55 protein-coding genes and 2 tRNA genes (2 of these 57 only partly in view) are annotated in these 55,143 nt (G+C 67.3%); 30 read left to right on the top strand and 27 right to left on the bottom strand.

What is annotated here, in order from left to right; translation table 11 throughout:
* On the bottom strand, positions 1-273 hold the beginning of the coding sequence (locus ACVN9Z_RS11755) for a crotonase/enoyl-CoA hydratase family protein (protein ID WP_006388863.1). It extends 495 nt beyond the left edge of the window; only the first 273 of its 768 coding nucleotides appear in the window; it begins with the start codon at positions 271-273; its stop codon lies beyond the left edge, outside the window.
* 270 nt (positions 274-543) lie between these two features.
* Between ACVN9Z_RS11755 and glyQ the strand changes: the two genes are divergently transcribed.
* From glyQ to def, 8 genes are read left to right on the top strand one after another with little or no spacing between them, the layout of a single operon-like run.
* Positions 544-1,455 carry a glycine--tRNA ligase subunit alpha gene (gene glyQ / locus ACVN9Z_RS11750; RefSeq protein ID WP_006388861.1) on the top strand — a complete coding sequence of 304 codons (912 nt, stop codon included), beginning with the start codon at positions 544-546 and terminating at the stop codon, positions 1,453-1,455.
* On the top strand, positions 1,456-3,594 hold the full coding sequence (gene glyS, locus ACVN9Z_RS11745; protein ID WP_024067789.1) for a glycine--tRNA ligase subunit beta: 2,139 nt from the start codon (positions 1,456-1,458) through the stop codon (positions 3,592-3,594).
* Positions 3,591-4,130, top strand: coding sequence for a D-glycero-beta-D-manno-heptose 1,7-bisphosphate 7-phosphatase (gene gmhB / locus ACVN9Z_RS11740; RefSeq protein WP_024067788.1), 540 nt, complete (start codon positions 3,591-3,593; stop codon positions 4,128-4,130). The genes glyS and gmhB overlap by 4 nt, the downstream gene beginning before the upstream one ends.
* A complete protein-coding gene (locus ACVN9Z_RS11735; RefSeq protein ID WP_006388858.1) occupies positions 4,130-4,858 on the top strand; it encodes a lysophospholipid acyltransferase family protein in 729 nt (242 codons plus the stop codon). The genes gmhB and ACVN9Z_RS11735 overlap by 1 nt, the downstream gene beginning before the upstream one ends.
* Positions 4,845-5,828 (top strand): M48 family metallopeptidase, encoded by a 984-nt coding sequence (locus ACVN9Z_RS11730; RefSeq protein WP_020925086.1) that lies wholly within the window; start codon positions 4,845-4,847, stop codon positions 5,826-5,828. Before ACVN9Z_RS11735 ends, ACVN9Z_RS11730 begins: the two co-directional genes overlap by 14 nt.
* A gap of 52 nt (positions 5,829-5,880) precedes the next feature.
* Positions 5,881-7,017 (top strand): 2-aminoethylphosphonate--pyruvate transaminase, encoded by a 1,137-nt coding sequence (locus ACVN9Z_RS11725; RefSeq protein ID WP_054439553.1) that lies wholly within the window; start codon positions 5,881-5,883, stop codon positions 7,015-7,017.
* A gap of 11 nt (positions 7,018-7,028) precedes the next feature.
* Positions 7,029-7,424 carry a lactoylglutathione lyase gene (gloA, locus tag ACVN9Z_RS11720; protein WP_006388855.1) on the top strand — a complete coding sequence of 132 codons (396 nt, stop codon included), beginning with the start codon at positions 7,029-7,031 and terminating at the stop codon, positions 7,422-7,424.
* A gap of 18 nt (positions 7,425-7,442) precedes the next feature.
* Positions 7,443-7,976, top strand: a complete 534-nt coding sequence (gene def, locus ACVN9Z_RS11715) for a peptide deformylase (protein ID WP_049052782.1) — start codon at positions 7,443-7,445, stop codon at positions 7,974-7,976.
* On the opposite strand, the gene ACVN9Z_RS11710 is transcribed toward def, so the two are convergent.
* On the bottom strand, positions 7,964-10,237 hold the full coding sequence (locus ACVN9Z_RS11710) for an acyl-CoA dehydrogenase (RefSeq protein ID WP_458213403.1): 2,274 nt from the start codon (positions 10,235-10,237) through the stop codon (positions 7,964-7,966). The genes def and ACVN9Z_RS11710 overlap by 13 nt on opposite strands.
* Before the next feature lie 148 nt (positions 10,238-10,385).
* Between ACVN9Z_RS11710 and ACVN9Z_RS11705 the strand changes: the two genes are divergently transcribed.
* Positions 10,386-11,615 (top strand): nucleoside recognition domain-containing protein, encoded by a 1,230-nt coding sequence (locus ACVN9Z_RS11705; protein ID WP_006388852.1) that lies wholly within the window; start codon positions 10,386-10,388, stop codon positions 11,613-11,615.
* Between the two features lie 76 nt (positions 11,616-11,691).
* On the opposite strand, the gene pyk is transcribed toward ACVN9Z_RS11705, so the two are convergent.
* Complete coding sequence (pyk, locus tag ACVN9Z_RS11700) at positions 11,692-13,134, bottom strand: pyruvate kinase (RefSeq protein WP_047992620.1); 1,443 nt, start codon at positions 13,132-13,134, stop codon at positions 11,692-11,694.
* Between the two features lie 106 nt (positions 13,135-13,240).
* Here pyk and ACVN9Z_RS11695 point away from each other — a divergent pair, with 106 nt between their 5' ends.
* Complete coding sequence (locus tag ACVN9Z_RS11695) at positions 13,241-14,383, top strand: glycerate kinase (RefSeq protein ID WP_045953353.1); 1,143 nt, start codon at positions 13,241-13,243, stop codon at positions 14,381-14,383.
* A 69-nt stretch (positions 14,384-14,452) separates the two neighbouring features.
* On the opposite strand, the gene rsmA is transcribed toward ACVN9Z_RS11695, so the two are convergent.
* From rsmA to ACVN9Z_RS11680, 3 genes are read right to left on the bottom strand one after another with little or no spacing between them, the layout of a single operon-like run.
* The gene (gene rsmA / locus ACVN9Z_RS11690) at positions 14,453-15,244 is read right to left on the bottom strand and encodes a 16S rRNA (adenine(1518)-N(6)/adenine(1519)-N(6))-dimethyltransferase RsmA (RefSeq protein ID WP_024067780.1); all 792 of its coding nucleotides are present in this window, start codon (positions 15,242-15,244) and stop codon (positions 14,453-14,455) included.
* 18 nt (positions 15,245-15,262) lie between these two features.
* Positions 15,263-16,831: a peptidylprolyl isomerase gene (locus tag ACVN9Z_RS11685; protein WP_047992622.1), complete on the bottom strand. Its 1,569-nt coding sequence runs from the start codon at positions 16,829-16,831 to the stop codon at positions 15,263-15,265.
* Positions 16,828-19,221 carry an LPS-assembly protein LptD gene (locus ACVN9Z_RS11680; RefSeq protein WP_458213402.1) on the bottom strand — a complete coding sequence of 798 codons (2,394 nt, stop codon included), beginning with the start codon at positions 19,219-19,221 and terminating at the stop codon, positions 16,828-16,830. Before ACVN9Z_RS11680 ends, ACVN9Z_RS11685 begins: the two co-directional genes overlap by 4 nt.
* 168 nt (positions 19,222-19,389) lie before the next feature.
* Between ACVN9Z_RS11680 and ACVN9Z_RS11675 the strand changes: the two genes are divergently transcribed.
* From ACVN9Z_RS11675 to ACVN9Z_RS11650, 6 genes are all read left to right on the top strand, one after another.
* Positions 19,390-20,430, top strand: coding sequence for an aminoglycoside phosphotransferase family protein (locus ACVN9Z_RS11675; protein WP_054516337.1), 1,041 nt, complete (start codon positions 19,390-19,392; stop codon positions 20,428-20,430).
* Positions 20,430-21,116, top strand: a complete 687-nt coding sequence (gene murU / locus ACVN9Z_RS11670) for an N-acetylmuramate alpha-1-phosphate uridylyltransferase MurU (RefSeq protein WP_054444384.1) — start codon at positions 20,430-20,432, stop codon at positions 21,114-21,116. The genes ACVN9Z_RS11675 and murU overlap by 1 nt, the downstream gene beginning before the upstream one ends.
* Positions 21,117-21,275: 159 nt before the next feature.
* Positions 21,276-21,974, top strand: a complete 699-nt coding sequence (locus ACVN9Z_RS11665; protein ID WP_006388844.1) for a DUF6776 family protein — start codon at positions 21,276-21,278, stop codon at positions 21,972-21,974.
* A gap of 135 nt (positions 21,975-22,109) precedes the next feature.
* Entirely contained in the window at positions 22,110-23,744 is a 1,635-nt protein-coding gene (locus ACVN9Z_RS11660) for an FAD-dependent monooxygenase (RefSeq protein ID WP_150101516.1), read from the top strand.
* Complete coding sequence (locus ACVN9Z_RS11655) at positions 23,741-23,962, top strand: hypothetical protein (RefSeq protein ID WP_173000778.1); 222 nt, start codon at positions 23,741-23,743, stop codon at positions 23,960-23,962. The genes ACVN9Z_RS11660 and ACVN9Z_RS11655 overlap by 4 nt, the downstream gene beginning before the upstream one ends.
* Positions 23,959-24,414 (top strand): MarR family winged helix-turn-helix transcriptional regulator, encoded by a 456-nt coding sequence (locus ACVN9Z_RS11650; RefSeq protein ID WP_006388841.1) that lies wholly within the window; start codon positions 23,959-23,961, stop codon positions 24,412-24,414. Before ACVN9Z_RS11655 ends, ACVN9Z_RS11650 begins: the two co-directional genes overlap by 4 nt.
* A 56-nt stretch (positions 24,415-24,470) precedes the next feature.
* Here the strand turns inward: ACVN9Z_RS11650 and ACVN9Z_RS11645 are convergent, their stop codons facing one another.
* From ACVN9Z_RS11645 to ACVN9Z_RS11635, 3 genes are all read right to left on the bottom strand, one after another.
* The gene (locus ACVN9Z_RS11645; protein ID WP_150101517.1) at positions 24,471-24,797 is read right to left on the bottom strand and encodes a 4a-hydroxytetrahydrobiopterin dehydratase; all 327 of its coding nucleotides are present in this window, start codon (positions 24,795-24,797) and stop codon (positions 24,471-24,473) included.
* An 11-nt stretch (positions 24,798-24,808) separates the two neighbouring features.
* Positions 24,809-25,456: an OmpA family protein gene (locus ACVN9Z_RS11640; protein WP_026382362.1), complete on the bottom strand. Its 648-nt coding sequence runs from the start codon at positions 25,454-25,456 to the stop codon at positions 24,809-24,811.
* 84 nt (positions 25,457-25,540) lie between these two features.
* A complete protein-coding gene (locus ACVN9Z_RS11635; protein WP_458213401.1) occupies positions 25,541-26,224 on the bottom strand; it encodes an HAD family hydrolase in 684 nt (227 codons plus the stop codon).
* Positions 26,225-26,318: 94 nt separating this feature from the next.
* Here ACVN9Z_RS11635 and ACVN9Z_RS11630 point away from each other — a divergent pair, with 94 nt between their 5' ends.
* Together ACVN9Z_RS11630 and ACVN9Z_RS11625 are read left to right on the top strand one after the other, a co-directional pair.
* Positions 26,319-26,522 (top strand): hypothetical protein, encoded by a 204-nt coding sequence (locus tag ACVN9Z_RS11630; protein WP_458213400.1) that lies wholly within the window; start codon positions 26,319-26,321, stop codon positions 26,520-26,522.
* A gap of 44 nt (positions 26,523-26,566) precedes the next feature.
* Positions 26,567-27,190: an FMN-dependent NADH-azoreductase gene (locus ACVN9Z_RS11625; protein WP_053498617.1), complete on the top strand. Its 624-nt coding sequence runs from the start codon at positions 26,567-26,569 to the stop codon at positions 27,188-27,190.
* A 108-nt stretch (positions 27,191-27,298) separates the two neighbouring features.
* On the opposite strand, the gene ACVN9Z_RS11620 is transcribed toward ACVN9Z_RS11625, so the two are convergent.
* From ACVN9Z_RS11620 to ACVN9Z_RS11595, 6 genes are all read right to left on the bottom strand, one after another.
* Positions 27,299-28,225, bottom strand: coding sequence for a SphA family protein (locus ACVN9Z_RS11620; protein ID WP_026382364.1), 927 nt, complete (start codon positions 28,223-28,225; stop codon positions 27,299-27,301).
* A gap of 113 nt (positions 28,226-28,338) precedes the next feature.
* The gene (locus tag ACVN9Z_RS11615) at positions 28,339-29,151 is read right to left on the bottom strand and encodes a polysaccharide deacetylase family protein (RefSeq protein WP_458213399.1); all 813 of its coding nucleotides are present in this window, start codon (positions 29,149-29,151) and stop codon (positions 28,339-28,341) included.
* Between the two features lie 73 nt (positions 29,152-29,224).
* On the bottom strand, positions 29,225-30,103 hold the full coding sequence (locus tag ACVN9Z_RS11610) for a fumarylacetoacetate hydrolase family protein (protein ID WP_053498613.1): 879 nt from the start codon (positions 30,101-30,103) through the stop codon (positions 29,225-29,227).
* Positions 30,104-30,167: 64 nt separating this feature from the next.
* Positions 30,168-31,157, bottom strand: a complete 990-nt coding sequence (locus tag ACVN9Z_RS11605; RefSeq protein ID WP_458213398.1) for a PDR/VanB family oxidoreductase — start codon at positions 31,155-31,157, stop codon at positions 30,168-30,170.
* Between the two features lies 1 nt (position 31,158).
* Positions 31,159-31,383 (bottom strand): ferredoxin, encoded by a 225-nt coding sequence (locus ACVN9Z_RS11600; protein ID WP_047992630.1) that lies wholly within the window; start codon positions 31,381-31,383, stop codon positions 31,159-31,161.
* Between the two features lie 6 nt (positions 31,384-31,389).
* On the bottom strand, positions 31,390-32,610 hold the full coding sequence (locus ACVN9Z_RS11595; protein ID WP_458213397.1) for a cytochrome P450: 1,221 nt from the start codon (positions 32,608-32,610) through the stop codon (positions 31,390-31,392).
* Between the two features lie 291 nt (positions 32,611-32,901).
* Between ACVN9Z_RS11595 and ACVN9Z_RS11590 the strand changes: the two genes are divergently transcribed.
* Positions 32,902-33,885, top strand: coding sequence for an AraC family transcriptional regulator (locus ACVN9Z_RS11590; RefSeq protein WP_238874775.1), 984 nt, complete (start codon positions 32,902-32,904; stop codon positions 33,883-33,885).
* A gap of 288 nt (positions 33,886-34,173) precedes the next feature.
* Here ACVN9Z_RS11590 and ACVN9Z_RS11585 read toward each other — a convergent pair.
* Positions 34,174-34,249 (bottom strand) — tRNA-Lys (locus ACVN9Z_RS11585).
* A gap of 173 nt (positions 34,250-34,422) precedes the next feature.
* Positions 34,423-35,169 carry an SDR family NAD(P)-dependent oxidoreductase gene (locus ACVN9Z_RS11580; RefSeq protein WP_458213396.1) on the bottom strand — a complete coding sequence of 249 codons (747 nt, stop codon included), beginning with the start codon at positions 35,167-35,169 and terminating at the stop codon, positions 34,423-34,425.
* A gap of 117 nt (positions 35,170-35,286) precedes the next feature.
* On the opposite strand from ACVN9Z_RS11580, the gene ACVN9Z_RS11575 reads away from it, so the two are divergent.
* On the top strand, positions 35,287-35,931 hold the full coding sequence (locus ACVN9Z_RS11575; RefSeq protein WP_006388830.1) for a TetR/AcrR family transcriptional regulator: 645 nt from the start codon (positions 35,287-35,289) through the stop codon (positions 35,929-35,931).
* Positions 35,932-35,942: 11 nt separating this feature from the next.
* On the top strand, positions 35,943-37,538 hold the full coding sequence (locus ACVN9Z_RS11570) for a GGDEF domain-containing protein (protein WP_053498603.1): 1,596 nt from the start codon (positions 35,943-35,945) through the stop codon (positions 37,536-37,538).
* Between the two features lie 6 nt (positions 37,539-37,544).
* Here the strand turns inward: ACVN9Z_RS11570 and ACVN9Z_RS11565 are convergent, their stop codons facing one another.
* The gene (locus ACVN9Z_RS11565) at positions 37,545-39,617 is read right to left on the bottom strand and encodes an AsmA family protein (RefSeq protein WP_458213395.1); all 2,073 of its coding nucleotides are present in this window, start codon (positions 39,615-39,617) and stop codon (positions 37,545-37,547) included.
* 295 nt (positions 39,618-39,912) lie between these two features.
* Here ACVN9Z_RS11565 and ACVN9Z_RS11560 point away from each other — a divergent pair, with 295 nt between their 5' ends.
* On the top strand, positions 39,913-41,841 hold the full coding sequence (locus ACVN9Z_RS11560) for an LTA synthase family protein (protein ID WP_353630952.1): 1,929 nt from the start codon (positions 39,913-39,915) through the stop codon (positions 41,839-41,841).
* A gap of 16 nt (positions 41,842-41,857) precedes the next feature.
* Here ACVN9Z_RS11560 and ACVN9Z_RS11555 read toward each other — a convergent pair whose 3' ends face one another.
* Positions 41,858-42,499: a DNA-3-methyladenine glycosylase I gene (locus ACVN9Z_RS11555; RefSeq protein WP_054439587.1), complete on the bottom strand. Its 642-nt coding sequence runs from the start codon at positions 42,497-42,499 to the stop codon at positions 41,858-41,860.
* Positions 42,500-42,717: 218 nt separating this feature from the next.
* On the opposite strand from ACVN9Z_RS11555, the gene ACVN9Z_RS11550 reads away from it, so the two are divergent.
* A complete protein-coding gene (locus ACVN9Z_RS11550) occupies positions 42,718-43,191 on the top strand; it encodes a YkgJ family cysteine cluster protein (protein WP_006388825.1) in 474 nt (157 codons plus the stop codon).
* 42 nt (positions 43,192-43,233) lie between these two features.
* Here ACVN9Z_RS11550 and ACVN9Z_RS11545 read toward each other — a convergent pair whose 3' ends face one another.
* From ACVN9Z_RS11545 to ACVN9Z_RS11535, 3 genes are all read right to left on the bottom strand, one after another.
* Positions 43,234-44,097, bottom strand: coding sequence for an alpha/beta hydrolase (locus tag ACVN9Z_RS11545; protein WP_006388824.1), 864 nt, complete (start codon positions 44,095-44,097; stop codon positions 43,234-43,236).
* Positions 44,094-44,252, bottom strand: a complete 159-nt coding sequence (locus ACVN9Z_RS11540) for a hypothetical protein (protein WP_020925112.1) — start codon at positions 44,250-44,252, stop codon at positions 44,094-44,096. The genes ACVN9Z_RS11545 and ACVN9Z_RS11540 overlap by 4 nt, the downstream gene beginning before the upstream one ends.
* A gap of 201 nt (positions 44,253-44,453) precedes the next feature.
* A complete protein-coding gene (locus ACVN9Z_RS11535) occupies positions 44,454-45,236 on the bottom strand; it encodes a helix-turn-helix transcriptional regulator (protein WP_024067766.1) in 783 nt (260 codons plus the stop codon).
* Positions 45,237-45,343: 107 nt separating this feature from the next.
* Between ACVN9Z_RS11535 and ACVN9Z_RS11530 the strand changes: the two genes are divergently transcribed.
* The 6 genes from ACVN9Z_RS11530 (at position 45,344) to ACVN9Z_RS11505 (ending at position 50,264) form a co-directional block, all read left to right on the top strand.
* Entirely contained in the window at positions 45,344-45,784 is a 441-nt protein-coding gene (locus tag ACVN9Z_RS11530; protein ID WP_006388822.1) for a Fur family transcriptional regulator, read from the top strand.
* Entirely contained in the window at positions 45,781-46,200 is a 420-nt protein-coding gene (locus tag ACVN9Z_RS11525; protein WP_006388821.1) for a hypothetical protein, read from the top strand. Before ACVN9Z_RS11530 ends, ACVN9Z_RS11525 begins: the two co-directional genes overlap by 4 nt.
* A 450-nt stretch (positions 46,201-46,650) precedes the next feature.
* Positions 46,651-47,562, top strand: coding sequence for a LysR family transcriptional regulator (locus tag ACVN9Z_RS11520; protein WP_006388820.1), 912 nt, complete (start codon positions 46,651-46,653; stop codon positions 47,560-47,562).
* 148 nt (positions 47,563-47,710) lie between these two features.
* The gene (locus tag ACVN9Z_RS11515; RefSeq protein ID WP_006388819.1) at positions 47,711-49,327 is read left to right on the top strand and encodes a methyl-accepting chemotaxis protein; all 1,617 of its coding nucleotides are present in this window, start codon (positions 47,711-47,713) and stop codon (positions 49,325-49,327) included.
* 116 nt (positions 49,328-49,443) lie between these two features.
* Positions 49,444-49,731, top strand: coding sequence for a hypothetical protein (locus tag ACVN9Z_RS11510; protein ID WP_006388818.1), 288 nt, complete (start codon positions 49,444-49,446; stop codon positions 49,729-49,731).
* A gap of 101 nt (positions 49,732-49,832) precedes the next feature.
* A complete protein-coding gene (locus tag ACVN9Z_RS11505; RefSeq protein ID WP_006388817.1) occupies positions 49,833-50,264 on the top strand; it encodes a RidA family protein in 432 nt (143 codons plus the stop codon).
* A gap of 10 nt (positions 50,265-50,274) precedes the next feature.
* On the opposite strand, the gene ACVN9Z_RS11500 is transcribed toward ACVN9Z_RS11505, so the two are convergent.
* The 3 genes from ACVN9Z_RS11500 to ACVN9Z_RS11490 all read right to left on the bottom strand — a co-directional run bounded on the left by ACVN9Z_RS11500 (position 50,275) and on the right by ACVN9Z_RS11490 (position 54,261).
* Positions 50,275-52,665, bottom strand: coding sequence for a TonB-dependent siderophore receptor (locus ACVN9Z_RS11500; protein WP_458213394.1), 2,391 nt, complete (start codon positions 52,663-52,665; stop codon positions 50,275-50,277).
* A 103-nt stretch (positions 52,666-52,768) separates the two neighbouring features.
* Positions 52,769-53,758, bottom strand: coding sequence for a FecR family protein (locus tag ACVN9Z_RS11495; RefSeq protein WP_368931077.1), 990 nt, complete (start codon positions 53,756-53,758; stop codon positions 52,769-52,771).
* Positions 53,755-54,261, bottom strand: a complete 507-nt coding sequence (locus ACVN9Z_RS11490; RefSeq protein WP_006388814.1) for a sigma-70 family RNA polymerase sigma factor — start codon at positions 54,259-54,261, stop codon at positions 53,755-53,757. The genes ACVN9Z_RS11495 and ACVN9Z_RS11490 overlap by 4 nt, the downstream gene beginning before the upstream one ends.
* A gap of 37 nt (positions 54,262-54,298) precedes the next feature.
* On the opposite strand from ACVN9Z_RS11490, the gene ACVN9Z_RS11485 reads away from it, so the two are divergent.
* Complete coding sequence (locus tag ACVN9Z_RS11485; protein WP_165596450.1) at positions 54,299-54,499, top strand: hypothetical protein; 201 nt, start codon at positions 54,299-54,301, stop codon at positions 54,497-54,499.
* Here ACVN9Z_RS11485 and ACVN9Z_RS11480 read toward each other — a convergent pair.
* Together ACVN9Z_RS11480 and ACVN9Z_RS11475 are read right to left on the bottom strand one after the other, a co-directional pair.
* Positions 54,489-54,564 (bottom strand) — tRNA-Lys (locus ACVN9Z_RS11480). The genes ACVN9Z_RS11485 and ACVN9Z_RS11480 overlap by 11 nt on opposite strands.
* A 217-nt stretch (positions 54,565-54,781) precedes the next feature.
* Positions 54,782-55,143, bottom strand: partial view of a MetQ/NlpA family ABC transporter substrate-binding protein gene (locus tag ACVN9Z_RS11475; RefSeq protein ID WP_054473202.1) — the final stretch only. The gene runs 436 nt beyond the window's last position; 362 of the gene's 798 nt are visible here — the last part of the coding sequence; the start codon falls outside the window, past its right edge; its stop codon occupies positions 54,782-54,784.

Genomic DNA, 55,143 nt, shown 5'->3' with positions numbered 1-55,143 from the left:
CGGCGGCGCTTCGTTCAGGCCGGCGAAACCGCGGCCTTCCACGTACGGACGCTGGCCCGACTTGGCGAAGGCTTTCAGGTCCATGCCCGACGAAAACGTGCCGCCCGCGCCCGTCAGGATGCCGATGCGCACGTCGTCGCGGCTGTCCAGCTGGTCCAGCGCGGCTGCCATAGCCTGGGCGGTTTCCAGGTTGATGGCGTTCTTGGCCTCGGGACGGTTGATGGTGATGATCTGGATGCCGTCGGCGACTTCCACCTTGATCAGGTCAGACATGCGGATGCTCCTTCCGGGGTTTTGGATATTGGTTTTATATAAGACTGGTCAACCTGGAATGATACGACCAATGCCCGGCCGCCGCAGGGCGCCGGCGGAGCAACGTCCGCCTGGAGCACGCCCCGCCCGATATGTAACCGCGAGGATGTAACCGCCTGGATGCGACCCCAATCCCGGGGTCCCGCCCCGGGGCCGCCCCGGGCCAGTTAAAATGCCCGGTTTCCCACGCCCACGGCAGACGTCGCCCGGCGACCGAATTCCAAGAATCCTATGCTCACCTTTCAGCAAATCATCCTTACGCTCCAGGAATACTGGGACAAGCAGGGTTGCGCCCTGCTGCAGCCCTACGACATGGAAGTCGGCGCCGGCACCTCGCACACCGCCACTTTCCTGCGGGCGATCGGCCCGGAGCCCTGGCGCGCGGCCTACGTGCAGCCCTCGCGCCGCCCCAAGGATGGCCGCTACGGCGAGAACCCCAACCGCCTGCAGCACTACTACCAGTACCAGGTGGTGCTGAAACCCGCGCCCCCGGAAATCCTGGACCTGTACATCGGCTCGCTCAAGGCGCTGGGCATCGACCCCACGCAGCACGACATCCGCTTCGTCGAGGACGACTGGGAAAACCCGACGCTGGGCGCCTGGGGCCTGGGCTGGGAAGTGTGGCTGAACGGCATGGAAGTGACCCAGTTCACCTACTTCCAGCAGGTCGGCGGCCTGGATTGCACCCCGACCACGGGCGAGATCACCTACGGCCTGGAACGCCTGGCCATGTACCTGCAGGACGTGCAGAGCGTGTACGACCTGGTCTGGACCGAAGGCGCCAACGGCCGCCGCGTGCTGTACCGCGACGTGTTCCACCAGAACGAAGTGGAACAGTCCACCTACAACTTCGAATATTCGTCGGCCGAGATGCTGTTCGCGCACTTCAACGACTACGAAGCCGAGGCCAAGCGCCTGATGGACGTGCCGCTGGCCCTGCCGGCCTATGAAGCCACGCTCAAGGCCGCGCACACCTTCAACATGCTGGACGCGCGCGGCGCGATCAGCGTCACCGAGCGCGCCGCCTACATCGGCCGCATCCGCAACCTGTCGCGCGCCGTCGCGCAGGCCTACTACGATTCCCGCGAACGACTGGGCTTTCCCATGCTGGGCCGCGACAAGGCCGCCGGGGAGGCTGCATAAATGACGACGAACATCCGCCCCCTGCTGGTCGAGCTGCTGACCGAAGAACTCCCGCCCAAGGCCCTGCAGAAGCTGGGCCAGGCTTTCGCCGAAGGCGTGCGCGCCACGCTGGCGCGCCACGGCCTGCTGGCCGATGGCTGCGCCGTCGAGCCGTACGCCACGCCGCGCCGCCTGGCGGTGCGCCTGTCGGCCGTGCTGGCGCAGGCGCCCGATCAGGCCTACGCCGAAAAGCTGATGCCGGTGAAGATCGGCCTGACCGAAGACGGCAAGGCCACCCCGGCGCTGCAGAAGAAGCTGGCCGCCAAGGGCCTGGAAAACATCGACCTGGCCACCCTGGAACGTGAATCCGACGGCAAGCAGGATTACCTGGTCGCCCGCGGCACCGCCCCCGGCGCCGCGCTGGCCGTCGGCCTGCAGGAAGGCATCGACGCGGCCATCGACGGCCTGCCGATCCCCAAGGTCATGCGCTACCAGCTGGCCGACGGCGAGACCACCGTCAAGTTCGTGCGCCCCGCGCACGGCCTGATCGCGCTGTTCGGCGCCGACGTGGTTCCCGTCAGCGCCCTCGGCCTGACCGCCGGCCGCGACACGCTGGGCCACCGCTACATGAGCAGCGGCGCCATCGCCATCGCCGATGCCGACGCCTACGCCGCCACCCTGGCCGAGAAGGGCCGCGTGGTGGCCTCGTTCGAAGGCCGCCGCGACGAGATCCAGCGCCAGCTGCTGGACCACGCCGGCCGTCTGTCGGCCACGCTGGGCGACGACCCCGAAGTGGCCGCCCTGCTCGATGAAGTCACCGCCCTGGTCGAACACCCCACCGTCTACGTGGGCGAGTTCGAGGAACAGTTCCTGCAAGTGCCGCAGGAATGCCTGATCCTGACGATGCGCCTGAACCAGAAGTACTTCCCGCTGTTCGACCCGGCCAGCGGACGCCTGACGCACCGCTTCCTGATCGTGAGCAACATGCGCACGGACAACCCGGTGAACATCGTCGAAGGCAATCAGCGCGTGGTACGTCCGCGCCTGGCCGACGCCCAGTTCTTCTTCGAGACCGACCGCAAGACGCCGCTGGCCGCGCGCGTCGAGCAACTGGGCTCGATCGTCTACCACAACAAGCTGGGCACCCAGCTCGAACGCGTCGAGCGCGTGCGCGCCATCGCCCGCGACGTGGCTGGCAAGCTGGGCGGCGACGTCGCCGCCGCCGACCGCGCCGCGCTGCTGGCCAAGGCCGACCTGGGCTCGAACATGGTGGGCGAGTTCCCCGAGCTGCAAGGCATCATGGGCGCCTACTACGCCGCCGGCGACGGCGAGCCGGACAGCGTCGTGCAGGCGCTGCGCACCCAGTACCGCAACCGCTACGACACGCCGGTCTCGCAGGACGACCTGACCGCCGCCACGCTGTTCATCGCCGAACGCGCCGAGACCCTGGTCGGCATCTGGGCCATCGGCCTGGCGCCCACCGGCGAACGCGACCCCTTCGGCCTGCGCCGCGCCGCGCTGGGCCTGATCAGCGCCTTCGAGCAACTGGCCGCCGGCGGCTGGCTCAAGCTCAACCAGGACGGCCCGCTGTCGCTGGACGGCCTGCTGGCCGCCACCGCCGCCACCTTCCCGGCCGGCAAGATCCCCGCCGACACGCTGGCGGAAGTGCGCGCCTTCATCTACGAACGCTACCGCAACCAGCTGATCAACGAACACGACCGCAACGCGGTCGAGGCCGTCATCGCCCTGACGCCGCCGCTGCACCAGGTGGCCGAGCGCGTGCGCGCCGCCGCCGCCTTCGCGCAGATGCCCGAGGCCGCCAGCCTGGCGGCCGCCAACAAGCGCATCGGCAACCTGCTCAAGAAGGCCGAAGGCGAGATCGGCGCGGTCAATGACGCCGCGCTGGTCGAGCCCGCCGAAAAGGCGCTGGCCGCCGCCATCGCCGCGCTGCGCCCGCAGGCCGAGGCGCAACTGGCCGCCGGCGACTTCGCCGCCAACCTGCGCACGCTGGCCCAGGCCCGCGAACCGGTGGACGCCTTCTTCGCCGACGTCATGGTCATGGCCGAGGACCCGGCGGTGCGCGCCAACCGGCTGGCGCTGCTGGGCCAGCTGCACACCCTGATGAACCAGGTCGCTGACATTTCCAGGCTGGCACAGTGAAGCTCATCATCCTCGACCGCGACGGCGTCATCAACCAGGACAGCGATGCGTTCGTCAAGAATCCCGACGAATGGATCGCCCTGCCCGGCAGCCTGCAGGCCATCGCCCGCCTGACGCAGGCGGACTGGACGGTGGTGGTCGCCACCAACCAGTCCGGCCTGGCGCGCGGCCTGTTCGACATGGACACGCTGACCGCCATCCACGCCAAGATGCGGCGCGAGCTGGCCGCCGTCGGCGGCAGCGTGGACGCCGTCTTCATGTGCCCGCACGGCCCGGACGACGACTGCACCTGCCGCAAGCCGCGTCCCGGCATGTTCGAGCAGATCGGCCATCGCTACGACGTCAACCTGGCCGGCGTGCCGGCCGTGGGCGACTCGCTGCGCGACCTGCAGGCCTCCAGCGCCGCGGGCTGCTCGCCCTGGCTGGTGCTGACCGGCAACGGCAAGAAGACGCTGGCCAAGGGCGGCCTGCCCGAGAACACCCGGGTCTGCGACGACCTGTCGGCCGTGGCCGACGCCCTGCTGCAGGACAACTGATGGCCCGGCTGCGCTCGCTCCTGTATTTCCTGTTCCTGGCCATCACGGTCATCCCCTATGCCTTCGCTTGCGTGCTGTGGGCGCCGCTGCCGCTGCACCTGCGCTACAAGCTCACGGTGGGCTGGCCGCGCCTGGCCATCTGGGGCGCCAAGGTGTTCTGCGGCATCCGCTGGCAGGTCAAGGGCTGGGAAAACCTGCCCGACGGCCCGGCGGTGCTGCTGTCCAAGCACCAGTCGGCCTGGGAAACGCTGTTCTTCCCGGCCTACATGCCGCGCGAAGTCTGCTTCGTCTACAAGAAGGAACTGCACATGGTGCCGTTCTTCGGCTGGGGCCTAGCGTTGCTGCGCATGATCGCCATCGACCGCTCCAAGGGCCGCGACGCCTTCGAACAGGTGGTCAAGCAGGGACAGGTCCGGCTGGACGAAGGCCGCTGGCCGCTGCTGTTCCCGGAAGGCACCCGCGTGCCGCCCGGCAAGACCGCGCGCTTCAAGATGGGCGGCGCGTTGCTGGCCTCGCGCACCGGCGCGGTGGTCATCCCGGTGGCGCACAACGCCGGCGAATGCTGGCGCCGCAATGCCTTCGTCAAATATCCAGGCCTGGTTACGCTGTCCATCGGTCCCGCGATAGAATCGAAGGGAATCTCCCCCGAGGAACTGAACCAGAAAGTGCAGGACTGGATCGAAGGGGAAATGCGGCGTCTCAATCCAGAAAGGTATGCCCAGCACTGACCAGCTCGAACTCCTGTTCGACGTGCAAGACTCCGACGCGTCCACGGACGCGTCGCCGCTGACCGCGTCCCCCGCGGCGCGCCCGGCACCCGTGGCCACGCCGCCCGCCCCGCTGTTCCCTCCCCCCGCGCCATCGGCGCCCAAGCCGGCCGGCGAACCCCTGCTGACGCTGTCGCCCAATGCGGCGGCGCGCGTGCCCACCCCCTGCCCCGATCCGCTGCCACCCGGCGCGCGCTGGCGCGAGGTGGACACCGATCCGCAGCCCATCGGCTTCGTGCTGCTGCGCTCGCGCCGCCGCAGCATCGGCTTCGTCATCACCGACGACGGCCTGCGCGTCACGGCGCCCAACTGGGTCACGCTGGCACAGATCGACGACGCGGTGCGCGAGAAATCCCGCTGGATCGTCGCCAAGCTGCGCGAATGGCACACCCGCAAGCAGCAGCTGGCCATGGCGCACACGCGTTGGCAGGCCGGCGGCGAGCTGCCTTACCTGGGCAAGCGCATCGTCCTGGGCGTGGGCGGCGACAGCCGCCAGACCCGCCTGTCCGGCGATGCCGAAGCCCCGGCCGACGGCGACACGCTGTGGCTGGCGCTGCCGGCCGACGCCGACCAGGGCCGCATCCGCGACGCCGCCCAGGCCTGGCTGCAACAGCGCGCCGGCGCCTGGTTCGGCGCCCGGCTGGCGCACTTCCTGCAGATCAGCGGCCTGAAGATCCGCCGCTGGCGCCTGTCGTCCGCCGCCACGCGCTGGGGCTCGTGCACCAGCGACGGCAACATCATGCTGAACTGGCGCCTGATCCATTTCGCGCCGGCCATCATCGACTACGTCATCGCGCACGAACTGGCGCACCTGCGCGAAATGAACCACAGCCAGGATTTCTGGCGCGAGGTCGGCCAGATCCTGCCCGATTTCGAGGAAGCCAAGAACGTGCTGCGGCGCCACGACCCGGCCTCGCTGCCGCAATTCTAGGGTCGGTGCGAGACGCTCCCGCAATCGGCCCAGCCCCCACGGAGACAACCCCATGCTTCTGCTGATTCCCGGCCCGGTCACGACCGATGCGCGGGTCAAGGCCGCCATGGCGCAGGACTACGCGCCCTGGGACAACGAATTCCGCGCGCTGTACCGCCAGGTCTGCGCCGACGTGCTGCGCGTGGCCGAGGCCGATGCGGCTGAGCACGTGGCGCTGGCGCTGCCGGGCTGCGGCCATTTCGCGGTGGAAGCCGCCATCCGCACCCTGGTGCCGCCCGGCGGCCGCCTGCTGGTGCCCTCCACCGGCGCCTACGCCGGCCGCCTGCAGAAACTGGCCGCCGAGGCCGGCCGCGTCGCCGTGCCGCTGTACGTGGGCGCGCGCGACCGCGTCGATCCCCTGGCCGTGGCGCAGGCGCTGGAGCAGGACCCGAGCCTGACGCACGTGGCGCTGGTCTACAGCGAGACCGGCAGCGGCATCTGCCATGACGTGCCGGAACTGGCCCGCATCGCCCATTCTCTGGGCCGCCGCGTCATCGTTGACGCGGTCTCGGCGTTCGGCGCATTGCCGCTCGACATGCGCGCCCTGCCCGCCGTGGACGCCGTGGTGCTGACCGCCAACAAATGCCTGGAGGGCTTGCCCGGCGCCGCCTTCGTGGTGGGCCGCCGCGACAGCCTGGAAGCGGCGCGCGGCAACGCCGGCAGCTGGTCGCTGGACCTGGCCGACATCTACCAGCACACCCTGGCGCCCAACGCCGGCCCGCGCTTCACGCCGCCGGCGCCGACACTGGCGGCGCTGGCCGTGGCGCTGGAGCTGTATCATCAGGAAGGCCGCGAAGCCCGCCTGGCGCGCTACACCGCCAACATGCGCGCCCTCTACGACGGCGTGGCCGGCCTGGGGCTCAGCCCCTACCTGCCGCCCGCGCTGCAAGGCCCCATCGTCGTCAACGTGCACGCGCCCGACGCGCCGACCTGGAACCTGCAGCTGTTCGTGGACGCGGTCAAGCAACGTGGCTTCGTGCTCAGCAATTTCACCAACACCGAACCGCCCACTTTCCGGGTCGGTTGCATCGGCGCCTTCGGGCCCGACCAGATGCGGCTTGCGGTCGACGCCATGGGCGGCGCGCTGCAAGACCTCGGCATAACCGGGGAACCCCACGTCCAGGGTTTCCCGCCACCTCTCATCGCTTAAGGAATTCCACCATGCGTATGCTCCACACCATGCTGCGAGTCGGCAACCTCGACAAGTCCATCGACTTCTACACCAACGTGCTCGGCATGCGCGTCCTGCGCCGCAACGACTACCCCGATGGCAAGTTCACGCTGGCGTTCGTCGGCTACCAGGATGAATCCGAAGGCGCCGTGATCGAGCTGACCCACAACTGGGACACCGACAAGTACGACCTGGGCACCGGCTACGGCCACATCGCCCTGGAAGTCGACAACGCCTACGAAGCCTGTGACAAGGTCAAGGAACGCGGCGGCAAGGTCACCCGCGAGGCCGGCCCGATGAAACACGGCACCACCGTGATCGCCTTCGTGGAAGATCCGGACGGCTACAAGATCGAATTCATCCAGAAAAAAGGACGAGTGGACTGAACCCCACCCGCCATCGCCATGATCCACTCCATCCTCAAAATGGGCGATCCCCGGCTGCTGCGCGTCGCGCCGCCGGTCGAGCGCTTCGATACCCCCGAGCTGCACGCCCTGATCGAAGACATGTTCGAGACCATGGCGGCGGCGCAAGGGGTGGGCCTGGCCGCGCCGCAGATCGGCGTCGACCTGCAACTGGTCATCTTCGGCTTTGACCGCAACGAGCGCTATCCCGACGCGCCGGCGGTGCCGCAGACGATCCTGTGCAACCCGGTCATCACGCCGCTGTCCGACGACATGGAAGACGGCTGGGAAGGCTGTCTGTCGGTGCCGGGGCTGCGCGGCCTGGTGCCGCGCTACCGTCGCATCCGCTACCAGGGCAAGGATCCCTACGGCCGTGACATCGACCGCGAGGCCGAGGGCTTCCACGCCCGCGTGGTGCAGCACGAATGCGACCACCTGATCGGCCGGCTCTATCCTTCCCGGATCCAGGATTTCTCGAAATTCGGCTTCACCGAAATCCTGTTCCCCGGCATGGACCCGAATCAGGACGACTGATCGTCCTTCGGGGCGGGAGCCGGGCTCGGCTCCTGCCCCGGAGCCAGTTCCTCCGGCGCGAAATCGTCCACCTGCAGCACCCGCGAGACGATCGCCTCGGCCTCCTCCAACTGCGCCGCCTGCGTCGCCGTGATGGCGCCGTGCCGGTGCGCCTCGCGCCAATCGCGCACGCCCGACTGCCGCAGCCGGTCACGGATCGGCTGCACCGCATCGACCACGGCGAAGGCGCGGGTCAACAGCGCCAGCGGATCGTCATCGCCCTGGCCACCGCCCGCTGAACGTTGCAGGTCGGCCGCCAGCCGCGCATGGGTGGGCGACGGCTTGAGCAGCAGTTCCGCGCATTCGCGGGTCAGCGCATCGCCCGGCCCCCGCGCCAGTCGCAGCGGCAGGATGGCCGCGCGCAGCGCCCAGGCCAACGGCCGGCCAGGCAGGTTCGACAACACCTGGTCCATGCGTTTCTCGATCTCGGCGTAGCCCTGCTCCATGCACCAGCGCACCAGCGGCAGGTCGTCGTGCTTGCGCCCTTCGTCCTCCCAGCGCTTGAGCACGGCCGACAGCAGGTACAGTTCGGCCAGGATGTCGCCCAACCGAGCCGAGAGCAGCTCGCGGCGCTTGAGACCGCCGCCCAGCCGCGCCAGCGTGGCGTCGGCCAGCAGCGCGAAGCCGGCCGCATAGCGTCCCAGCCGGCGGTAGTGGCCGGCGGTGGGGCCGCACACCGGCGACGGCGCCAGCACGCCACCGGTCCAGGCGCGGCCGATGGCGCGCAGCGTGTTCATGCCGGTATGGCGCAGGTGGCGCCAGAACACGTCGTGGAACACCTCCATGCCGCGCTCTTCGTCGGGATTGCCCAGCGCCAGGATCTCCGGCATCAGGTAGGGGTGGGCGCGGATCGCGCCCTGGCCGAAGATGATCAGGTTGCGCGTCAGGATGTTGGCGCCCTCGACCGTGATGGCGATGGGCACCGCCCGGTACAGCGCGCCCAGGTAGTTGCTGGGCCCGTCGATCACCGCCCGGCCGGCATGCACATCCATGGCGTCGTTGACCGATATCCGCATGCGCTCGGTGGCGTGGTATTTCATGATGCCGGACACCACCGCCGGCTTCACGCCCTGGTTCAGCGCCGCGCAGGTCAGGCGCCGAGCCGCTTCCACCAGGTACGCGTTGCCCGCCTGGCTGGCGAGCTTTTCCTGCACGCCCTCGAACTTGCCGACCGGGATGCCGAACTGTTCCCGCACCCGCGCGTACATGCCGGTGGCGTGCGCGCTCATCACGCACGCCGCCGCCGACAGCGACGGCAAGGAAATGCCACGCCCCGCCGCCAGCGCGCTCATCAGCATCTGCCAGCCGTGCCCGGCGCGCTCGACGCCGCCGATCAGCGCGTCCAGCGGCACGAACACGTCGCGGCCGCGGTTGGGGCCGTTCTGGAACACCTGCATCGCCGGCAGGTGGCGGCGGCCGATCTCGACGCCGGGCGCGTCGGTCGGCACCAGCGCCACCGAAATGCCGATGTCGCGCGGACCGCCGCCCAGGATGCCGTCGGGATCCGACATCTTGAACGCCAACCCCAGCACCGTGGCCACCGGCCCCAGCGTGATGTAGCGCTTGTGCCAGTTCAAGCGCACCCCGATCAGCTCGCGGCCGTCCACCACCTGGCGGCAGACCACGCCGGTATCGACCATGGAGGCAGCGTCGGAGCCGGCCTCGGGGCTGGTCAGGCCGAAGCACGGCACCTCGCGGCCGTCGGCCAGGCGCGGCAGCCAGTAGTCGCGTTGGGCTTGCGTGCCGAACTGCATCAGCAGCTCGCCCGGCCCCAGCGAATTGGGCACCATGACCGTGACGCCGGCGGTGATGGAATAGGCGGAAATGCGCCGCACCACCTCGGAGTGGGCGTAGGGCGAGAAGCCCAGGCCGCCGTGGCGCTTGGGGATGATCATGCCGAAGAAGCGCTGCGCCTTCAGGAAATTCCAGACTTCCGGCGGCAGGTCGCGCCGGTGCCAGGTGATGTCCCATTCGTCCAGCATGGCGCACAGCTGCGCCACCGGGCCGTCGATGAAGCGTTGCTCATCCGGCGTCAGGGCCGCGGCCGGCACGTCCAGCAGCTTGCGCCAATCGGGGTTGCCGGTGAACAGGTCGGCCTCCCACCAGGTGTCGCCGGCCTCGATGGCCTCGCGTTCGGTGGCCGACAGCGGCGGCATCGCGTTGCGGGCCCAACGGTACGCGGGTTCGGAGATGCGGCGCCGGCGCCATGCGTTGAAATCCATGTGACCCCCTGTCGTTCGATGCCACTGGGCATATCGGGGCAAAGTACCAGAATTGCGCCATCGGGGCCAAACCGCGATGGTCCGACTCTGCGACAATGAGCCTCCCCGCGCTGGTGCGCAATCCAATCGTTATCCGGGCACACACCGCATGCTGAACAAACTCTGGCTGGGCTTCTTCCTGACCGCCGCCGCGGCCGCGCTGTACCGCTGGCTCGCCATCGGCGACCCGGACGTGTTCCGCGCCATGGTCGCCAGCCTGTTCGACATGGCGCGCGTATCCGTCGAGGTGATGGTGCTGCTGTTCGGCACGCTGACGCTGTGGCTGGGGTTCCTGCGCATCGCCGAGGGCGCCGGGCTGGTGGAAAAACTGGCGCGGCTGCTGGGGCCGCTGTTCGCGCGCCTGATGCCCGAGGTGCCGCGCAACCACCCCGCGATCGGCTTGATCACGCTCAACTTCGCCGCCAATGGCCTGGGGCTGGACAACGCCGCCACGCCCATCGGCCTGCGCGCCATGCGCGAACTGCAATCGCTCAATCCCAAACCCGACACCGCCAGCAATGCCCAGATCCTGTTCCTGGTGCTCAACGCCTCGTCGCTGACGCTGCTGCCGGTGACGCTGTTCATGTTCCGCGCGCAGCAGGGCGCGCCCGATCCCACTCTGGTGTTCCTGCCGATCCTGCTGGCCACCAGCGCGTCGACGCTGGCGGGTTTCCTGGCGGTGGCGGCGTGCCAGCGCCTGCGCCTGATCGATCCCGTCGTGATGCTGTGGCTGGGCGGCGCGGCGCTGCTGCTGGGCGGCTTCATGGCGCTGCTGGCCAGCATGTCGGCCAGCGCCATCGCCGCGCTGTCGTCGCTGATGGGCAACCTGGCGCTGTTCGGCATCCTGCTGGCCTTTCTCATCGTCGGCGCCTGCAAGAAGGTGCCGGTGTACGAGGCCTTCATCGAAGGCGCCAAGGAAGGCTTCGACATCGCCAAGAGCCTGCTGCCGTACCTGGTGGCAATGCTGTGCGCGGTCGGCGTGCTGCGGGCCTCGGGCGCGCTGGATTTCCTGCTCGACGGCATCCGCTGGCTGGCCGCCAATGCCGGCTGGGACACGCGCTTCGTCGACGCGCTGCCCACCGCGCTGGTCAAGCCGTTCTCGGGCAGCGCGGCGCGCGCCATGATGCTCGAAACCATGACGCACTTCGGCGTGGACAGCTTCCCCGCGCTGCTGGCGGCGGTGGTGCAAGGCAGCACCGAAACCACCTTCTACGTGCTGGCGGTGTATTTCGGCTCGGTCGGCATCCTGCGCGCGCGCCACGCGGTGGGTTGCGCGCTGGTCGCCGACCTGGCCGGGGTGCTGGCGGCCATCGGCGTGTGCTACTGGTTCTTCGGTTGAACGGCGCCGGCCGCCAGCCACGCTGCCTCGACGGCGCGCCAGGCCTGCCTACAGGCACCGCGCGCCGCGAGACCGATCAATCCACCAGCAGGATCTTCATGCCGTTGGTGCCGCCGCTGTCGCGGTAGAAGTCGCCCTTGGTCAGGATGACCCAGTCGCCCTCTTTCACCAGATTGCGCTTCTTCAGCTCGTCGATGGCGGCGTTGCTGAGATCCGCCGGCTCGTAGTCCGACGGCGCGAACGGGATGGTGTAGACGCCGCGGAACATGGTCACGCGGTTCTGCGTGACGCTGTGCGGGCTGTAGCAGTAGATCGGCACGCCCGAGCGGATGCGCGACATGATCAGCGGCGTGTGGCCGCTTTCGGTCAGCGCGATGATGGCCTTGACGCCGGGGAAGTGGTTGGCCGCGTACATGGCCGCGAGCGCGATGGTTTCGTCGCAGCGCGTGAAGGTCTCGCCCAGGCGGTGGTGCGACTGCGTGCTGGTGGGATGCTTTTCCGCGCCCAGGCAGACGCGCGCCATGGCCTGCACCGTCTCGACCGGATACGAACCCGAGGCGCTCTCGGCCGACAACATTACCGCGTCGGTGTAGTCCAGCACCGCGTTGGCCACGTCCGAGACTTCGGCCCGGGTGGGCATCGGGCTGGAGATCATCGACTCCATCATCTGGGTCGCGGTGATCACCACCTTGTTCAGGGTGCGGGCGTGCTGGATGATGCGCTTCTGGATGCCGACCAGTTCGGCGTCGCCCACTTCAACGCCCAGGTCGCCGCGCGCCACCATCACGCCGTCGCTGGCGCGGATCAGCGCGTCCAGCGCCTCGTCGTCGGCCACGGCCTCGGCGCGCTCGATCTTGGCGATGATCCAGGCCTCGCTGCCGGCGGCGCGCAGCAGTTCGCGCGCCTCGTCGATATCGCTGCCATAGCGCGGGAACGACACCGCCACGTAGTCCAGCTGCATTTCGGCGGCCAGCTTGATGTCGACGCGGTCCTTGTCGGTCAGGCTCGGCGCCGACAGGCCGCCGCCGCGGCGGTTGATGCCCTTGTTGTTGGACAGCGGGCCGCCCACCGTGACGGTGGTGTGGACCTCGTCGCCCGCGACGCTGTCGACCACCAGCACCACGCGGCCGTCATCGAGCAGCAGCTCGTCGCCGACGCGGCAGTCCGTCACCAGCTCGGGATAGTCGATGCCGACGATGCTGGCCGTGCCGGCGTCCTTCGGATGCACCCGCGACAGCGTGAACGGCTGCCCGACCTGCAGCTGCACCAGCTTGTCGGTGAAGCGCGCGATGCGGATCTTGGGGCCCTGCAGGTCGCCCATGATGGCGACGAAGCGGCCCTGCCGCGCGGCGCTCTCGCGCACCAGGCGGGCGCGTTCGCGGTGGTCGTCGGCGCTGCCGTGCGAGAAGTTCAGCCGCGCCACGTCCAGGCCGGCCTTGATCATGGCGTCGATGCGCTCCGGCGTCGACGTCGAGGGGCCCAGGGTGGCGACAATTTTGGTGCGGCGCAATACAGGCATGGCGATCCACTCTCACATGAACAACGAAAGCGCTATGGTACGACGGCGGCGGACACGCGGGTATCATGATCGACATCCCGTCCCTCAACGCACCGTGGCCGACCTCGTGAAAATCGTCATCGCACCCGACTCCTTCAAGGAAAGCGTCTCCGCCCCCGACGCGGCCGCGGCCATCGCGCGCGGCGTCAAGGCCGCCTGTCCCGGCGCGCACACGGTCTGCATCCCGATGGCGGACGGCGGCGAAGGCACGGTCGAGGCGGTGCTCGCGGCGGCGGGAGGCCAGGCGCGCCAACGCACGGTCAACGATGCGCTGGGCCACAAGGTCGATGCCGTGTGGGGTTTGCTGGAAGATGGCACCGCCGTCATCGAAATGGCGGCGGCCGCCGGCCTGGAACTGATCGCGCCGTCCAGGCGCGACCCGCTGCGCGCCAGCAGTCACGGCGTGGGCGAATTGATCCTGGCGGCGCTGGACGCCGGCGCCGTGCGCATCATCCTCGGCCTGGGCGGCTCCGCCACCAACGACGGCGGCGCCGGCATGCTGACCGCGCTGGGCCTGCGCCTGCTCGACAAGGACGGCCGCAGCCTGCCTCCCGGCGGCGGCGCGCTGGGCCAGTTGGCCAGCATCGACCCACGCGGCCTCGACTCCCGGTTGGCGAACACGCGCATCATCATCGCATCCGACGTCGACAATCCACTGTGCGGCCCGCAAGGCGCCTCGCATGTCTTTGGCCCGCAGAAGGGGGCCACGCCCGAACAGGTGCAGACGCTGGACGCCATGCTCGGCCACTTTGCCGACATCTGCGCGCGCCAGCTGGGCAGCGACCGCCGCCATGACGCTGGCGCGGGCGCGGCCGGCGGCCTGGGTTTCGCCGCCAAGACCTTCCTGAACGCCGACTTCCGGCCCGGCGTCGAGATCGTCGCCGAGCTGGGCGGGCTGGCCCAGGCCATGGAAGGCGCCACGCTGGCCTTCACCGGCGAGGGCCGCATGGACGCGCAGACCCTGCGCGGCAAGACGCCCGCGGGCGTGGCCCGCATCGCGCAACAAGCCGGCGTGCCGGTGGTGGCGCTGGCCGGCTCGCTGGGCGACGGCTACGAGGCCCTGCATGCAGGCGGCATCAGCGCCGCCTTCAGCCTGGCGCCCGGTCCGATCACCCTGCAACAGGCCCTGGCCGATGCCGAACGCCTGCTGCATGACCGCGCGCGCGACGTCATGCAATTGTGGATGGCGGCGCAGAAGCGCATGCTGTAGTGGTCACCGCGTCATGACGAAAAAAAGCCCGCTGATCGCGGGCTTTTGCTTGCCTGTGGCGGCGCGGCATCAACCGCCCTGCAACACGCCGGCCTCGACCAGCGCATCCGACAGGCGGATGTAGCGGTCCACCGAGATATCCTCGGCGCGCGCGGTGGGCGCGATGTCCAGCGCCTCCCAGGGCACCTGCGGCGCCCAGTCGGCCAGCACCCGGCGCAGCATCTTGCGGCGCTGCGAGAAGGCGCGCGCCACCACGGTCTCGAACGCGCGCGCGCTGACCGGGCGCAGGCGCTCGGCCGGCAGCGGCACCATCCGCACGATCGCCGACACCACCTTGGGCGGCGGATCGAACGCCTCCGGCGGCACGTCGAACAGCTTGTGCATGCGATAGCGCGATTGCAACATCACGGACAGGCGGCTGAAATCGCCGCTGCCGGGCTGCGCGACCATGCGGTCGATCACTTCCCGCTGCAACATGAAATGCTGGTCGCGCACATGATCGGCCCAGGCCATCAGGTGGAACAGCAACGGGCTGGAGATGTTGTAGGGCAAGTTCCCGACCACCCGCAGGCCCGCGCCGAACTGCGAGAAATCCACCGTCAGCGCGTCGGCCTCGACCACCGTCAGGCGGCCTTCCTCGAATTGCTTGCGCAGGCGCGCCGCCAGGTCGCGGTCGATCTCGACCGCGGTCAGGTGATCGAGCCGTTCGAGCAAGGGCCGCGTCAGCGCCGACAGACCGGGGCCGATCTCGACCACGGTATCGCCGCGGGCGGGATTGACCGCCCGCACGATCGACTCGACCACGCTTTCGTCGGTCAGGAAGTTCTGGCCAAAGCGCTTGCGCGCCTGGTGTTGAGACATGAAAAACCCGGGCTGCGATCAGCGGTTGTTCTGGTTGATACGGTCCTGCTTTTCAAGCCGGTTGTCGATGTACGCCTGGGCGCGCAACTGATCCAGCCAGTCTTCGAAAGCGGGTTGGGCGCGGCGCTCGAACAAGGTCTGGCGCGCCTTCATGCGGGCCAGGTCGTCGGTGGCGTCGTGCTGGCGGCGCTCTTCGACCTGGATCAGGTGCCAGCCAAACGGCGTCTGGATGGGCTGGCTGATCTCGCCGGGCTTGAGCGCGTTCATGGCGGCCTCGAAGGGCGGCACGGTCTCGCCGGGGTTGAGCCAGCCCAGGTCGCCGCCCTGCGGCGCGGTCGCGTCCTGCGAATACTGGCGCGCCATGTCGTCGAACTTGGCATCGCCGGCCACCAGGCGCTGGCGCACTTGCTCCAGGCGTTGGCGCGCCTGCTCGTCGCTCATGACCGTCGAGGTCTTGATCAGGATGTGGCGCGCATGCGTCTGCATCACTTCCACCGGGCCTTGCGGCGCCTGGGCCTGCGGCTGCGGACGGGGTTGCGGCGCCGGCGTGGGAACCGGGGCGCGGGCGGTGCGGCTGGGCGCCGGCTGGGCCGTGCCACGATCCATCACCTTGAGGATATGGAAGCCGTTGCCGCTCTGGAGCAGGCCGCTGACCTGGCCCTTCTGCAGATTGGCGATGGCCTTGGCGAACAGGTCGGGCCAACCGTCCAGCGGGCGCACGCCCATGACGCCGCCCTGCAGCGCTTCGGGACCGTCCGAACTGGCGGCGGCCAGGCTGGCGAAGTCGTCGCCGCGCTTGACGCGCGCCAGCAGGTCTTCGGCCTTCTTGCGCAGCGCGGCCAGTTGCTCCGGCGACGAGCCTTCCGGCACCCGCACCAGGATCTGGGCCACGGCATAGAGCATCGGGCCGGCCGGCGCGGCGGCCTGCTCGGGCGCGGCTTCCGGTTGCGGCTGCGGCTGGGCCTGCTGCGGCGCGGCCGCGAAGGCCGGATTGCGGCGCTGGTCCTTCAGGAAGGCGTCGACCTCGGCATCGGAGATGACGATGGTGGAATCCACCGCGCGCTGACGCAGGCGGTCCGACCGGATCTCGTCCATCAACGACTTGCGGTAGCTGTCCCAGGAGACGCCGGATTTCTCGATCTCAGCGCGCAATTGCGCCACGCTGATCTTGTTGCGACCCGCGATCGTGGTGATGGCCTGATCGACCTGGGCGTCAGTGACGCGGATGCCGAGCCGGTCGGCTTCATGACGTTGCACGCGTTCCATGATCAGGCGCTGCAACACCTGATGCTGCAACGCCTTGTCGTCGGGCACCTGGATGCCACGGGTCTTCAATTCAGCGGCAATGCGCAGCGAGGCGTCGCGTAGTTCACGCAGGGTGATCACGTCTTTGTCGACCACGGCCGCGATGCCGTCGACGAACTGCTCCCCGGCGGGCGCCGGTGCGCTTTTCTGCGTGGCGGCGGGCGCGTTCTTGGTCCCCTTGCCATTCGGCTCCGCCGCATGCGCGGCGGAAAAGGCGGCGCAAACAGCCAGCAACAGCGCATTGCCGGAGAAGCGGCGCAAAGAGTGCAACCTACGCATCATTCATACCTTTCAAATGTGGTCCCGGTCGGCGCGGGCGGGGTGATGCGCGAGTAACCGGGGATACTTCTGTTCAGCAGGTTCATCGGATCGGTTCCCAGGGAACCCAGGCCGGTCAACTCGAGCTGGAAGAACAGTGCCGTATTGGCGTCGGTGGCCGACACGGCGTAGCGCTGGAAGACCATGCGGCCGACCCAGCAGCAGTCGCCCTTGTATTCGAGGCCGGCGATGGCCTGCGTGACGCGGGGCGAATCGGTGGTGCCATTGACCGTGCTGGACGGGCCGTTGCGCAAGGAATAGTCGACCCGACCCACACCGTACCAGCGCTTGGTGAACGGCCATTGCACCGCCAGACTGATCTGGTTCTGCCCTTGCGGCTGGTAGAGCACGCCGGGCTGCGGATCGCGCTGATAACGATAGGCCAGCGCCACCGTCGTCAAGCGCTGCGGCGACCAGCGGGCGCTAAGCAGCCCGCGCGACCATTGGTTGTCATAGGGGTTGTACTGCGCGGCCACGTCGGTGGTGAGGGTATCGGTCAACGCCGCGCTGGCGCCCACGAGGAAGTCCGACCGGACATTCTCGCGCGGCGTTTCTCCCGGCAAGGTGACCTTCTGATCGGCGAAGTACAGGCGCTGCGCCACGGCCACCGAGGCGCGCTCGAAACCGGTCGACGCATCGAGCCAGCGCGTGGTCAAGGCGGCAGTGAGCTGATTTGCGTTGGAAATGCGGTCCCAGCCGCCCGAGTAGATGTTCTCGTCGAAGGCCTGCGAAAAGCTGAAATCGGACAGCGACGTGTCGTAGACCGGAATCTTGGATTGGTCGCGGTACGGCACGCGCAGGTAGTACAGCCGCGGCTCCAGGGTCTGGATCGAATCCTTGCCGAACAGCGTGGTGTCGCGCTCGAAGATCAGGCCGGCATCCAGCGACATGATGGGCACCGTGCGTGACTGCGAGCGCGGATAGCCGAACGAGGTGCCGGCGTTGGCCGTGCCCGAGTTCAAACCGAGCCAGTCGCCGTTATACCAATCGGTCTGGTATTGGGTGTAATTGACTCCGGCCTTGGGAATCACGAACCAGCCCGGACGGACGATCGGATACGACACCGTCGGGTAGGTCTGCAGCCGGTCGCCGTTGGGACCGTTGCGATTGCCCAGGAACAGCGGCTTGCTGAAACGCACCGCGGTCGAGGTCCAGTCCACGTCGAAACCGCCCCAATCGTAGCGGGCGCCGCGCAGGTACAGCTCGGGCTGCTTGTCATAAGGCGGCGTCAACAGCGCATCCGGATCCTGCAGGGTCTGGTACTTGTAGACCTGCGCATAGGCGCTCCAGTACGTCGAGGACCAGCCCACCCGCGCGCGTTGCGGCAGATAGGTGGTGGACGCCTGGTTCAAACCCAGCTGCGAAATATCGCGGAAGTAATCGTTGTCCGAGACCTTGGCCACGTCCCAGTCGGCGTAGAAGCCGTTGCCGAGCAATTGCTGGTGACGCCACCAGTACATCCAGCGGTCTTCGCCACTTACGTTGTCATGCGGCAGATAGGCGCCGTAGACACTGCCCGCGTAGCTCGCCCCCAGGTAACGGAATTCCCCCCCCAGTTGCAGCCCGCGCTTGGAGAAGTAGCGCGGCTGGAGGGTTGCGTCGTAATTCGGCGCGATGTTCAGGTAGTACGGCAGCGAGAAGTCGAAACCGCCTTTGCTGGTGGTGCCGTAGGTCGGCATCAGGAAACCCGACTTGCGCTCCTTCTTGACCGGGAAGGTCATGTAGGGCGAAGCCAGGATCGGCACGTCCTTGAAGTACAGCACGCCATTGCGCGCCACGCCTTCGTTTTCGTCGAAGTCGATGTCGACCGTGTTGGCCTTGATGTACCACGACGGCGTCTCGCACGAGCAGCCGCTGTAGGTCACCGTGTGCAGCCGCATCTGCGACTTGCTGAAGATGTCGGCTTTGTCGGCCACGGCGAAGCCGCCGGTGGCGCCGAGCCAGAAATTCGGCTTTTCGACTTCGCCCGAATACTTGTCGACGTTGAACTTGGCGTTGGGCCCGGTGACCAGCGTGCCATCGCGCATCATGCGGGCGTTGCCCTGCACGTCGACCTCGCCGGTGTCCTTGCGGTAGTTGATGCGGTCGCCCTTGATCACGCCGTCGATGCGGCGAACCTGCGCCGCGCCGGTCAGGGTCAGGTCGGAATCCGGATCACCCTCGATGGTGTCCGCTTCCATATAGGCGGGAATGTTGCCGTCCGGCAGGCGGTGCATCCGCAGTCCGGGGGACGTGCGCAGCTCGGGGGCCGCGGTGATCGACGTCGCCGAGGAAGCCGAACCTTGGCTGCCCTGGGCCTGAACGGCCCCGGCGACGCTGATAGCAGATAGGATCAACCACCGAACCTTGCGCACGAGTGAAAACAGCCCTTTTTTACGATGGGGGAACCAGGCAAAGGCGCCCGGGAAGGGCCAATGCTAACGGAAACGAGCCGGTATTATAGAGAAGCCGCGCCAGACGCCCAGCCTTATGTGCGCGCAACCCATTTTTCCGCAATATTGCACTTCTGACACGGATCTTCCTTGAAAAACGATCATGACCCCCGCCTGGAGCAGATCCGCGCCTGGCTGCAAGGCCTGCCCGCCGCGTTGGGACTGGCGGTGGATACCCTGCGCCCCGCCTCCGCCGACGCCAGCTTCCGCCGCTATTTCCGCCTGGACGCCGCCGGTCGTACCCTGATTGTGATGGACGCCCCGCCCCAGCATGAAGATTGCCGCCCCTTCCTGCATGTGGACCAGCTTCTGAGCGACGCCGGCCTGAACGTGCCCGCCGTCATCGAGCAGGACCTCGGCCAGGGGCTGCTGCTGTTGTCCGACCTGGGCGAGCAGACCTATTACCAGCGCATCCAGGACGGCGTGGACGACGCCAGCCTGCAATCGATGTACCGCGACGCCCTGGCGGCGCTGGTGCGCCTGCAGCAGGCCAGGACCACCGGCCTGGCCCACTACGACAGCGCGCGGCTGGCCGAAGAACTCAAGCTGTTTCCCGAGTGGTACGTACAGAAGCACCACGGCGCCACGCTCGACGACAAGACCGCCCAGGCGCTGGAAAAGATCTTCGCCCTGCTCTCGGCCAGCAATGGCAACCAGCCCACGGTGCTGGTGCATCGCGACTACCATTCGCCCAACCTGATGGTCTGCGACCAGCCGCAATACGGCCCCAACCCCGGCGTCATCGATTTCCAGGACGCCCTGGCCGGCCCCATCACCTATGACCTGGCGTCGCTGGTGACGGATGCCCGGACCACCTGGGAAGAGCCCCAGCAGCTCGACTGGGCCATCCGCTACTGGGAAATGGCGCGCGCGGCCGGGTTGCCGGTCGACGCCGATTTCGCCGAGTTCCACCGCGCCTACGAATGGATGGGCCTGCAGCGCAACCTGCGCATCCTGGGCGTGTTCGCGCGCCTGAACCACCGCGACGGCAAGGCCCACTACCTGGCCCATATGCCGCGGGTGAACGGCTACGTGCGCCAGGTGGCGCAGCGCTACGGCGTCTTCACGCCCCTGCTGCGCCTGCTGGACAGGCTCGACGACCGCCAGGTCAGCGTCGGATACACCTTCTGATGCGCGCCATGATCCTCGCCGCGGGCCGCGGCGAACGCATGCGTCCGCTGACCGACCGGCTGCCCAAGCCGCTGCTGCCGGTCGGCGGCAAGCCGCTGATCGCCTGGCACCTGGAACGGCTGGCCGCGGCCGGCTTCCGGGACGTTGTCATCAACCACGCCTGGCTCGGCCACGAGATCGAGCGCGCCCTGGCCGACGGCGCCGCCTTCGGCCTGCGGATCCGTTATTCCCCCGAGGCCGCCGCCCTGGAAACCGCCGGCGGCATTGCCCAGGCGCTGCCGCTGCTGGGACCGGATCCGTTCCTCGTCATCAACGGCGACATCTGGTGCGACTGGAACCCGGCCGCCGCCCCCGCCCTGGCAACCGCGCTGCCCGCGGGCGGCGCCTGGCTGCTGATGGTCGACAATCCGCCGCAACATCCCCTCGGCGATTTCGCGCTGGACCGCGACGGCCGCGTCCGCGCTGACGGCGAACCCCGTTTGACCTTCTCCGGCATCGGCGTCTACCATCCCATGCTATTCGCGGGCGTGGCCCGCGGCACGGCCGCGCGGCTCGCACCGCTGCTGCGGCAGGCCATGGAGCACGATCACGTCCGCGGCGCGCGCCATACCGGCCGCTGGGTCGACGTCGGCACCCCCCAACGGCTGGCAGACCTCGATGCCGAGCTCGGTTCCAGTCCGGCCTGAGGTCCGCTCGATGCCCACATATTTCACAATATCAAGGTGCGCAACCAGGCTTGTCCGCGTACCCATCGCGCCCGGTTAACCGGGTATTCTCTGACGCTTTGGCCAGTGCGCGCGGCGCGCGGCCAAGCACAACACACAGGACGTTTTCTAGGAATGGGGATGTTTGGAAGATCGCAACGGGCCGTATTCAAGCCCTCCGTATACCAACCCGGCCAACGCACGCGCCGCATGCCGCGCTGGCTGGTCCTGCTGCTGGTGGGCATCGCCCTCGGCGCGGGCGGCGTGCTCTTCCTGCAGACCAACTACGGCCCGCAGCGGCTGACCGTCGAGCAATCCGAACAACTGCACACCGAACTCAGCGCCTCCAAGCTGGAAAACCAGCGCCTGCAAAGCCAGCTCGAAGAAGCCACGCAGCAGCGCGACGCCAACAAATCCGGCCATGAAAAGCTCACCGCGGACCTGGCCGACGCCCGCGCCAAGCTGGACACGTTGAACAAGGAACTGGTGCTGTTCCAGGACGCCATGCCGCCCGATCCGCGCGGCGGCAACCTGGGCATCCGCTCGGCCACCTTCAAGCGCCAGCCCGGCCTGCTCGACTACCAGGTGCTGGTGATGCGCGAAGAGCGCACCGGCGCGCCCTTCAAGGGCACGCTCACCTTCTCGATCGATGGCAGCTACTCCAATGGCCGCGCCGCCACCGTCACGCCGGAAGGCCCCGCCCTCAACGTCGACCGTTACGACTACGCCCTGGGCCAGTTGAAGTTGCCGGACGGCTTCACGCCCAAGGTCGTGGTGCTGCGCGTCATGGACGGCAACCAGAAACAGCAGGCGATGCGCATCTATTACGTACGCAACTGAAGTGCGCAACTGAACGCCATCGCGCCACACGGAACCCGCCCTCGCCGGCGGTTTTTTTTTGGTCCAGTCGAAATGGTTGCGCACTCAACCATTTCGATTATATAGTTGCGCAAACAACCAACTATCGGAGACCTGATGACACTGCCTGCCCACGTGCCCGTCCTGATCGTCGGCGGCGGTCCGGTGGGGCTCACCCTGGCCGCCCTGCTCGCGCACTACGGCATCGCCTCGCTCACGCTGGAAGCCGACGACGGCTATTGCGACGGCAGCCGCGCCATCTGCATCTCGCGCCGCTCGCAGGAAATACTCGGCTGGATCGGCGCCGACGCGGCGCTCAATGCCACCGGACTGCCCTGGACCGGCGGCCGCAGCTACTACCGCGACCGCGAAGTGCTGCACTTCGAAATGCCGCACGACCCGCTGCAGCGCTTCGCGCCCATGGTCAACATCCAGCAGTACTTCGTCGAGGAATACGCCCATCAGGCCTTGCAGCGCCAGCCAGGCCCGGCGGCACTGCATTGGTCCGCCCGCGCCGTCGGCGTGCGCTCGACGGCGGACGGCGTGCAGGTCGATGTGGACATCGCCGGACACCGCCATGCCTTGCGGGCCGACTGGCTGGTGGCCTGCGATGGCGGGCGCAGCAGCGTGCGCGAAGCGCTCGGCCTGAAGCTGGAGGGCATGCAATACGAAGGCCGCTACGTCATCGTCGATATCGAGCAGGCGTCCCACCGGCCGGTGGAACGCCTGGCCTGGTTCGATCCGCCCTCCAATCCCGGCTCGACGCTGTTGATGCACCGCCAACCCGGCAATGTCTGGCGGGTGGACTATCAGATCCGCGACGACGAAGACGCGGCCGACGCCGTCGCCCCCGGCAACGTGCTGCCCCGCGTGCAGAGCCATCTGGACATGATTGGCGAAACAGCGCCATGGAAGCCGCTCTGGATCTCGCTCTACAACGCCAAATGCCTGACGCTGGAGCGCTACCGCCATGGCCGCGTGCTGTTCGCGGGCGACGCCGCCCACCTGGTGCCGATCTTCGGCGTGCGCGGCCTGAATTCGGGCCTGGACGATGCCGGCAACCTGGCCTGGAAGCTGGCCTGGGTCCTGCGCGGCCAGGCGCCCGACAGCCTGCTCGACAGCTACAGCGACGAACGCGTCCACGCCACCCGCCAGAACCTGGCCTACGGCGCCAAGAGCACCGAATTCATGGCGCCCCCCGACTTCGGCTTTCGGCTGATGCGCGAGGCCGCGCTGCGGCTGGCCTTGAGCGACGAGCGGGTGCGGCCGCTGATCAATCCGCGCCAGTCCGCCCCCATCTCCTACGAGGGCTCGCCGCTGAACCTGGCGGACGATGCCGCCGCGCAGCCCCTGGCCGCCGCGCCCGGCCAGCCGGCTCCCGACCTGCTGCTGGCCGATGCCGACGCCGTTCCGCGCTACCTCAGCGCTTGTTTCGGCCAGGGCTTCGTGCTGCTGGCCTGCGCGCCGGATGCGGCGATGGCCGCTGGCCTGCAAAGGCTGGCCGCCGCCACCCGCCAGGCCCCCGGCCCGCTGGTCACGATCGTGGTGGGCGGGCCCGCGCCGGGCGCCTGGAGCGATCCGCACGGGCATCTGCACGACCGCTTTGGCGCGCAACCCGGCACGGCCTGGCTGCTGCGCCCGGACGGCTACGTGATGGGCCGCTGGGCCATGCCCGACGCAACGTCCCTGCGCGCCGCACTGGCGCCCTACTACCCCATGCTCGAATCGTCCCGCCAGGAGACACAACCATGAACGACGACCAACTGGACCAGGTCTACACCCGGATGGCGCAGGCCCTGACACGGGTGGGCGAAGCGCGGGCGCCGCTGTTCCTGTCGATCCTGGGCCTGTCGGCGCTGGCGCGCCTGCCCGACGCCCAGGCGGCCTCGGCCTTGCTGGCGCAGGCCGAGGCCGCGTGCGCCGCCCCTGTGGCAAACTATCCCGCCGCCACCGCCGACAGCCCGACGTGACCACGCCCGCCCTCGAACGATTCCTGACCTATCGCCTCCACGTGATCAACAAGATCACCGACCGGGACACGAATCGCGCCTACCTGGAAGATTGCGGCATCCCGCTGGGGGAAGCGCGCTGCCTGGCGGCCATCGGCCGCTACGCGCCGCTATCGGTCAACGACCTGGCCCGGGCCGCCAACCTGAACAAGGGCCAGGCCAGCCGCTCGGCCCAGGCCCTGGCCGGGCGCGGGCTGATCGAGAAAAAGGATTCGGCCGCGGACGGCCGCGGCGTCGTGCTGTCCCTGACCCCCACCGGCCAGGCGCAGTATCGACGCATCATCGACCTGATCGCGCGCCGCAACCAGGATATCTTCGGCTGCCTGAGCGCCGAAGAGCAACGCCAATTGGGCGACATGCTCGACCGCCTGATCGCGCACCAGCGCGAACGCCCCGAGGCGCCGCAAGACTGAGCGCCGCCGGCTCGTCCGCCCGCCGGCGGGCGGGCGGACTGCCTTCCCGCTGCGTTCTAGATGCCTGCTTTCGGCGCGGTCGCGCCCATCTGCGCGGCGGCCTCGTCCATGAATTGCGCCATGCGCACATCCAGCTCGGTCACGCCGCCCGCGTCATGCGTGGTCAACATGACGTCCACCCGGTTGTAGACATTGGTCCATTCGGGGTGGTGATTGAGCTTCTCGGCGAACATGGCCACGCGCGCCATGAAGCCGAAAGCGGCGTTGAAATTGGGGAACCGGAAGCGCTTTTCGATGGCGTCGCGCATCGCCACCGCCTGCCAACCGGATAGGGCGGCGACCGCGGTGTCGGTGCCAATGCGGGCTGGGGGGAACATGCTCATGGTGAACTCCGCTACGACTTGACCGCGTACAGATAGACTTCGACCCGGCGATTCAGCGCCCGGCCTTCGGCGGTGGCATTGTCGCCGATCGGATCGCTGGGTCCGCGTCCCTCGACCGAAAGCCGTGTCGCCGCCACGCCCTGGCGCGACAGATAATCCGTCACGCTGCGCGCCCGGTTCACCGACAGGGTCTGGTTGTGCGCCAACGCGCCCGTGCTGTCGGTATGGCCCACCACCTTGGCGCGCAACTCGGGATGCTGGTTGAGCGAACGCGCCACGCTGTCCAGCACCGGCAGCAACGCCGGCTTGAGATCGGTCTTGTCGGTGTCGAAGGACACATTGCTGGGAATATTGACCTTCAGGCTGCCATCCGGCATTTCGACCACGTCGATGCCCAGCGAAGTCGCGCCCGACCGCTGCACATCGTCCTTCACCACCTTCCAGTTGTAGCCGATCAGGCCGCCGGCCACCGCGCCGATGCCGGCGCCCACGGCCGCGCCGGTGCCATGGCCGATCAGGGCGCCGATGCCGGCCCCCACGGCGGCGCCGGCCCCGGTCCCCACGGCGGTATTGGTTTGCTGCTGGGTGGCGCAACCCGCCAGCAGGGCGCCCGATGCCGCGACTACAGCGATACGCTTGAGCATTGTTCTTGAGTGCATGACAACCTCCACGATCCTGTCGGTGCGCCGGCACCATGCCGGCAGGATCATGTTAAGCCCAGGTCCGTCCCCCGTGTCAGCCGGCTACGCGCAACAGTTTGTACCGTCGCGGCCGGCCCCGCCGAACCGGGCCAGCCACGGCAACGCATCTTCCAGTCGCGCCGACTGCGCGGCGGGCGCCGGCGCGCCCGCCGGCAATGCCAGGCCGACACGATTGTGCCAGTAGGTGGCCAGCCCCACCTTGCTGGTGCCGAACAGGTCATATCCGGAACCCGCCACGAACGCCGCCTGCGATGCCGGCGTTTCCAGGCGCGCCAGGGCCAGCTGGTAGGGCCGCGGGTCCGGCTTGTAGTAGCCCGCCTCTTCCGAAGTCACCACCACGTCCCAATCCACGCCCAGCAGGTCCGCCGCGCGGTGTCCCAGGCGCCTCGAACAATTGGTCACCACGCCCAGCCGGCAGTGCGGCCGCAAGGCAGCCAGCAACTCCCGCGCTCCATCCCACGCCGCAAGCTGATCCCAACCCGCCTCCAACGCCGCCGGCGCGCTGGCCGGCAATCCGACCGCCAAGGCCGCCGCCTCGACCAGTTGCTCATACGGCTGGTAGGCGCCGCAGCCATAGGTCAGGCGCAGATATTCCGCGCGCCAGGCCCGGCCCCGCGCCTCGGACCCCGCGGCGGCATTCCACACCGTCCAGGAATCCAGCAACGCGGTCAACAGATCGAACAGCACGACACGGGGATAGGCGGCGGGCGCGGCAACGGCGGACATGGCAATACTCCTTGGAATTCGATGGCACCACTATAGAGACATGGCCGCTGGCCGTGATTTAGCCTGGATACAAGTACCTTTAAGTTGAACCTTAATGCTGGCAGGCCTGCGCGAAGTTGGCACGGCAGGCGTGCGCGGCGCGATCCAGGGCAGTGCGGGCGATCGCCACGATCACGAAAACGTGCCGTCCGGCGGCGCGCGAACGCGCGGAGCGGCCGGGCTTGCAATTGAATCGGGTCACGATAAAATTGCCTTCGAAACAATTGCAATTGCAATTACCTTGCCCGGCGTGGCGTGATTGGCCGCGGCCGGCCCTTCCCGCCCTTCTCCGGATCACGCAGCATGCGTCTCTTGAACATCGAATCCTCCCCGCGCGGCCCCCGCTCCGCGTCGATCTCCATCGCCAACGCCTTCATCGATGCCTACGGCAAGGCCTGCCCCGCGCTGCAGGTCGATACGCTGAATGTCTGGGAGGAAGACCTGCCGGAATTCGACGGCAAGGCGATAGGCGCCAAGTACAAAGGCGTGTCGAAAGAACCGCTGGACCCTGCCGAAGCGTCGATCTGGACACGCATCGGCGCGCTCGCGCGGCGCTTCCAGCAAGCGGACCGGATCGTCCTGGGGGTGCCGATGTGGAATTTCGACTACCCCTACAAGCTCAAGCAGCTGATCGACCTGGTCAGCCAGCGCGGAATGTTGTTCGGCTTCGACGGCAAAGCCTACGAACCGCTGCTCGGCATCCCGCGCGCCTTGGTCATCCACGTGCGCGGACAGGGCCACGATCCATCCACGTACGCGGCCAGCCCCGGCTTCGCGCACCAGGCCGACTATCTCGACTTCTGGCTCCGCTTCATCGGCGTCAAGGAGATCCGGCGCCTGATGGTGGAACACACCTGGGATGGCAGGGCGACGGAGACCATTGCGCGCGGCCGGGCTGACGCCGCGGCGATGGCGGCGGATTTCTAGCCCCGCAGGCTACCCGCGGAATCCGTGCCCGCCGGGTCCGACAGGCACGAGAAGACGCCTTACCGGGCGAGGATCCGCCCGGTAAGGCCGTGGCTGGAGCCTGGCCCTCTAGTTGAATGCCTTGTTGAAAAACAGATAGGCCGCATTGGGCGCCAGCGAATTGCGCGTGAACACGGAAAATTGAGCTTTGAACTTGACGCTGCACTTGCAGTCGGGAATGTTGTACGACACCACCGGTCCCACCGCCGCGCCGGCGAACCGGTTCCCCGACCTGCGCTCTCCATTGACTTTGTCGTCGGTCAACTGCCGTGCGTAGTAGCCCGCCACGCCCAACTGCCACCGGCCGACCACTTCGCTGACCGCGACATCGACGTCCGCGACCAGGCCGTTCTTGTAGCCGTTCGCGGAGTTCTTGCCAGCGATGTCCAGAAAGTAGCTCATGCTGAACTCCGTGCCATCGCCCAGGAAGTTGGGGCCGGTCAGATAGGTGAACGCGCCGTTCGGGATGTAGTAGTAGGTATGGCGTCCTGGTGAATACAGATCGGCGGAATCGTATTTGCCGGTGGGCAGCACCATCGAGTATCCCAACTTCATCGTCAGCCCTCGCGGCCTGCCCCCCTCGATAGTCCCCAGGTGCTTGCTCCACATGAGGACGTCGGTATAGATGTCGTTCATGCCCTGGAAATTCTGGCGCTTGCCATTGACGGTAATGCTGCCCCAGGAATACCCGGAGGCGACGGAACTGGCCAAGGTGCCGCCGAACAGTTTTTGGGGATAGACGTAGAGCAGGCCGAACTCGGCGATCCCGCCTGGCAGGCGCACCGAGGTGGTCGGACTCATTCCGGCGTTGTCATAGAACCTGTCTCCATATGCGCCCACGGCGATGAGCGAGCCGTAGAACCCGGCCTCAGGCGGCAGGTAGGCGCTTTGTATGTCGGTACCGCCGACCGGACCGCCAAATGTCACGCCCTGCGCGGCCATCACGCCGCGCGACAGCGCCAGGGCCAGCATGCCTGGAATGATGAGTCGCCTCATGGTTTGTCTCCCTTGTTCGTGTTTTCTGTTTTTGAAATCCGCCCGGCATGGCCGGGTCCTGCCAGCGTCCTGCATGGACCCTGATCACTGCGCCTGCAAAGGCCCGTCCCGCATCAGCGCGGGCCCGCGCCTGCCGCCGTCGTTTTTGACGCCAGGTCCCTGGCCAGCCCGAAACGAGAGGAACCGAACTCACCTGCCAGGCGTCTCATGAAGTCTTCGAATCCGAACCATGCCCGGTTGCCTGATGTGAACGGATGCACCACCAGCACCCAGGGCTCCTGCGGCCGGGAGGTCTCGTGGGCCACCGCCAATTGATAGAACTTGTCGTAGGCGGCGGCGTCATCGAGCGCGCCGAAGATCCCGCCAAAGCGCGGATGGATCATGGCGCCATCGATCAGCGCGGGCTCGGTGGGCAGAACGTCGAGCCGGCTCACGACCGTCGACGCGCGGCTGGATGCGCCGCCGTCGGTCGCAGGAAGTGCCTGCGACACATATCGGATGCCATGCGCTTGCAGCACATCGTCGGTCCAACCATTGATGGCCAGCCCCGGCGGCCGAAACCCCACCGGCGCCTCGCCGGTCAGAGTACGGATGCTCGTCACCGCGCGTTCAATCAGGCGGTTTTCCTCCTCACGCGAAGCAATGTCCAGCCACGATTCATGCCGCCAGCCATGAAACGCGATTTCGTGGCCCGCGCCATGCCAGCGCTTCATCTCTTCCGGATACCGCTCGGCCGCATACCCTTCCGCGAAATAGGTACAACGGATTTTCAGATCCGCCAGCAGCTTGAGAATGCGCGGATGGCCCAGTTCAAGCCCAAGCCTGTTGTAGGCATCCCACTCCGCCGACGGCACGTCCGCGGGGCACCCCCATGGCAGCTGTTCACCCGCCGCGCTGCCGAAATTGTCAAAGGTGATACACAGCATGATCTGTCGCTCAATTTGAAATGGATGTTGATGGCCGTCCCGCTGGAGGGCACCGATCTTGCGGCGAAACGGGTCAGGCGCGAACCGAGCCCGCAGCCACCACCCGGTTCTCGATTTCTCCGATGTTTTCGATCTGCATGCGCACGACGTCTCCAGGCGCGAGGAAAATGGGAGGCTGGCGCGCGGCTCCGATACCGGCCGGCGTACCCGTGGCCAGCACGTCGCCGGGCTCCAGCGTCATGGCGTGGCTCAGTTCTTCAATCTGCTCGAAGATGTTGAAACGCATGTCCGCCGTGCTGCCGTCTTGCCGCAAGTCGCCATTGACCCAAGTGCGGATCCGCAGCGCATGCGGGTCCGGAATCTCATCGACCGTCGTCATCCAGGGCCCCAACGGCCCCAGCGAATCGAATGACTTGGCCAGCGTCATGGTCGGGCTGCGGCCATGCCGTTCACGGACGCTGGCATCGTTGCAGACCGTATAGCCGGCGATGTAGTCGACGGCATGCCGCGCCGGAACATTGCGGCAGCGGCGACCGATGATCACCGCCAGTTCCACCTCGTAGTCGAGCGTCGACATGCCGGCCGGGATGACGAGGTCATCGAACGGCCCGGAAATACAGGAGACCTGCTTGTTGAACCAGACCTGGTGCTCGCCGACCTGTATCTTCAAACGGGCGATTTCGCGCAGATGGGATTCGTAGTTGCCGCCAATCGCCAGAAACGTCGACGGACGCCGGATCGGCGGCAACAACCGGACCGAGGACAAGGGCAAGCGCGTCTTCGATTCCCGCGCCAGCAGCGCCAGCACTTGCCAGGAAGTGGCCAGGCCGGGCAGCCAGTCGAAGAGATCCGGCGACAGCGACGGCAAACCGGCGGTCACGTCGACAATCGTGTCTGCTTCGACCACGCCGATGCGGTCCTTGCCGCCTTCGCGGAACATGGCTAGCTTCATCTTCTTTCCTGAAGGGTGGATGAGGGTGCTTCCGAACGGAGATTCCAGGCAGCGCCAGGCCGTTTCACAGATCCAGCGTGAGCACGGCCGATCTCGCGCGCGATACGCAAGGCAGGATGACGTCGTTGGCCGCGCGCTCCGCATCGGAGAGCACGTCGTCGCGATGGTCCGGGATGCCGTCGAGCACCCGCGTCAGGCACATGCCGCAGACGCCCTGTTCACAGGACAGCGGCACCTCGACACCTGCCCGGTTCAGCGCGGTAGCTATCGAGCAACCCACGGGCACTTCGATGCGCCTTCCGCTGCGCGCCGTGCACACCTCGAAGCCAGTATCCACGGCTGCGCCTGTCGAATCCGACGGGCTTGCGCCGAAACGCTCATAGTGCAGGCGATGGGACAGGGCGTAGCGCTCACGCAGCGTCAAGGCCTCGGCAAGCATGGCGTTGGGGCCGCACAGATAGACGTGCTGGTCTGCGCCCAGGCCGCTGAAAAGCGCGTCGAGGTCCAGCTTCTGGTGCGCGGGATCATCGTCGAAGTGATAGCGGACCCGATCACGGTAGGCGCTGGCATCGATACGATCCACGAACGCGGCGGCGGCATAGCTGCGCGCGCAGTAGTGCATCTCGAAGTCCAGCCCCTGCGATGCCAGATGCTGCGCCATCGAGATGATGGGCGTGATGCCGATACCTCCCGCAACCAGCACGATGCGCCGGTGCTGGGGCGACAGGGAAAAGAAATTGCCAGGCCCTCTCACCTGCAGCGTGTCGCCCACGTCGCAGGTGTCGCACAGATAATGCGCGCCACCGTGCAACGACGAATGGTGGATGCCCAGCAAGTAGTGGTCGCGCTCGCCGGGGGCATTGCACAAGGAGTACGCCCGGGTGCCGCCCGGCACCCGCACCTCGACATGATCGCCAGGCGCGATTTCGGAGAGCGACGCGCCATGTTCGTCCACGAGTTTGAGCGCGAATATCCGTTCGGCCAGGCGATAGCGGTCCGCCAGGCGCATGGGCCGCCATTCGCTCATCGCGCGGCGTCGGGTCTGGTCGTCCATGCTATGCCCACGCGTCGTCGCCGGAGCGAAAAAAGAAGATCGCCTGCGTCGGGCACTCGCTCGCCGCCCGCGCGATCTGCTCGGCATGGACATCGAGCTGCGCATCGGGCACCAATTGTGCGCGATTCGTCTCATAGTCGAGCCTGAACACTTGAGGACAAAGGCCTGCGCAGTTGCCAAACCCGCAACACATGCCGCCCTGTATCTGTACGATGACCTGGTTCATGATCGCTCAACCTTCCGAGCCGCGCAGATCGACCGTCATGCGCAACAACATCGGGAAGGTCAGGTCCGGCACGCGATCGAGTCGGGTCTCCGTCAGGCGCATCCGGGGAAAGCGCTGGAAGATCGTTCGCAGCAGGACATCGCCCTCAAGGCGGGAAAGCTGCGACCCCAGACAGAAGTGCCCTCCCCCCGCGAAAGCCAGATGACGGTTGTCGGAACGGTCGATCACGAATCGGTCGGCATGGGGAAAGCGGGCCTCGTCGCGGCTCGCCGCATGAAGTCCCAGCAAAAGGCGCTGGCCCTTTTTGACTTCGCTGCCACCGACCACAAACGCTTCCGATGCGTAGCGGTGCACGAAATGCACGGGAGCGTCGTAGCGCAACGATTCTTCCCAAGCCGTGCGGGCGAGATCCGGCTGCGCGACCAGGCGGGCCCTCTCGTCGTCATGGTTCAGGAAGGCCAGCACCGCATTGCTCATCGCCACCTTGGTCGTGTGATAACTGGCGACAAGAAAACCGATCAGGGTCGTGACCAGTTCGGATCGGGTCAGGCCGTTGTCCGCGTCTTCGGCCGCCATCAACGCACCGACGAAATCATCTTCCGGCAGTTTTCCCTTGAGCGCATCCAGCACATCATCCATGTACTCGTAGTAGAAGGCCGCGGACGCATCCGCTTCGGCCAGGCGCTCCGGCGTGATGTCAGCCACGCTCAGCACCGCGTTCAGGCCATGCTGCCGCGCGAACAGTTCGGCGGCATCCGAAACCGGCACATGCAGCAGCCGGCACGCGATCTCTGCCGGCACTGGATCCGCGAACGCCGAGACGAAATCGATCTCGCCGGCGCCGGCGAGCCTGTCCAGATGGTCCACGATGACCTTCTCCACCCAGCCGCGCATGTTGGCCACGGTCTTTGGATTGAACGCGGGCGTGACGATGCGTCGGATACGCGTATGGTCCGGCGCGTCGATATTCGGCAGCGATTCACGGTAAAAGCGCGACGCGGCGCCCTTGCCGATCCGTTCGGGGAATTCGCCAGGCGCCTGCTGCACCGTGGCCAAGGGGTTGCGCAGCACCGCGTCGACGTCGCGGTACCGCGTCAGGACTTTGCAACTTTCCCCGTTGATCTCGATATCGAAAAGCGGAAAATCCTTCTGCAGCCTGCGATAGGTGGGATAGCGGTCGGCGAGAAAGTCGGCCGATTTCAGATCGGGGGTGTCGAGAGATTGCATCGTTCTTTTGAAAATAGGTCGGCAATCCGTCGTGCTTGCCGCGCCCCGCCCTGGTGTCTCCGGTATGCGAGGCGCTTGCACGTCGGTCTGGCGCTAGTATGGTTTTCTCCAGCATTGCGAGGGACTCGTTTCCTTTCGCAAGAGAGCCGTTCGGGTATGGCAGGGTCTGAACCACGCTAGGGGATCCACGGATTGCGCGCGGCGGCCCGCGGTGCTTCCCTTATCCCCTGGAGTCGGGAATGACAACCGGCGCCGGAGGAATTGCCGGGCAGGATCGATGGAATACGGAAAATGGACCCGATAACCGCTGCGCTTGATACGTGCCGCTTCGCCGAGATCGAAGCAGGCCAGGCACAATCGAGCAATCCATGGGCCGTGCATATGCCGGGCGGCGTATGGCCAGTCTCGATGTATGTCTTCACCGGCGCGGCCTGCAGTCTGTTCATGACGCGGTCCGGACAACGCAAAACCCTGCGCGACAAAAGCGTGTGCCTGATCCTGCGTGCGCAGGAACACCTCGTCCAGGATTCGCTGCTCACCCGGCCCAATCAGCCCGTCGATCTGCGCAACCCCGCCAAGGCCGACCGCTTCCAGACGATCGCGTTCGGGGAATCCCCCGAAACGGGCGTGACATCGACGTTTTTCGTGGGAATGGCGCCGGCAAGGGGTGCGAACACGTCGCTGTTCGACGCGCTGCCGGACGTGTTGCTGCTGGATTTCGACGAACTGCCGGCGTGGTTGAGCCAGGCAACGGATGCCATTCGCGACGAGCTGACCTGGCAGCGCCCGGGATTTCGAGCGGTGGCGTTGCGCCAGGCCGAGTTGGCCGTGCTCAACCTGATCCGCCATTACATCGCCTCGCATACGCCCACGCTGCCCGCGTGGATATCGCTGCCGGATCACTCCCGAGTGGCGGCGGCCTTGCGCGAGTTCCATCGCGATATCTCCCGGCCCTGGACGCTGGAAATGCTCGCCGACGTGGCGGGAACATCGCGCTCGCGTTTGATCGCCGCGGCGCAGCGCGAACTGCGTGAAGGTCTCTTCAGCTACGTCACGCGCATCAGAATGCAGGAAGCATCAAGGCTGTTGGCCGATACCTCGGCATCGGTCGGCCAGATCGCCTGGCAGGTGGGATATCGATCCGAAGCCGCGTTCTCGATCGCGTTCAAGCGATACAGCGGCGTGCAGCCGCGTCAGTTTCGCGGTGGCGGGGCGGGCGCCGGCACCGGCACCGGCACCGGCACTCCCGGCGCCGACACGCCGTCCAAGCACTGACTCCACAAAACAAAAAGCCCACCGCAAAGGGTGGACGCTTGCTTGAATCCTGGTGCGCTGTGACTGTGACTGTGACTGTGACTGTGACTGTGACTGTAACTGTGACTGGCTCGTGGCCTTACCAGGGCATGTTCGCCTCTGGATGATCGGACCTGTGCAGAACCGCCGCCGGGCATCGCTACCGCACCGCGCTCCCCGAGCTGAGGGGACCAGCCCAGGTGGCTCAGCCGGGCAATGAAAAACGCCCTGGTTGCCAGGCAACCAGGGCGTAGATTTCATTAGGAATTCTGGTGGGCTGTGAGTGGCTCGAACACTCGACCTACGGATTAAGAGTCCGCTGCTCTACCAACTGAGCTAACAGCCCTGCATGCTCATCCACATCTGCTTGGGACCCGGCGCTTTCGCGTCGTTGCCGCTGCGTTTCGTTGTGTTTGAACTGCGAAGAAGCGAGATTATAGGGAGCTTTTTTTAAATGTGCAAGTCGGTTGTCGATCCGCCGCAAAAAGTTGCCAGCCGGGGACAACCGAAGCGCCGCGATCAGGCCGCGTAGCCGCCATCCACCGCCAGGCTGGCTCCCGTCACGTAGCGCCCGTCCGGCCCGGCCAGGAAGGCGACCATGCCCGCGATGTCGCGCGTCTCACCGTAATGTGGCAGTGACAGCACCGCCACCAGGTCGCCGGCGCGTTCGCCGTCGGCCGGGTTCATGTCGGTGTCGATGGGCCCCGGGTGCACCACGTTGGCGGTGATGCCGCGCGCGCCAAGGTCGCGCGCCAGTCCACGCGTCATTCCCAGCAACGCCGACTTGCTGGCCGAGTACAGCGTCACGCCCGCGCGGCCCGAGCGTTCCGCCAGGCAACTGCCGATATTGATGATGCGCCCGCCATCCGGCATCGACGCCTGCGCCGCCTGGATGGCTACGAATGGCGCGCGCACGTTGATGTTCATGGTGCGCTCGTAGTCTTCCAGCGTGACCTCGCCCAGCGGGCCGGCGAGGAAGATGCCCGCGTTGTTCACCAGCACGTCCACCGGCCCCAGTTCGTCGATGGCCTGCTCCACCGCCTGGCGCACCTGCGCCGGATCGGCCGAATCCGCCTGGATGGCCCGCGTGCGGCGGCCGCCGGCTTCCAGTTCGCGTGCCAGCGCGGCAGCGCTGTCGCGCGACGACGCGCTGACATAGGTGAAGGCGACGTCGGCGCCATCCGCCGCCAGGCGCCGCACGATCGCCGCGCCGATGCCGCGGCTGCCGCCGGTTACGAAAGCCACTTTTCCGTTCAGATTCTGCATGGTTCAACCTTAATTTGTAGTGATCAGTACAAATATGATCCGACGCCCACGAACGGACGTCAATGATTTTTTTATCGATCAACACAAAATATCTGTCCCGAGTAAAATCATGCGCATATGGCAGAACGTGGGCGCCCCCGGAACTTCGACCGAGCCCAGGCCTTGCGCAAGGCCATGGAAGTCTTCTGGTCGAAGGGATACGAAGGAGCATCGCTAACCGATCTGACGGCCGCGATGGGCATCAACTCGCCCAGCCTCTACGGCGCATTCGGCTCAAAAGAAGGACTATTTCGCGAGGCCGTGCAGCTTTATCGCGACACCGATGGCGCCGCTTCGCGCCGCGCGCTGGCGGCGGGCGCCACCGCCCGCGAAGGGGTCTGCGGCATGCTGCTGGCGGCGGCCGAGCGCTTCACCGCCCCTGGCGCCCCGCCCGGTTGCCTGATCGTGCTGGGCGCGCCGTCCGGCGCGGAAAGCCACGACGGCGTGGGCGTCTTCCTGGGCGACAACCGCCGCGAAATGCAAAGCCGCATCCTCGCCCGCCTGACCGCTGCCGCCAGCGCCGGCGAGCTGCCCGCGGGGGCCGACCTGAAAGGCCTCGCGGCGTTCTACACCACGATCCTTCACGGAATGTCGATCCAGGCGCGCGACGGCGCCAGCCGCAAGACCCTGCAAGCCGTGGCGCGCCAGGCAATGTGCGCCTGGGATGCGCTCACGGGCAGCGCGCCCCAATCCGACCCGCCCTCCGGCCGGGCCCACGCCTGACGCCCCCTTCCATGCTCCGCATCGACCTACGGCGCCTCATCCTCTGGATCAGCCTGCTGTCGATCTTCCTGGTACTGGCGGCGGGCCTGCATGCCAGCTACCTGGTGCAGCGCGACCTGCTGCTGCATAACGCGCTCGAGAGCAACCGGGTCTACGCGGCCAAGCTGGCGGCCACCACCGAATATTTCCTGGGCGACCTGCGCCGGCACCTGGCCTATAGCGCCGATGTGCTGGCGGACATGGAGACCCATCCCGGACTCATGGCGTCGGAAACCCGCCGCCAGGAAGAGCAGCTGGGCCATTTCAACTCCAGCTTCGTGGTATCGGCGCAAGGCGAGGTGCTGGCGGTGTCGACCTCGTATCCGCAGCTGCGGGGCCAGCACATGACCAGCGACGCCGCCAGGACGGCGCTGACCACGCGGCGGCCATTCATCAGCGAACCGTTTCGCGCCAGCAACGGGCGCTGGCTGATCCTGTACACCCATCCCATCTTCTCGCGCGACTACCGCTATCTCGGCTATATCGCCGGCACGCTTTACCTGCACGAGGACAACGTGCTGGACCGCCTGCTGGGCCAGCATTTCAACCGCGACGATTCCCTGCTGTACGTGCTGTCGCGCGATGGCACCCTGATCTACCATCCGGACCGCAGCCGCCTCGGCCAGGCGTCCGCCGACAAGGCCGCGCTGGCCGCCGCGTTGCGCGGCGAGACCGGCGAAATCCGTTTCACCGACGCCTCCCGCAACGCGATCCTGGCAGGCTATGCGCCCGTGCCCAGCACCGGCTGGACCATCATCGCGCAACGGCCGGTCGCCAGCACCTTGCTGCCGCTGAACGATCTGCTGATGGCGACGGCGCGCAACACCCTGCCGTTGCTGGTGATGTCGATCGTGCTGATCTGGTTGCTGTCGCGCTGGATCGCCCGCCCGCTCGGCGAGCTGGCCGGCATTGCCAAGCGCATGCAGGACCCCGATTCCGCCGAGCGCATCCGCAAGGTGCGCTCCTGGTATTTCGAGGCCTCGCAGCTCAAGCGCGCGCTGTTGATGGGACTGACGTCGATCCAGCACAAGATCCGCGACCTGCGCCGCGCGTCCACCACCGACACCCTGACCAGCCTGCTGAACCGGCGTGGCCTGAATGAGGCCATGGCGTTGCTGCAGGCGGCCGAGACGCCGCTGGCCATCGTGGCGCTGGACATCGATCACTTCAAGAACATCAACGACCGCTACGGCCACGCCGCCGGCGACCGCGCCCTGCAGATCCTGGCGGCGTTGCTGACCGAAGGTTCACGCGGCGGCGACACCGTCGCCCGCAGCGGCGGCGAGGAATTCGTGATGCTGATGCCCGGCGCGTCGCTGGCGGCCGCGGTGGGCGCCGCCGAGCGCCTGCGCCTGAAACTCGAACGGCTGGGGACCGACACGGGCCTGCCCGCGCCCATCACCCTGTCGGCCGGCGTGGCCTGCTACCCCGCCCATGGCGCGACGCTGGACGAAGTCATGCAACGCGCCGACCGCGCCCTCTACTACGCCAAGAACCACGGCCGCAACGCGGTCTGCGTGGCGGACAACCATGCCGCGGACGGCGCGCGCATGGCGCTGCCGCGCTGACCGCGCCTACTTGCCCTTGGGCGCGGGCGCCTTGGGCGGTGTCCGCATCTGCTTGAGCAGCGTGCCGCAAGAATTGTCGTCGGTCGTGCTGGGCGCGATCAGGGCCAGCAGGCCGGCGGCGGGCGTCAGGATCACGCCCAACGCCACCATGCCCGCGCCACGCGCCGCCAGCGGTCCCACGTGCACGCCCACGTCCGGCGATCCGAAGGTGCCGCGCACGTACAGCGGCGAACGCAGCGAGAAGATGCGAAAACCCTTGCTGTCCGGCGTGATGTCCAGATCCAGTTTCTCGTTCTTGAAATCGGTGGTGCCTGTGATGTTGATCAGCGCGTTCTCGGTGTCGAACACGAATACGCGCGGTGTCATCACGCCGTTCTTCATCGACAGATCCGCGGCGCCGCAGTTGATCTTCACCTCGTCGTCACCGAACAGTTTGGAGACCACATAATTGCCGACATTGAGTCCGGCGATCTCCATCAGGCTGCGACTGATCACGCCATCGTTGACCAGCATCTTCACATCACCGCTGGCCGATCCCAGCAGCGCGGCCACCGAATTGCCGGTGCCGGACAACGCCAGGTCGCCATTGAGTTCGCCCAGCGTCTTCTGCATGGCCTGCGCGGAGGGAAACAACTGCTTCAGGCGCAGCCGCCGCGCATGCATGTCGACGCGTCCCGTAAGCGTCTGCTGGGAACCGTCCAGCCGCACCGTCGCGGCCATGCTGCCGCCCGCCATGCCGAAGCGCAGCGGGTCCAGCGTCAGCTGGCCGTCCTGCAGCACCAGATGGACCGACAGATCGGACAGGGGCAACTTGGCGTCATGGACGATGCGGCCGGCCTCCAGCGCCACGTCGGCGTCCATGTCGCGCCAGCGATCGGTACGAAACGCCTGGGTCGGCAGGACCTTGCCGCCGGCCCGCTTGGCCGGCGCATCCTTGGGCTTGTCCTGGGCCGGCGCCTGCTTGCCCGAGGGCACGCCGATCAGCGGCCCCAGGTCTTCCATGCGCAACTGCCTGGACGTCAGCTTGCCGGTCAGCTTGGGACGCGGCGCGCTCAACGCGAACGACACGTCGCCGTGCAGGTCGCTGCCGCCGACCCGGCCGTTGAAGTCGCGGTAATCGAAGACGGCGCCGCCGGCGTTGCGCAGCTTGGCCACCAGATGGCCGTCGGTCGAATACGGCGGCGTGTCCGGCAGGGTCACGCCAGTCAGCGGGTACAGTTGCGCCATCGACCCCCCGGAGAGTTTCAGCCGCAGGTCCAGCGCGCCCAGGTTCACCGGGTCGGTCAGCGTGCCGGCGACCGCTGCCTTGGTGCCGCCGATTGTCACATCGGCCTGCACCGGGAAGGGCTGCCTGGGGTCCTGCAAGGCGAGCATGCCGCCCACCTTGCCTTCGCCCTTGGTCGCCAGGCCCTTGTATTTGCCCTCGGCCTTCCAGCCGAAAACGTAGTCGCGCGGCGCCGTGGCGGCCGCATCCTCCGGCAAGAAGGAAGCGCCCGCGACATCGGCGAAAGGCACCGGTTTGCCCAAGGGGTCGACCACCACGGTCAGGTCGGCCTGCAGGATCGCGTCCGACAGGCCGACCCGCCCCTTGTCGAAGCCGATTTCATTGATATCCAACACCCAGGGCGACGGCTCGCCCGACTCGGGCAGCGTGAAAACCCAATTGGCGCGGCCATCCGCCAGCCGCTCCAGGTCGGCGGCGGGCTCGGTCAGCTGGATCCGGCGTATCACCACCCGCTGGCTCAGCAACGGCAGCGGCGACAGGCTGAACTCGCCGCGTTTCAGGGTGGCGAACTGCGGCGCCTTGCCCCATTCGGTGTTGGCGACGCTGATGTCATTGGCCACGACGCGCGGCCATGGCACCCAGGCACGCCAGCCGCCTTCGTCCGATTCCCGCGACCATTCCACGCTGAGATCGCCATTGATGGCGAAGGGACGGCCGATGGCCGCGCTGACCCGCTCGTTGATCATCGGCCGGGCACGGTTCCAGTCGAAGGTCGCGACCACCACCACCAGCACCGCCACCAGGAGGACAATGCCCCCCACGATTCCGCCCGCTATTTTTGTTTTGCGTGTCATCGTTATGATCCTTGCCGTTGCCGCCGGAACGCCGATACCGGCCCCATTTACCCTCAAGGGTAGCGCGCCCGGCCGGGCGGGTTAAGCTTGCCGGCCCCATAATGTGTACGGATTTTTCCATGTCATAGAGAGCCCGGTCGGCAAAAGTTACAAAGCGGCCGGGCGAAAGCGGAGGTTTCGCTGGCATGGCAGGAATAATCCATACCGAATTTTTGACGCCGGCCCTGTTCAAATGCGCGGGGCGATCGACCCGCCGCGCGTTCGGCGCGGAACCGCGGCACTACCTGGAGGCCCGATGCGGCATTCAAGCTTGATTTTCGTGGTGGCGGCCTTTGCGCTGCTCACCCTCAGCCGCCTGGCCCTGGCCGCATGGCAATGGCAGCGCGTACGCAACGCGGGCGGCCTGCTGCCGCTGCTGCTGGGCGGCCTGCGCATCGACGCCCACCAGATCGGCGTCATGGCGGCGCTGCCGGCGGTGTTGTCGCCATGGTTCGGGCATTTGCCATTTGCCGCCACGGCCGCCGGCATCTGGTATCTGGTGGCTTTCATCCTGATGGCGTTCCTCGAGGTGGCCACGCCGCCTTTCATCCTGGAATACGACACCCGTCCCAACCGGCTGTTCGTCGAATACCTGAAGCACCCGCGCGAAGTCTCCGGCATGCTGTGGCGTGGCTACAAGGGTGCGCTGCTGGGCGGCTTCGGCGCCCTGGGGTTGATCGGCTGGGGCGCGTATGAGCTGTTCGGCCACGCCGTGCCCGATGCGCCGCTGGCCTGGTGGCAGATGCCGCTGGCCAGCCTGGCGATCCTGGCCGTGGTGATCCTGGCGATCCGCGGCACGCTGGGCCACCGTCCCATCAATCCGTCATCGGTCGCCTACAGTTCGGACGGCATGCTCAACACCCTGGCGCTGAACTCGCTGTACAACGTGTTCTACGCCGTCTACAGTATGAAGAACGAGAAGTCGGCCTCGGCCGTGTATGGCGGCATGGACGACGACGACATGCATCGCCGCGTGCTGGCGCAAGCCGGCCTGCCTTACCCGCCGGCCAATGCCGACCACCCCAGCCTGCATCGCCAGCCCGCCAGCCGTAAAACCGCCCGCCCCCTCAACCTGGTCATCATCCTGGAAGAGAGCCTGGGCGCCCAATACAGCGCCGGCCTGGGCGGCATGGACCTGACGCCCGAACTCGACGCGCTGGCGCGCCAGGCCTGGACCTTCACCCGCGCCTACGCCACCGGCACGCGCTCCGTGCGCGGCCTGGAGGCCGTGGTGACGGGTTTCCTGCCGACTCCGGCGCAGGCGGTGCTGAAGCTACCGCGATCGCAGCGCGGCTTCTTCTCGCTGGCCGACCTGCTGGGCCGCCACGGCTACCACTCGCGCTTCATCTACGGCGGCGAATCGCACTTCGACAACATGAAAGGCTTCTTCCTGGGCAACGGTTTCAAGCAGATCGTCGACCGCGAGGACTTCGTCGATCCCGCCTTCGTCGGCACCTGGGGCGCGTCGGACGAGGACATGTTCAACCAGCTCGACCGCCTGCTGCGCGAAGATGGCGACCAGCCCACCTTCACCCTGGCCTTCAGCGTGTCGAACCATTCGCCGTGGGAATATCCGGCGGGCCGCATCCAGACCGACGGCAATCCGGCCACGGTGGAAAACACCGTGCGCTATGCCGACTGGGCGCTGGGCCGCTTCTTCGAGCACGCCAAGGACGCGCCGTATTGGGAAAACACCGTATTCCTGATTGCCGCCGACCATGACTCGCGCGTGTTCGGCGCCAGCCTGGTGCCGGTGCGCCATTTCCATATACCGGCGGTGATCCTGGGCGCGGGTATCGAAGCGCGGCGCGACGATCGCCTGATCAGCCAGATCGACCTGGCGCCGACGCTGCTGTCGCTGATCGGCGTCGACACCGAGCACCCCATGCTGGGCCACGACCTGACCCGCAGCACCCCGGGCCGCGCCATCATGCAGTACGACAACACCTATGGCTACCTGAAGGAAAACGACCTGCTGGTGATGGCGCCGAACAAGACGCCCGTGCAATACCGCTACACTGCGCCCGAAGACTACGCGCCGGTGGCGCTGGACCCGGAACTGGCCGAGGAAGCGCTGGCACACGCGCTGTGGCCCAGCTGGGCCTACCGCGAGGGCCGCTACTGCATCCCCGCCGCGGCCGCGCCCGCGCAAACCGCGTCCGCGCCGCTGACGGCCACGCGCTGAGCCACGCGGCGGCCGATCACGGGCCGGCGGCCCCGCCCTTGTCCGCGGCAGCCTGGGCCGGCCGCCGGAACGCCTTGCGGGCCCGCTCACTCGGAGCGTGGCAATGGCAGTCGGGATGGTGGTCGTTGACCATGCCCACCGACTGCATGAACGCGTAGACGGTGGTCGGCCCCACGAACTTCCAGCCCAGCTTCTTGAGCGCCTTGGACAAGGCCTCGGATTGCGCCGAGGTCGATGCGCCGCGCGTGGACGCGGCCCCGGCCGGGGCCTCGAAGCGCCACAGGAACGCCCCCAGCGAGCCCTCGCGCTCGATCATTTCGAGCGCGCGTTGCGCGTTGTTGATGACGGCCTCGATCTTGCCGCGATGGCGCACGATGCCGGCATCGGCCAGCAGCGCCTGGATCTGCGCTTCGCCGAAGCGCGCGACCTTGGCCGGATCGAAGCCGGCAAAGCCGCGGCGGAACGCCTCGCGCTTGTTCAGGATGGTGCGCCAGCTCAGGCCCGACTGGAAGCCTTCGAGGCACAATTGCTCGAACAGGGCGCGGTCGTCGCCTTGCGGGAAGCCCCATTCGGTATCGTGGTACGCCATGTATTCGGCGGATGTGTCGACCCAGCCGCAGCGGGCAAGGCCGTCGGAGAAGTCGGAATTGGCGTTCATGGAAGCGTCCTGGCGGCTGTCGGGTTTCCGATGCTACCGCAGCAACGTCCCCGAAAAAAGTCGTAGCGGCCGCAAGCCGAATCCAGCTACTATTTCCCACCCTGATCCCGCGCCGGCCGTGCCCGCGCGCCGTCCCGGATCGGCCTGGCGGGCTTGCGGCATGCAAGCCCGTTTTGCGTCCATGCCGGGGCCCGGACGGGGCTTTCGGATCCACCGCCATGTCCCTGCTCGAGACAGCCGCCCTGACCCTGGTGTCGCCCGCCCTGCTGGCCGGCGACAACAACCCCGCCACCAATCCCTGCCTGGACTGCGGCGCCTGTTGCTCGCATTTCCGGGTGTCGTTCTATATCGGCGAACTGGCCGGTGAAAATGGCGGCCAGGTGCCGCTGGATCTGGTCACCCAGATGAGCCCGCTGCGCGCCTGCATGAAAGGCACCGAAATGGGCGGCGGCCGCTGCATCTCGCTGCGCGGCGAACTGGGCCGGCCGGGCATCCATTGCGCCATCTACGAAAACCGCCCGACACCCTGCCGCGAATTCGACATCTGGCAGCCCGACGGCTCGCCCAACCCCGATTGCCAGCGCCTGAGGCTGGCCCTGGGCCTGCCGGCAGTGCCGCCGCGCCCCGATGCCGAAAACGACCCGCAGGGCCCTTCGCATCCCAATCAGCCCGACCAGCCCGCGGCCGCCTGAGCCCCCGCGCAAGGCGTCCCGGCCCTGCGCAGACAAGCGCCGCTAGCGGGCGGCCACCAGCAGGCCTTGCGCCTCGTCCGGCGCGGTTGCGCCGCGGGTCCGCCGCGATTCTGCGGCGCGCCGCCGCACACGCACGATGCCCGGATCCTTGCCCAGGAATGCCAGCACGTTCTGCATCACGCGCTCGCGCTCGTGATCCACGCAGATCATGTGGTAACTGTCCTGCAGCAACACCACCGACGCGCCGGGAATCCGCGCGCCCAGCAGGCGCGCCGAGCGCGGGCTGGTCAGCTCGTCCTCGACCGCGTGCATCACCAGCGTCGGGCAGCGCATCTGCTCCAGCCCGCGCTTGACCATGCCGCGCAACCGGTCGACCTGGCGCACGCAGGCCAGCGGCACCCATTGGTAATGGAAGCCGTCGCCCCGCGCAAAGCCGGCCTTGATGAAGGCCCGCACCAGTTCGCTCTTGACGCCGTAGGGGTCTTCTTCCTCGACCCGGATGCGGCGCGGCACCCCCGGCACGTGGTAAAGCAGGTAGCGCAGGCCGCGATACCACGGTGTGCTCCAGCCATCCAGGAACACGGGCGCGGACAGCGACACCAGCGCGCCCCGGGTATGCGATTCGCGTTTGCACAGCTCCACGGCCAGCAGCGCGCCCAGGCACATGCCGATGACGTGCACGACTTCGTACTGCTCGCACAACTCGCGGTAGCGGCGCGTCACCACGTCCATCCAGTCCTCGACCCGCACGTCCAGCAGGTCCTCGGGCCGGCCGGCGTGGCCGGGCAACGTCACGCCATGGGTTTCCACTCCCGCGCGCGCCAGCACCTTGTGCAGCGAGCCCATGTCGAATTCGGTGCCGCCCAGGCCATGGATCAGCAGCGCTCCGGTGCGAGGCGTCGTCACGGCGCGCTCCCGGCCACGGCGTCGAGCTGCCAGGCGTTGCGCGTGGCGGCCAGCAGGCGCGCCAGGACGTGGGCGAAGGCGATAACCGGGGCCGGCGCCGCGGCGCCGCCGGCGCTCCCGGCCGGCGGGAAAGCGAAGATTGGTTGGCAAGTCATGGAACACCCTTGATGCATGGAGGGCGGGACGAGAAGACCTGTCCTACCCTGGCGCCATGGTAGGCAAGGGGCGCGCGGGAAGATCCGCAAATCTGTCGGGAAAAAGTGAAGATGCGTAAAGGCTGGACGGCCACCGCGTCCGGGCGTGGCCGGGGCAACCGGCTCGGCGGCCGGACGCGGCCGGCGGGAAATGCCGGCGGCCTATTCCCGGCCGGCCAGGTAGCGCGTGGGCGTCATGCCAAAAGCGCTGCGGAAACTGCCGATGAAGGCGCTGGTGCTTTCGTAGCCCACCGACAGCGCCGCCTCGGTCACCGACCCGCCGCGGCAGAGCATTTCCAGCGCGCGCAACAGCCGCGCCTGCTGGCGCCATTGGCCCAGCGTGACGCCGGTCTCCTGGCGGAAACGGCGCATCAGGGTGCGCGACGACATGTTCAACCGTTGCGCCCATTCGTCGATGCCGGAGGTGTCGTCGGGCGTGCCCAGCAGGGAATTGGCCAGGTCCTGCAGGCGCGGATCATGCGGCATCGGCAGCAACACCGGCGCGTGCTCGCGTTGCGTGATCTCGGCCAGCAGCACGTCGAACAGCTGTTCCAGGTAGACGTCGGACAGCTCGCCCGACTGGCTGGTGGTGAAGCGCTCGATCAACGCGTCGATCAGTCGCGACGACGGCCAGGAGCGGCAATGATCCGGCAGCCGGGCGCAGGCATCGGCCCGCACGTACAGGAACGAACCGCGCGCCTCGCCGAACCAGCGCGCGGCATGCTGCACCCCGGGTGGAATCCAGCCCAGGCTGCCGGGCAGCACCGTCCAGACCTGGGTGCCGGCCTGCACCAGCACCAGACCCGCATGCACGAGCACCAGCATGCCCTCGTTGTGGGAATGGTCGGGCACGGAGATGCCCTTGGACGCCCGGGGGTGCTGGATGCTGAATGGCGTCAACAAGACATCGGGGATGGCGTGGTGGACCACGACCAGGTCGGACATGGTTGGCAGATTTGAGCTACAGGTTGACGGGTTCCCGTTAGCGGGACTTTTTGAAAATGTACATCATTCTCATCATTCGGGCAGCAGCCCCGGAATGGAGAATCATCATGGACCATACCCGCCTGCGCGTGGCCGGCATCAAAGCCACCTTCCCGCGCCTGAAGATCCTGGACATCTTCCACCAGCACGCGGACCAGCACCTGAGCGCGGCGGACATCTACCGCAGCCTCATCTCGGAACACAGCAGCATCGGCCTGGCCACGGTTTATCGCGTCATCACGCAACTCGAGGACGCCGGACTGCTCAAACGTACTCAGCTCGACTCGCACTCCACCGTGTACGAACTGAACGACAAGGGACACCACGACCACCTGGTCTGCCGCCATTGCGGCCGGATCCAGGAGTCCAGCGACAGCGCAATGACGCAACTGGTGCGCAAGATCGCCAGGCAAAGCGGCTTCGCGCTGGACTCCTACAGCCTGGTGCTTTACGGCGGCTGCGGCTGCCACAAGGGCGGTCCCGCCCTTTCTATCGGAGAATTCGAATGAACCGCGACCAGTTTTTCTTCCACGACCTATCCCAGTTCCCCATCGTCACCGCCAAGCACGGCAGCGCCCCGGCGGGCTATTCCGCCAGCTGGATCCGCGAGATGGAGATGCTGGTGAACAACCCGCAGACCTTCGTCATGGTGGTGCCCGACATGCGCAACGAAGCCAGCCACGACGATCGCAAGGCCATGATCGAATGGCAGACCAGCAACATGTCGCGGCTGAAGGCGCGCTGCCGCGCCTTCATCGCCGTCGAACGCGACGCCGGCGCGCTGGACAAGATCCGCAAACGCGGCGAGAAAATGGCGCGCGCCTTCGGCATGCCGTTCCTGGCCGTGGCGACGGCCCACGAGGCGGTGCAATGCGCCCGTGAACTGCTGGGCCAGGCCGGCCCCGGCGGCTTCGTGCTGGACTGATCCGCCCTCCGCCACGGTCCACTTTGCAGGCGCGCCCTCCGGCGCGCTTTTTTTCGTCTTCCGCCCGCGCCCGGCCGCAACTCCAGCCACAGCGTCTTATTGCCGAAATTAGAATGCAATATTGATAAATTTGCGATTGTGGCAAAAGGTGTTGCTGGAATAAATTCCACCTCTGGCCCAATCGCCTGTCCCGCAGGCCCCGGGACTGGCATCCCCGCGCACCGGGCTCCCCGGACGGCGCACCCGTCCCGCCGGCCGCGCAACCCGCCATCGCTTCCGTGGTCCGACGCCGTTGGCCGCGGCGTTCACAAGACGCCACGGCGCGCGGCCGCCCCCGACGGGTATCGGTACGCTTTGCTTACCGGTATGTCAGGGGCCACCGTCTCGCGCGCTGCTTTTACGGTTGCCAGCCGCCCGGACTCGACACTGCGATTTACGGCACTCATATCAATGAAGCGATTCCAATTCGACAGCACCGCGCTTCGTTACTTTCTCGCCGTCGTCGACACAGGATCCGTCAATGGCGCCGCCGCGCGGCTCAATGTCGTCAGTTCGGCGGTCAGCCGCCAGATCGCCGGCCTGGAACAACGCCTGCACAACCAGTTGTTCGAACGCCATCCCAAGGGCATGCGGGTGACCGAAGCCGGCCGCATCCTGGCGGATCATGCGCGCCGGGTGGAAGCCGACGCCGCCCGCACCTATGCGGAGATCGACGGCCAGAACGGCCGCTATACCCAGACCGTGAAAGTCGCCGGCGCTCCCGGCTTTGCCACCTATGCGCTGCCACGCAAATTCGCCGCTTTCCAGGCCGAGCACCCCTCGGTCCGCTTCAACCTGCATATCCTGGACGCCGGCCAGGTCTCCGAGAGCGTCCGCTCGGCACAGGCCGACATTGGCGTCACCTATAGCCACATCGCGGAAAAGGACATTGCCGTCTTCTACGCGCATCCGGCGGAGATCGTCGCCGTGATGCGGCCCGACCACCCGCTGGCCGCCTGCGAATCCCTGCACCTCACCCAGCTGTCCGCGTATCCGCTGGCATTGCCCGACGGCGGCAGCGCCCTGCGCCAGATCCTGGACACGGCCTGCAGCCTGTACAACATCACGCTGTCGGCGGCATTCACCTCCAATCTGCCGGAAGCGGCCTATCACTATGTCCTGACGGGCGACGCGATCACCCTGTGCGCCCGCCTGACGGCCGCCGATCACCTGGCAAGCGGCCGGCTCATCTGCCGCCCGCTCAACGATGCCCTGCTCAACGCCGGCCAGCTGCAATTCCAGACGCATGCCTCGCGTCCCTTGTCCGATGCCGCGCACCGGTTCCTGCGCTTCATCCGCAACGACACGCACCGGTTTTTCTAGCCGGCCGGCTGGCATTGCCGAAACCAGAATGCCCCGATGAAAAATGATCAATTGTTAAATATGTAATTCAAATTTACAGTCAGTCCGGATTTTTCCGACACCGCGCTTTGACGGGTCAGCACCAAGACATACATAGGAGCCTGCGAGCATGCTGAAGAACCTGAAGATACGCACCGGCCTGCTGGCCGTCCTGGCCATCTTCGTCCTGGCGCTGGCGGTCGCCACCGGCATGGGCTGGCTGTATGCGCTCGACGCCGACACGGCGGTGGACGACCTGAACTCGGTCGCCACCGAACAGACCCGCCCGCTCTATGACACCCAGACGTTGCTGCTGCGCAGCCGGCTGACGCTGGTGGCCGCCTACCTGGACATCGTGTCCGGCAAGGGCAGCCAGGCGCAAGGCAGCATCGACCAGGCCACGCAGTACCTGCGCGAGGCGCGCAAGCGCTTCGCCGTCTACCAGCAGGTGCCCAAGAACACCGAGGCCGGCGCCAGGCTTGCCAGCGAACTGGACAGCGTCTTCAACGGCTACGTGCGCAGCATCGAAACCCTGGAGCAGGCGCTGCAGAAGCAGTCGGCGGAAGGCTACGCGGCCGCGGTCGCCGACACGCGCGGCGCCGACGCCCGCTTCGTCGAGCGGGTCAATGGCTTCCTGGAGCACACCGAACGCCGCAGTGCCGCCATCAACACGGCTTCCGACCAGCGTTACGACCGGGCGGAACTGTCCACCATCATCATGCTGGCCCTGGCCGCCGTCCTGGCGCTGGGCTGCTGGCGCTTCATCAGCCGCCAGGTGCTGCAACCGCTGAAAGACGCCGCCCTGCATTTCGATCGCATCGCGTCGGGCGACCTGACCCAGCGCGTCGCGGTGAACTCGGACAACGAAATCGGCGTCCTGTTCACGGCGCTCAAGCGCATGCAGGAGAGCCTGACCCGTACTGTCGCCGAGGTGCGCCGCAGCGTCACCGAAATCAATACCGGCGCCGCCGAGATCGCCTCGGGCAACACCAATCTGTCGTCCCGCACCGAGGAACAGGCCGCCTCGCTGGAGGAAACCGCCGCCTCCATGGAAGAGCTTGCCACCGCGGTCAAGCAGAACACCGAGCATGCGCACCAGGCCAACGGTCTCGCGGCCGAAAGCCGCGGGGTCGCGCTGCGCGGCGGAGTAGCGGTCGGCCAGGTGGTGGAAACCATGGCCCGGATCTCGGAAAGCTCGCGCCGCATCGCCGAGATCGTCTCGGTGATCGACGGCATCGCCTTCCAGACCAATATCCTGGCCTTGAACGCCGCGGTCGAGGCGGCCCGCGCCGGCGAGCAGGGCAAGGGTTTCGCCGTGGTCGCCGGCGAAGTGCGCACGCTGGCCCAGCGCAGCGCCCAGGCCGCCCGGGAAGTGAAAGACCTGATCGAGCAATCCTCCAGCAATGTCGACAACGGCGCGCAGCAAGTGCGCGTGGCGGGCGACACCATGCAGGAAATCGTCGCCTCGGTGCAGCGCGTCACCCACATCATGGCGGAGATCACCGAAGCCTCGACCGAACAGTCCCTCGGCATCGACCAGATCAACCGCGCCGTCACCCAGATGGACGACGTCACCCAGCAGAATGCGGCGCTGGTCGAGGAAGCCGCGGCCGCGGCCGCATCGCTGGAAGAGCAGGCCAAGCGCCTGGCGGCCACTGCGGCGTTCTTCAAGCTGCCGGCCGAGACCGTCATCGACGTGACGCCGCAGGCCATCGCCGCGCCGCTGCGCGCGGCCTACGTCGCCTGAAACACGCCTGGGGAGACGGCGATTTAAGACTTCGCCGAATCGGCCGTTGTCCTGTAGGTCAGGCCCGCCGCAGCCCTTGCCGCGGCGGGCCTCCACCCGACCACGAGCCCCGACGCATGAACCGCGCCCTCGCCTGCCATTTCTGCCTATCGACGCTGGCCCAAGGCGCGCCGCTGCTGGAAAGAAATGGCTCGTCCATCTGCAAATCCTGTGTCGACGCCTTCTCCGCCGAATTCGCCGAGCGGGCCTGGGCCATGGCGTCGTCGCTGGACGAGCAGCTCGACGTACTGCTGATCGAAAGCAAACGGGCGCTGGAACAAAGCGCCACCCTGGCCGAACGCGCGCGCGGCTGCGGCCTGAGCCTGGCCGACCTGTCGGCCATGCCGCCCCGCACCCTGTCCTGATCCTTGGGGCCCGCCGACGATTGCGGGCGATCGCTTGACCTCAACCGCGGTTGAGGTTCGATACTCCGGCTTCGCCAATACGGTTGTTCCCGGAGTCCCGCATGTCGTCCCGCATCACCCCCGCCTTGTCCTCGCTCGCCTTCATCAACCCACCGGGCCTGTACGACCCCCGCCCCAATGGCTACTCGCATGTGGCCGTGGCCGACACGCCCGCCCGGCTGGTGTTCGCGGCCGGCCAGGGTGGCGAAAACAGCCGGGGCGAACTATCCCCTGACTTCCTCGTCCAGGTGCGCCAGGCGCTGGACAACGTGCAGACCGCCCTGCACGCGGCCGGCGCCACCCTGTTCGATGTGGCCAAGCTGACGGTGCTGGTGGTCGACCACACCCAGGAACGCCTGGCGCTGTTCTCCAACGAGATCAAGTCGCGCTGGGGCATCCACCTGGCGCCCGCCTGCACCCTGATCCCGGTGCCGCGGCTGGCGCTCGACGGCATGCTGGTCGAGATCGAGGCGACGGCGCTGCTGCCGCTCTGATCCCTCTGCCTCAGAACGTGTATTTGGCGGTCAGCAGGAACGACCGCGGCGCGCCGAAATGGTTGTTGTCCTGGGTGCTGCCGATCGCCTGGTAGTAGTACTTGTCGAAGATGTTGTACACGTTCAGGCGCAGATCCAGGTTGCGGCTCGCCTGGTACGACACGACCGTATCGACAATGCCATAGCCCGCCTGCCGAACGTTGTAGCGCGGCAGGCTGATCGGACTTTGCAGGCGGACCGCGCCGCCCACGCGCCATGCGTTCAGCGCGCCGGGCAGCGTGACCATGGTGGACAGCTTGAACAGGTGGCGCGGCGTCTGCGTGTCATAGCGCGTGCCGGCCGGACCGTTCTCCGAATCCTTGAGGTACGTGGACTGGTTGTAGGTGTAGCCGGCCATGACCTGCCAACCCGGCGTCAAGGTGCCGGCCAGTTCCAGCTCCACCCCCCGGCTCCGCACCTCGCCCGCTTGCGAATAGCACGACTGGGTCGGATTCGCGCAGGTGGACTGCAACTGCGTGATCGGCAGGTTGCGCTGGTTGATCTGGAAAATCGCGGCGCTGGCATTGAGCCTGCCATCGAAGTACTCACCCTTGACCCCGGCCTCCAGATTGGTGCCCGTCACCGGATCCAGCAACGCGCCCGTCGCCGTCTGGTAGTTCTGTGGTTGGAAAATCGAGGTCCAGCTGGCATACACCGAGTGGTGGGCGTCCAGGTCGTAGACCAGCCCGGCGTAGGGCGTGATCTCATTGCTCACCTTGTAGCCGGCCGGATCGACGTAGTCGCCGGACTTCAGCGTCATGCGGTATTCATACGAATCGACCCGCGCCCCCAGCATCAGCGTCAGGGGATCGGCCAGGCTGAGCCGGGTGGTGGCGTACGCGCTGGACAAGCGCTGGTGGCCCTTGCGCGACCACGGGTAGGTGAACGCGGGCTTGGGCACCGCGCTGGAATCCCAGTTCATGGGATCGACGATCACGTTGTAATCCGTGGGCCAGCCGCCCGGGCCGTCATCGTCCTTGTTGCGGCGAAAGCTGCCGCCCAGCACCAGTTCGTGGGTGCGGCCCAGCAGCTGGAACGGACCGCTCAGGTAGCCGTCGATGCTGTGCTGCGTCTTGTCGTAGGCGTATTGGCCCGCGCCCTGGCCGAAGTCCTCGGAATCCTCCAGGGGATAGAGATATGTGCCCAGCATGTCCAGCTTCGAGCGCAGCACGCGGGCCGTCACCCGGCCTTTCCAGCCGTTCGCGAAACCGTGGTCCAGCTCGGCGAACAGGCTGGAGTTCTCCTTGTTCCAGTAGGCCCAGTCGGGGGTCAGGCGGGTCGACCGATTGAAGTCATAGAACGAGCCATCACGCCGCGTCGGCAGGCCGTTCCAGTCGGCGCCCGGGTTGTCCTCGCGGTTGTAGTAGCCGCCCACGCTCAGCGTGGTGTTCGCGCCCAGGTCGGCCTCGATCGTGCCGTAGTACAGCTGCCGCTGATGCTCGTACGCCTTCTTGAAGGTGCGCGAATCCTGGTAGGCGACCACGCCACGCGCGCGCACGCTGCCGCTGGCGTTCAGGGGCCCCGACCCATCGACCTCGCCACGGTAGTTGTCCCAGCTGCCCGCGCTGGTCGTCACCGAGAATTGCGGCGTGGAGGTCGGCCGCTTGCGCACCAGATTGATCGTGCCCGACGGATTGCCCACGCCGGTCATCAGCCCGGACGCGCCTCGCAGCACCTCCACGTGGTCATACATCGCCAGGGTGGCGACGCCCTGCGTGTCGTAGTCATAGGCCAGCGGCACGCCATCGGCCAGGAAGGAGCTGATCTCGAACCCGCGCGAGAAGAACTGGGTCCGCTCGCCGCCGCCGATCTGGCGCGTGGTCAGGCCCGTGGTATCGCGCGCCACCTCATCCAATGACTGGAAGCCCCGGTCATCCATCTGCTGCCGCGTCACCACGCTGATCGACTGCGGCGTCTCGCGCTGGGACAACTGGAACTTGGTCGCGGTGCTCATCGAACCGATCGTGTACGCGCCCGAGCCCTCGGTGACCGGCCCCAGCGTGGCGCCTTCGACATTCACCGGCGCCAGCGTGGCAACGCCTGCCGCGCTCCGCCGCAGCGTCAGGGTGCCATCCGCCGCCGTGGACAGCTCCAGGCCCGAGTCGGCCAGCGCGCGCCCGGCGGCCTGCCGCAGCGTCAGGTCGCCAGCGACCGCTGGCGCCATCTTGCCGGCCACCAGTTCGGGCGAATACGAGATCACCGCGCCCGCGGTCCGCGCGATCTGGGTCAGCGCGACGTCGAGCGGGCCGGCCGCGATGCGATACGACCGGACCTCCTGGGCGACTTGCGCCTGGACCGGGACGGCGCTGGCGAAGGCGAGCGCGGCCAGCGCGCGGGAAGCCGGGGACCTGAAGCAGAACATGGAGCACTCCGTGATTGCGTGAAGACGCGTTCCATGTATGTGCAATGGCATCGCCAAAAAAACACCTGGCGCGGAAAATTTTCTGTGGCGCGGCAAGCGCGCCTCAGGCCTGCCGCGCAGCGACGTCGATCATCACCAGCCAGGCGCCGAAGCGGCGCAGGGTGATCGGCTGCGTGTGGCGCAGGGCCTCGAGGGCGCGTTCGGTATCGTCCAGCGGGAACAGGCCGGACACCCGCAGGCGGCTGGCGGCGGCGGACACCCGGATCCAGCCGGGGCGATAGCGCGCCAGCGCATCGACCACCCGTTGCAGCGGCTCGTCGTGGACCTCGATCCGCCCTTCCTGCCAGGCGGCCGCATGGGTCTGCGCCGCCTGGGCCGGGTCGATCCTGTGCGCGTCGAACCACGCGCCCTCCCCCTCGGCCAGCAGGCGCTGCTGGCCGCCCACGCTGACGATCCCGGCCTGTCCGGTCAGCGCCACGCACTGGCTGCGGTCCTCGGCGCATTGCACCAGGACGCTGCCGCTACGTGGCAGCACCGCGCCTTGCGCGGTCTCGATGCGCAGCGGTGACGCCCCGCCAACCGCGCCGGCGCCGTCGGCCAACTTCAAGACAATGGCGCCCGCCTCCAGTCGCACCCGCCGCCGCCCGCCCGAAAAATCGACGCTGGCCGCGCTGCGCGCGTCCAGTTCCATAATGGCGCCATCGGGCAAGGCCACGGTGCGGCGCTGTCCGGTGGCGGTCAGGTAGTCCGCCGCCACGTGGGTCAGCGGCAGGAACCGGTCCAGGCAGACGGCGCCGCCGACCAGTCCGCCAGCGGTCAGGAGCAGCTTGTTCAGCCGACGCCGCTGGGCCTCCTGCGGCCGCAGCAAGGAGCGCCGCAACGCGCCGGAAGCGCTCAATAGACGGGGATCGATGGCGTGCAGCGCACTGCCAAGCGCGGCCTCCAGGTGCTGCCAGGCCGCCTGGTGCAAAGGGCTGGCGGCGAACCAGGCCTCGAATGCGCGCTGGTCGGCCTCCGTGGCCGCGCCCCCGGACAGACAGAGCCGCCAGGCAATGGCGGCTTCGCGCGCCGCGGCGGCGGAAGTGGCGCTCATGCGTCGAACACCGCGCAGCAGCGCTGCAAGGCCTGGGCGATGTACTTGCGCACCATCGTGGGAGACACATCCAGGCGGCCGGCGATATCGACGTGCGTCATGCCGTCGAGCTGGCTGTAGAGAAACGCCATGCGGGCCTTGGAGGACAAGCCATCGAGCACGGCGTCCAGGGCCTGCAATGCCTGCAAGGTCTGGTAGCGGCTCTCCGCCGAGGGTTCCACCAGTTCGGGCTGGATGCGCAGCATGTCGAGCCAGGCCCGCTCCAGTTCACGCCTGCGCCAGAGCCGCCAGGTGATGCGCCGCGCGATCGTGACCAGCATCGCGCGCGGCTCGTGCAACTGGTGCAGCGCCGGCGCCTGCAGCAGCTGGGTGAAGGTCTCGCTGGCGACGTCCTGCGCATCTTCCCGGTTGCGCAGGCCATCGCGCAAGCGCCGCTCGAGCCACGGATGATCGTCTTTGTAGATGCTGGCGAAGCGGGCGTTTCTGGCCAGATGGGAGTCCACGGCGCGCAAAATAGAGAAATAGGAATCGTTATTAATTATGACACGATTCCCCCGCCGGGATGCGATGCTGGCCCTGCCAGAAGAAAACCGCGGCAAGGCCTGCGTCGCAAAAAAAAACGCCGCTATGAAAGCGGCGTCTTTTCGATGCGGCGGCGCCAGAGGCAATCTGGCCGCCAGGAACAAAGACCTGAACAACCTCGCAGGCACTTGGCTCCAACAAATTTGGGTGGTGGGCTGAGCGAGACTCGAACTCGCGACCAACGGATTAAAAGTCCGCTGCTCTACCGACTGAGCTATCAGCCCGACCGAAGCCAGAAATTATGGCTGATTTCGCAGACCTTGTCAAAAAATGGAGACGAGGCGCCTCAATGACGCAACATCCGTTCGCGCCCCGCCCAACGCCCCAGTGCACACGCCCCCGCGGTCGCCCCGGCGGGACCATGAAAAATGGCCGTCCCGCGCGCGCCAACGAAAAACGGCCGCTTGCGCGGCCGTTCTGCATCGGAGAGGCGATCCTGGCTTACCAGGCGGCGACCACCGCGCCCTTGAACTTGGTCTCGATGAACTGCTTCACGGCCGGGCTGTGGTAGATGCTCACCAGCTTGGCGAACTCGGGACGGTCCTTGTCCTTTTCACGCACCACCAGCACGTTGGCGTACGGCGAGTTGGGCGATTCCTGGGCGATGGCGTCGGTGGCCGGGTTCAGGCCCGCTTCCAACGCGAAGTTGGTATTCACGGCGGAGGCGTCGGTGTCGTCCAGCGAACGCGGCAGCTGGGCGGCGTCCAGTTCGATGAAGCGCAGCTTCTTCGGGTTCTCGATGACGTCGATCGGGGTGGCCTTCAGGCCCGCTTCCGGACGCAGCTTGATCAGGCCATTGGCCT

The sequence above is a fragment of the Achromobacter sp. KK8 genome (assembly GCF_054188005.1).
The sequence above is the reverse complement of the archived record's forward strand: the minus strand, read 5'-3'. Positions and strand labels throughout refer to the sequence as shown.

Coding starts and splice junctions, on each gene's coding strand:
- glyQ (WP_006388861.1), top strand. CDS start 544: ATGCTCACCTTTCAGCAAATCATCCTTACGCTCCAGGAATACTGGGAC.
- glyS (WP_024067789.1), top strand. CDS start 1,456: ATGACGACGAACATCCGCCCCCTGCTGGTCGAGCTGCTGACCGAAGAA.
- ACVN9Z_RS11735 (WP_006388858.1), top strand. CDS start 4,130: ATGGCCCGGCTGCGCTCGCTCCTGTATTTCCTGTTCCTGGCCATCACG.
- ACVN9Z_RS11730 (WP_020925086.1), top strand. CDS start 4,845: ATGCCCAGCACTGACCAGCTCGAACTCCTGTTCGACGTGCAAGACTCC.
- ACVN9Z_RS11725 (WP_054439553.1), top strand. CDS start 5,881: ATGCTTCTGCTGATTCCCGGCCCGGTCACGACCGATGCGCGGGTCAAG.
- gloA (WP_006388855.1), top strand. CDS start 7,029: ATGCGTATGCTCCACACCATGCTGCGAGTCGGCAACCTCGACAAGTCC.
- def (WP_049052782.1), top strand. CDS start 7,443: ATGATCCACTCCATCCTCAAAATGGGCGATCCCCGGCTGCTGCGCGTC.
- ACVN9Z_RS11710 (WP_458213403.1), bottom strand. CDS start 10,237: ATGGATTTCAACGCATGGCGCCGGCGCCGCATCTCCGAACCCGCGTAC.
- ACVN9Z_RS11705 (WP_006388852.1), top strand. CDS start 10,386: ATGCTGAACAAACTCTGGCTGGGCTTCTTCCTGACCGCCGCCGCGGCC.
- pyk (WP_047992620.1), bottom strand. CDS start 13,134: ATGCCTGTATTGCGCCGCACCAAAATTGTCGCCACCCTGGGCCCCTCG.
- rsmA (WP_024067780.1), bottom strand. CDS start 15,244: ATGTCTCAACACCAGGCGCGCAAGCGCTTTGGCCAGAACTTCCTGACC.
- ACVN9Z_RS11685 (WP_047992622.1), bottom strand. CDS start 16,831: ATGATGCGTAGGTTGCACTCTTTGCGCCGCTTCTCCGGCAATGCGCTG.
- murU (WP_054444384.1), top strand. CDS start 20,430: ATGCGCGCCATGATCCTCGCCGCGGGCCGCGGCGAACGCATGCGTCCG.
- ACVN9Z_RS11665 (WP_006388844.1), top strand. CDS start 21,276: ATGTTTGGAAGATCGCAACGGGCCGTATTCAAGCCCTCCGTATACCAA.
- ACVN9Z_RS11660 (WP_150101516.1), top strand. CDS start 22,110: ATGACACTGCCTGCCCACGTGCCCGTCCTGATCGTCGGCGGCGGTCCG.
- ACVN9Z_RS11655 (WP_173000778.1), top strand. CDS start 23,741: ATGAACGACGACCAACTGGACCAGGTCTACACCCGGATGGCGCAGGCC.
- ACVN9Z_RS11645 (WP_150101517.1), bottom strand. CDS start 24,797: ATGAGCATGTTCCCCCCAGCCCGCATTGGCACCGACACCGCGGTCGCC.
- ACVN9Z_RS11640 (WP_026382362.1), bottom strand. CDS start 25,456: ATGCACTCAAGAACAATGCTCAAGCGTATCGCTGTAGTCGCGGCATCG.
- ACVN9Z_RS11635 (WP_458213401.1), bottom strand. CDS start 26,224: ATGTCCGCCGTTGCCGCGCCCGCCGCCTATCCCCGTGTCGTGCTGTTC.
- ACVN9Z_RS11630 (WP_458213400.1), top strand. CDS start 26,319: ATGCTGGCAGGCCTGCGCGAAGTTGGCACGGCAGGCGTGCGCGGCGCG.
- ACVN9Z_RS11625 (WP_053498617.1), top strand. CDS start 26,567: ATGCGTCTCTTGAACATCGAATCCTCCCCGCGCGGCCCCCGCTCCGCG.
- ACVN9Z_RS11620 (WP_026382364.1), bottom strand. CDS start 28,225: ATGAGGCGACTCATCATTCCAGGCATGCTGGCCCTGGCGCTGTCGCGC.
- ACVN9Z_RS11615 (WP_458213399.1), bottom strand. CDS start 29,151: ATGCTGTGTATCACCTTTGACAATTTCGGCAGCGCGGCGGGTGAACAG.
- ACVN9Z_RS11610 (WP_053498613.1), bottom strand. CDS start 30,103: ATGAAGCTAGCCATGTTCCGCGAAGGCGGCAAGGACCGCATCGGCGTG.
- ACVN9Z_RS11605 (WP_458213398.1), bottom strand. CDS start 31,157: ATGGACGACCAGACCCGACGCCGCGCGATGAGCGAATGGCGGCCCATG.
- ACVN9Z_RS11600 (WP_047992630.1), bottom strand. CDS start 31,383: ATGAACCAGGTCATCGTACAGATACAGGGCGGCATGTGTTGCGGGTTT.
- ACVN9Z_RS11595 (WP_458213397.1), bottom strand. CDS start 32,610: ATGCAATCTCTCGACACCCCCGATCTGAAATCGGCCGACTTTCTCGCC.
- ACVN9Z_RS11590 (WP_238874775.1), top strand. CDS start 32,902: ATGGACCCGATAACCGCTGCGCTTGATACGTGCCGCTTCGCCGAGATC.
- ACVN9Z_RS11580 (WP_458213396.1), bottom strand. CDS start 35,169: ATGCAGAATCTGAACGGAAAAGTGGCTTTCGTAACCGGCGGCAGCCGC.
- ACVN9Z_RS11575 (WP_006388830.1), top strand. CDS start 35,287: ATGGCAGAACGTGGGCGCCCCCGGAACTTCGACCGAGCCCAGGCCTTG.
- ACVN9Z_RS11570 (WP_053498603.1), top strand. CDS start 35,943: ATGCTCCGCATCGACCTACGGCGCCTCATCCTCTGGATCAGCCTGCTG.
- ACVN9Z_RS11565 (WP_458213395.1), bottom strand. CDS start 39,617: ATGACACGCAAAACAAAAATAGCGGGCGGAATCGTGGGGGGCATTGTC.
- ACVN9Z_RS11560 (WP_353630952.1), top strand. CDS start 39,913: ATGCGGCATTCAAGCTTGATTTTCGTGGTGGCGGCCTTTGCGCTGCTC.
- ACVN9Z_RS11555 (WP_054439587.1), bottom strand. CDS start 42,499: ATGAACGCCAATTCCGACTTCTCCGACGGCCTTGCCCGCTGCGGCTGG.
- ACVN9Z_RS11550 (WP_006388825.1), top strand. CDS start 42,718: ATGTCCCTGCTCGAGACAGCCGCCCTGACCCTGGTGTCGCCCGCCCTG.
- ACVN9Z_RS11540 (WP_020925112.1), bottom strand. CDS start 44,252: ATGACTTGCCAACCAATCTTCGCTTTCCCGCCGGCCGGGAGCGCCGGC.
- ACVN9Z_RS11535 (WP_024067766.1), bottom strand. CDS start 45,236: ATGTCCGACCTGGTCGTGGTCCACCACGCCATCCCCGATGTCTTGTTG.
- ACVN9Z_RS11530 (WP_006388822.1), top strand. CDS start 45,344: ATGGACCATACCCGCCTGCGCGTGGCCGGCATCAAAGCCACCTTCCCG.
- ACVN9Z_RS11525 (WP_006388821.1), top strand. CDS start 45,781: ATGAACCGCGACCAGTTTTTCTTCCACGACCTATCCCAGTTCCCCATC.
- ACVN9Z_RS11520 (WP_006388820.1), top strand. CDS start 46,651: ATGAAGCGATTCCAATTCGACAGCACCGCGCTTCGTTACTTTCTCGCC.
- ACVN9Z_RS11515 (WP_006388819.1), top strand. CDS start 47,711: ATGCTGAAGAACCTGAAGATACGCACCGGCCTGCTGGCCGTCCTGGCC.
- ACVN9Z_RS11510 (WP_006388818.1), top strand. CDS start 49,444: ATGAACCGCGCCCTCGCCTGCCATTTCTGCCTATCGACGCTGGCCCAA.
- ACVN9Z_RS11505 (WP_006388817.1), top strand. CDS start 49,833: ATGTCGTCCCGCATCACCCCCGCCTTGTCCTCGCTCGCCTTCATCAAC.
- ACVN9Z_RS11500 (WP_458213394.1), bottom strand. CDS start 52,665: ATGTTCTGCTTCAGGTCCCCGGCTTCCCGCGCGCTGGCCGCGCTCGCC.
- ACVN9Z_RS11495 (WP_368931077.1), bottom strand. CDS start 53,758: ATGAGCGCCACTTCCGCCGCCGCGGCGCGCGAAGCCGCCATTGCCTGG.
- ACVN9Z_RS11485 (WP_165596450.1), top strand. CDS start 54,299: ATGACACGATTCCCCCGCCGGGATGCGATGCTGGCCCTGCCAGAAGAA.